This window comes from Bradyrhizobium sp. (assembly GCF_004799445.1).
Lineage (GTDB): Bacteria > Pseudomonadota > Alphaproteobacteria > Rhizobiales > Xanthobacteraceae > Bradyrhizobium.
The window spans coordinates 1-57,671 of sequence record NZ_SSNA01000091.1 but is presented as its reverse complement, the minus strand read 5'-3'; the positions used below and the strand labels follow the sequence as shown (position 1 = coordinate 57,671).

General features: G+C 63.2%; 51 protein-coding genes (1 of these 51 running past the window's edge). 30 read left to right on the top strand and 21 right to left on the bottom strand.

The genetic code is table 11. From position 1 onward, the window contains the following. The 3 genes from E8A46_RS12190 to E8A46_RS12180 form a co-directional block, all read right to left on the bottom strand. A protein-coding gene (locus tag E8A46_RS12190) for an NAD(P)-dependent oxidoreductase (RefSeq protein ID WP_291560841.1) crosses the window boundary here: on the bottom strand, positions 1 to 419 show its 5' portion. The gene continues 556 nt to the left of window position 1, outside the view; the window shows 419 of its 975 coding nt (coding positions 1-419); its start codon is at positions 417 to 419; its stop codon lies beyond the left edge, outside the window. A gap of 60 nt (positions 420 to 479) precedes the next feature. Then, a complete protein-coding gene (locus tag E8A46_RS12185) occupies positions 480 to 1,199 on the bottom strand; it encodes an enoyl-CoA hydratase/isomerase family protein (RefSeq protein ID WP_291560840.1) in 720 nt (239 codons plus the stop codon). 115 nt (positions 1,200 to 1,314) lie between these two features. Beyond that, positions 1,315 to 2,055 (bottom strand): SDR family oxidoreductase, encoded by a 741-nt coding sequence (locus tag E8A46_RS12180; protein ID WP_291560838.1) that lies wholly within the window; start codon positions 2,053 to 2,055, stop codon positions 1,315 to 1,317. A gap of 156 nt (positions 2,056 to 2,211) precedes the next feature. Between E8A46_RS12180 and E8A46_RS12175 the strand changes: the two genes are divergently transcribed. The 10 genes from E8A46_RS12175 to E8A46_RS12130 all read left to right on the top strand — a co-directional run bounded on the left by E8A46_RS12175 (position 2,212) and on the right by E8A46_RS12130 (position 12,831). Continuing rightward, positions 2,212 to 3,207 (top strand): LysR substrate-binding domain-containing protein, encoded by a 996-nt coding sequence (locus tag E8A46_RS12175; protein WP_291560836.1) that lies wholly within the window; start codon positions 2,212 to 2,214, stop codon positions 3,205 to 3,207. A gap of 6 nt (positions 3,208 to 3,213) precedes the next feature. Continuing rightward, complete coding sequence (locus tag E8A46_RS12170) at positions 3,214 to 4,197, top strand: NAD(P)-dependent oxidoreductase (protein WP_291560833.1); 984 nt, start codon at positions 3,214 to 3,216, stop codon at positions 4,195 to 4,197. Between the two features lie 34 nt (positions 4,198 to 4,231). Then, positions 4,232 to 5,653: an MmgE/PrpD family protein gene (locus E8A46_RS12165; protein ID WP_291560831.1), complete on the top strand. Its 1,422-nt coding sequence runs from the start codon at positions 4,232 to 4,234 to the stop codon at positions 5,651 to 5,653. Between the two features lie 112 nt (positions 5,654 to 5,765). After that, positions 5,766 to 6,722: a branched-chain amino acid ABC transporter permease gene (locus tag E8A46_RS12160; protein WP_291560828.1), complete on the top strand. Its 957-nt coding sequence runs from the start codon at positions 5,766 to 5,768 to the stop codon at positions 6,720 to 6,722. Then, positions 6,722 to 8,494 carry a branched-chain amino acid ABC transporter ATP-binding protein/permease gene (locus tag E8A46_RS12155; protein ID WP_291560826.1) on the top strand — a complete coding sequence of 591 codons (1,773 nt, stop codon included), beginning with the start codon at positions 6,722 to 6,724 and terminating at the stop codon, positions 8,492 to 8,494. Before E8A46_RS12160 ends, E8A46_RS12155 begins: the two co-directional genes overlap by 1 nt. Further along, positions 8,481 to 9,188 (top strand): ABC transporter ATP-binding protein, encoded by a 708-nt coding sequence (locus E8A46_RS12150; RefSeq protein WP_291560824.1) that lies wholly within the window; start codon positions 8,481 to 8,483, stop codon positions 9,186 to 9,188. Before E8A46_RS12155 ends, E8A46_RS12150 begins: the two co-directional genes overlap by 14 nt. 91 nt (positions 9,189 to 9,279) lie before the next feature. Further along, on the top strand, positions 9,280 to 10,515 hold the full coding sequence (locus tag E8A46_RS12145) for an ABC transporter substrate-binding protein (RefSeq protein WP_291560821.1): 1,236 nt from the start codon (positions 9,280 to 9,282) through the stop codon (positions 10,513 to 10,515). Positions 10,516 to 10,570: 55 nt separating this feature from the next. Further along, a complete protein-coding gene (locus E8A46_RS12140) occupies positions 10,571 to 10,963 on the top strand; it encodes a carboxymuconolactone decarboxylase family protein (protein WP_291560819.1) in 393 nt (130 codons plus the stop codon). Between the two features lie 72 nt (positions 10,964 to 11,035). Then, positions 11,036 to 12,040 (top strand): Ldh family oxidoreductase, encoded by a 1,005-nt coding sequence (locus tag E8A46_RS12135; protein ID WP_291560816.1) that lies wholly within the window; start codon positions 11,036 to 11,038, stop codon positions 12,038 to 12,040. Continuing rightward, positions 12,040 to 12,831, top strand: coding sequence for an SDR family oxidoreductase (locus tag E8A46_RS12130; protein WP_291560814.1), 792 nt, complete (start codon positions 12,040 to 12,042; stop codon positions 12,829 to 12,831). The genes E8A46_RS12135 and E8A46_RS12130 overlap by 1 nt, the downstream gene beginning before the upstream one ends. Before the next feature lie 92 nt (positions 12,832 to 12,923). Here the strand turns inward: E8A46_RS12130 and E8A46_RS12125 are convergent, their stop codons facing one another. From E8A46_RS12125 to E8A46_RS12110, 4 genes are all read right to left on the bottom strand, one after another. Continuing rightward, positions 12,924 to 14,189, bottom strand: a complete 1,266-nt coding sequence (locus tag E8A46_RS12125) for a D-amino acid dehydrogenase (protein ID WP_291560811.1) — start codon at positions 14,187 to 14,189, stop codon at positions 12,924 to 12,926. 95 nt (positions 14,190 to 14,284) lie between these two features. Further along, positions 14,285 to 15,850, bottom strand: coding sequence for a class I adenylate-forming enzyme family protein (locus E8A46_RS12120; protein WP_291560808.1), 1,566 nt, complete (start codon positions 15,848 to 15,850; stop codon positions 14,285 to 14,287). Positions 15,851 to 15,863: 13 nt separating this feature from the next. Next, entirely contained in the window at positions 15,864 to 16,280 is a 417-nt protein-coding gene (locus E8A46_RS12115) for a PaaI family thioesterase (RefSeq protein ID WP_291560806.1), read from the bottom strand. A gap of 106 nt (positions 16,281 to 16,386) precedes the next feature. Continuing rightward, positions 16,387 to 17,403 (bottom strand): zinc-binding dehydrogenase, encoded by a 1,017-nt coding sequence (locus tag E8A46_RS12110; protein WP_291560803.1) that lies wholly within the window; start codon positions 17,401 to 17,403, stop codon positions 16,387 to 16,389. 245 nt (positions 17,404 to 17,648) lie between these two features. Between E8A46_RS12110 and E8A46_RS12105 the strand changes: the two genes are divergently transcribed. Continuing rightward, positions 17,649 to 18,146, top strand: a complete 498-nt coding sequence (locus E8A46_RS12105) for an Lrp/AsnC family transcriptional regulator (protein WP_291560801.1) — start codon at positions 17,649 to 17,651, stop codon at positions 18,144 to 18,146. Between the two features lie 16 nt (positions 18,147 to 18,162). Here E8A46_RS12105 and E8A46_RS12100 read toward each other — a convergent pair whose 3' ends face one another. After that, a complete protein-coding gene (locus E8A46_RS12100) occupies positions 18,163 to 18,702 on the bottom strand; it encodes a TIGR02444 family protein (protein WP_291560797.1) in 540 nt (179 codons plus the stop codon). A 13-nt stretch (positions 18,703 to 18,715) separates the two neighbouring features. Then, a complete protein-coding gene (locus E8A46_RS12095; protein ID WP_291560795.1) occupies positions 18,716 to 19,312 on the bottom strand; it encodes a UbiX family flavin prenyltransferase in 597 nt (198 codons plus the stop codon). Positions 19,313 to 19,584: 272 nt separating this feature from the next. Between E8A46_RS12095 and E8A46_RS12090 the strand changes: the two genes are divergently transcribed. After that, the gene (locus E8A46_RS12090; RefSeq protein ID WP_291560793.1) at positions 19,585 to 20,307 is read left to right on the top strand and encodes an aspartate/glutamate racemase family protein; all 723 of its coding nucleotides are present in this window, start codon (positions 19,585 to 19,587) and stop codon (positions 20,305 to 20,307) included. A 69-nt stretch (positions 20,308 to 20,376) separates the two neighbouring features. Here E8A46_RS12090 and E8A46_RS12085 read toward each other — a convergent pair whose 3' ends face one another. Beyond that, the gene (locus E8A46_RS12085) at positions 20,377 to 21,195 is read right to left on the bottom strand and encodes a sterol desaturase family protein (protein WP_291560790.1); all 819 of its coding nucleotides are present in this window, start codon (positions 21,193 to 21,195) and stop codon (positions 20,377 to 20,379) included. A gap of 215 nt (positions 21,196 to 21,410) precedes the next feature. Here E8A46_RS12085 and E8A46_RS12080 point away from each other — a divergent pair, with 215 nt between their 5' ends. From E8A46_RS12080 to E8A46_RS12020, 13 genes are all read left to right on the top strand, one after another. Then, positions 21,411 to 22,250 carry an AraC family transcriptional regulator gene (locus E8A46_RS12080; RefSeq protein WP_291560789.1) on the top strand — a complete coding sequence of 280 codons (840 nt, stop codon included), beginning with the start codon at positions 21,411 to 21,413 and terminating at the stop codon, positions 22,248 to 22,250. A 55-nt stretch (positions 22,251 to 22,305) separates the two neighbouring features. Next, positions 22,306 to 23,724, top strand: a complete 1,419-nt coding sequence (locus E8A46_RS12075; RefSeq protein ID WP_291560787.1) for a UbiD family decarboxylase — start codon at positions 22,306 to 22,308, stop codon at positions 23,722 to 23,724. 122 nt (positions 23,725 to 23,846) lie between these two features. Then, the gene (locus tag E8A46_RS12070) at positions 23,847 to 24,689 is read left to right on the top strand and encodes an AraC family transcriptional regulator (RefSeq protein WP_291560785.1); all 843 of its coding nucleotides are present in this window, start codon (positions 23,847 to 23,849) and stop codon (positions 24,687 to 24,689) included. Positions 24,690 to 24,822: 133 nt separating this feature from the next. Continuing rightward, on the top strand, positions 24,823 to 27,813 hold the full coding sequence (locus E8A46_RS12065; RefSeq protein ID WP_291560784.1) for a molybdopterin cofactor-binding domain-containing protein: 2,991 nt from the start codon (positions 24,823 to 24,825) through the stop codon (positions 27,811 to 27,813). After that, positions 27,810 to 28,622: an FAD binding domain-containing protein gene (locus E8A46_RS12060; protein ID WP_291560783.1), complete on the top strand. Its 813-nt coding sequence runs from the start codon at positions 27,810 to 27,812 to the stop codon at positions 28,620 to 28,622. Before E8A46_RS12065 ends, E8A46_RS12060 begins: the two co-directional genes overlap by 4 nt. After that, positions 28,619 to 29,140 (top strand): (2Fe-2S)-binding protein, encoded by a 522-nt coding sequence (locus E8A46_RS12055; protein ID WP_291560782.1) that lies wholly within the window; start codon positions 28,619 to 28,621, stop codon positions 29,138 to 29,140. The genes E8A46_RS12060 and E8A46_RS12055 overlap by 4 nt, the downstream gene beginning before the upstream one ends. Continuing rightward, on the top strand, positions 29,133 to 30,680 hold the full coding sequence (locus E8A46_RS12050) for an AMP-binding protein (protein WP_291560781.1): 1,548 nt from the start codon (positions 29,133 to 29,135) through the stop codon (positions 30,678 to 30,680). The genes E8A46_RS12055 and E8A46_RS12050 overlap by 8 nt, the downstream gene beginning before the upstream one ends. Positions 30,681 to 30,700: 20 nt before the next feature. Then, on the top strand, positions 30,701 to 31,507 hold the full coding sequence (locus tag E8A46_RS12045) for an enoyl-CoA hydratase/isomerase family protein (protein ID WP_291560779.1): 807 nt from the start codon (positions 30,701 to 30,703) through the stop codon (positions 31,505 to 31,507). 48 nt (positions 31,508 to 31,555) lie between these two features. Continuing rightward, the gene (locus tag E8A46_RS12040) at positions 31,556 to 32,881 is read left to right on the top strand and encodes an MFS transporter (protein WP_363251630.1); all 1,326 of its coding nucleotides are present in this window, start codon (positions 31,556 to 31,558) and stop codon (positions 32,879 to 32,881) included. Between the two features lie 52 nt (positions 32,882 to 32,933). Beyond that, positions 32,934 to 34,628, top strand: coding sequence for a GMC family oxidoreductase N-terminal domain-containing protein (locus E8A46_RS12035; protein WP_291560775.1), 1,695 nt, complete (start codon positions 32,934 to 32,936; stop codon positions 34,626 to 34,628). 127 nt (positions 34,629 to 34,755) lie between these two features. Further along, positions 34,756 to 36,072 carry a divalent metal cation transporter gene (locus E8A46_RS12030; protein ID WP_291560773.1) on the top strand — a complete coding sequence of 439 codons (1,317 nt, stop codon included), beginning with the start codon at positions 34,756 to 34,758 and terminating at the stop codon, positions 36,070 to 36,072. Between the two features lie 477 nt (positions 36,073 to 36,549). After that, the gene (locus E8A46_RS12025) at positions 36,550 to 37,227 is read left to right on the top strand and encodes a response regulator transcription factor (protein ID WP_291560771.1); all 678 of its coding nucleotides are present in this window, start codon (positions 36,550 to 36,552) and stop codon (positions 37,225 to 37,227) included. A 65-nt stretch (positions 37,228 to 37,292) separates the two neighbouring features. Next, on the top strand, positions 37,293 to 38,753 hold the full coding sequence (locus tag E8A46_RS12020) for an ATP-binding protein (RefSeq protein ID WP_291560769.1): 1,461 nt from the start codon (positions 37,293 to 37,295) through the stop codon (positions 38,751 to 38,753). Between the two features lie 820 nt (positions 38,754 to 39,573). On the opposite strand, the gene E8A46_RS12015 is transcribed toward E8A46_RS12020, so the two are convergent. Together E8A46_RS12015 and E8A46_RS12010 are read right to left on the bottom strand one after the other, a co-directional pair. Next, positions 39,574 to 40,200, bottom strand: coding sequence for a thiamine pyrophosphate-dependent enzyme (locus E8A46_RS12015; protein ID WP_291560768.1), 627 nt, complete (start codon positions 40,198 to 40,200; stop codon positions 39,574 to 39,576). Beyond that, positions 40,194 to 40,721: a thiamine pyrophosphate-binding protein gene (locus E8A46_RS12010; protein WP_291560767.1), complete on the bottom strand. Its 528-nt coding sequence runs from the start codon at positions 40,719 to 40,721 to the stop codon at positions 40,194 to 40,196. The genes E8A46_RS12015 and E8A46_RS12010 overlap by 7 nt, the downstream gene beginning before the upstream one ends. A gap of 233 nt (positions 40,722 to 40,954) precedes the next feature. Between E8A46_RS12010 and E8A46_RS12005 the strand changes: the two genes are divergently transcribed. From E8A46_RS12005 to E8A46_RS11990, 4 genes are read left to right on the top strand one after another with little or no spacing between them, the layout of a single operon-like run. Further along, on the top strand, positions 40,955 to 41,968 hold the full coding sequence (locus E8A46_RS12005; protein ID WP_291560766.1) for a polyamine ABC transporter substrate-binding protein: 1,014 nt from the start codon (positions 40,955 to 40,957) through the stop codon (positions 41,966 to 41,968). 40 nt (positions 41,969 to 42,008) lie between these two features. Next, positions 42,009 to 42,842 carry an ABC transporter permease gene (locus E8A46_RS12000; protein ID WP_291560764.1) on the top strand — a complete coding sequence of 278 codons (834 nt, stop codon included), beginning with the start codon at positions 42,009 to 42,011 and terminating at the stop codon, positions 42,840 to 42,842. 1 nt (position 42,843) lies between these two features. Beyond that, positions 42,844 to 43,662: an ABC transporter permease gene (locus E8A46_RS11995; protein WP_291560762.1), complete on the top strand. Its 819-nt coding sequence runs from the start codon at positions 42,844 to 42,846 to the stop codon at positions 43,660 to 43,662. Continuing rightward, a complete protein-coding gene (locus E8A46_RS11990; protein WP_291560759.1) occupies positions 43,646 to 44,773 on the top strand; it encodes an ABC transporter ATP-binding protein in 1,128 nt (375 codons plus the stop codon). The genes E8A46_RS11995 and E8A46_RS11990 overlap by 17 nt, the downstream gene beginning before the upstream one ends. A gap of 110 nt (positions 44,774 to 44,883) precedes the next feature. Here E8A46_RS11990 and E8A46_RS11985 read toward each other — a convergent pair whose 3' ends face one another. The 9 genes from E8A46_RS11985 to E8A46_RS11945 all read right to left on the bottom strand — a co-directional run bounded on the left by E8A46_RS11985 (position 44,884) and on the right by E8A46_RS11945 (position 56,656). Continuing rightward, positions 44,884 to 46,947: an ATP-dependent helicase gene (locus E8A46_RS11985; protein WP_291560757.1), complete on the bottom strand. Its 2,064-nt coding sequence runs from the start codon at positions 46,945 to 46,947 to the stop codon at positions 44,884 to 44,886. Positions 46,948 to 47,057: 110 nt separating this feature from the next. Next, complete coding sequence (locus E8A46_RS11980) at positions 47,058 to 47,837, bottom strand: M15 family metallopeptidase (protein ID WP_291560755.1); 780 nt, start codon at positions 47,835 to 47,837, stop codon at positions 47,058 to 47,060. Between the two features lie 108 nt (positions 47,838 to 47,945). Then, on the bottom strand, positions 47,946 to 49,070 hold the full coding sequence (locus E8A46_RS30440; RefSeq protein WP_363251598.1) for an N-acetylmuramoyl-L-alanine amidase: 1,125 nt from the start codon (positions 49,068 to 49,070) through the stop codon (positions 47,946 to 47,948). Between the two features lie 33 nt (positions 49,071 to 49,103). After that, positions 49,104 to 50,111, bottom strand: coding sequence for a hypothetical protein (locus E8A46_RS11970; protein ID WP_291560924.1), 1,008 nt, complete (start codon positions 50,109 to 50,111; stop codon positions 49,104 to 49,106). A gap of 171 nt (positions 50,112 to 50,282) precedes the next feature. Beyond that, positions 50,283 to 52,157 carry a DNA helicase RecQ gene (recQ, locus tag E8A46_RS11965; RefSeq protein ID WP_291560753.1) on the bottom strand — a complete coding sequence of 625 codons (1,875 nt, stop codon included), beginning with the start codon at positions 52,155 to 52,157 and terminating at the stop codon, positions 50,283 to 50,285. 226 nt (positions 52,158 to 52,383) lie between these two features. Continuing rightward, on the bottom strand, positions 52,384 to 53,040 hold the full coding sequence (locus tag E8A46_RS11960) for a polysaccharide deacetylase family protein (protein WP_291560751.1): 657 nt from the start codon (positions 53,038 to 53,040) through the stop codon (positions 52,384 to 52,386). Between the two features lie 110 nt (positions 53,041 to 53,150). Continuing rightward, positions 53,151 to 54,173, bottom strand: a complete 1,023-nt coding sequence (locus E8A46_RS11955; protein ID WP_291560748.1) for a homoserine O-succinyltransferase — start codon at positions 54,171 to 54,173, stop codon at positions 53,151 to 53,153. 16 nt (positions 54,174 to 54,189) lie between these two features. Continuing rightward, a complete protein-coding gene (locus tag E8A46_RS11950) occupies positions 54,190 to 55,494 on the bottom strand; it encodes an O-acetylhomoserine aminocarboxypropyltransferase/cysteine synthase family protein (protein ID WP_291560747.1) in 1,305 nt (434 codons plus the stop codon). Positions 55,495 to 55,717: 223 nt separating this feature from the next. Continuing rightward, positions 55,718 to 56,656 (bottom strand): alpha/beta hydrolase, encoded by a 939-nt coding sequence (locus E8A46_RS11945; protein ID WP_291560744.1) that lies wholly within the window; start codon positions 56,654 to 56,656, stop codon positions 55,718 to 55,720. Between the two features lie 150 nt (positions 56,657 to 56,806). On the opposite strand from E8A46_RS11945, the gene E8A46_RS11940 reads away from it, so the two are divergent. Further along, on the top strand, positions 56,807 to 57,671 hold an 865-nt coding region (locus E8A46_RS11940), incomplete at its 3' end, for a branched-chain amino acid aminotransferase (RefSeq protein ID WP_291560742.1).

Sequence of the window (57,671 nt, the reverse complement as noted above, 5' to 3'; positions counted from 1 at the left end):
GAAAATGCCGGATCGCTCTCCACCAGGCTGCTGCCGGAGCCTTTGTGATAGGCGGCATTGCTGGATACCAGGACGACGCGCCGCATCCGCAATTGCCGCGCGACCTCGCAGACATTCACCAGTCCCATGACGTTGGTCTGGTAGGTCGCAACCGGCTGTTGCAGCGACACTTCAAGGCCGACGATTCCCGCGGTGTGGATGATCGCGTCGATCTTCTCGCTGCGGCAGACATCGACAAGCCGGGCGATATCGTTGATCTGGCCCGCCCTGAACCTGGCCCCGATATCCGGTGAAACCGCCAGCGTGTCCGCGCCCGGCGGCGCGACGTCATACGCGAACCCCTCGTGTCCCTGCCTTCCCAGCGCCGCCATGACGTAGCCGCCAAGAAACCCAGCTCCCCCAGTCACCAAGACATTCATCGGCATCTATTCGTACCATTGCTCGCAGAGCGACACTTTGAAAGGTGTGAGGCGCATGGCTCAGTGGGCAGCCGTCCGTTCCGCCAGCATCACGCTCATCAAGGCGACCGCGTGTTCGCTCTTCGACCTGGAGTGCACATCCGCGGCCTCGCGGCCAAACTTGCGAAGCAGGCCGAGCGCTTTCGGATCGAATACGGCCATCTTGGCGGCAACCTCGATTGCCCGCTTCAAGCTGGTGCCGGTCGGCACGATCTCGGTGAGAATGCCGGCATCGGCTGCCTCCTTCGCCGAGATCTGCCGGCTGGTGACGGCGAGTTCGAAGGCGCGCTTGTAGGGGACAAAACGGAACAGGTAGGAAAAAACGATCAAGGGCGGCAATCCGTGGGACATCTCCGGAAGCGAGAAGACAGCGTCTTCCGCCGCGATCGCGTAATCAGCCTGGGTGGTAATTCCGAAAGCAAATCCGAACGCATGGCCTTCGACCGCCACGATCAAGGGCACGCTGAGCGCATTGAGGGCACTATTGACCTTCAGGATTGCATTCAGATCCTCGGCGACTTCGGAGGCGCGCGTCAGACCCTTGGCGCCGATGCGACCACCGCAAAAAGTATTGCCGCGGCCGGTGATGACCAGCGCCCGCAAATCCTTGTCCGAGGCGCAGATCGTCAGGACCGCAGCAAGATCGAGCAGATCCTGCGTGTACACGAAATTGCCCGCATCATGGCCCGCCAGGGTGATGACCGAAACGCCCTTGCCGCGGGCATCGATCTCGATTGCCATAGCGCATCCTCCGTTTGAATTTTTGCTTGGGCTCTGCCGATCTCACTAAGACCGCGAAGCCGGGCGGGAACATGTTCGTATTATAATATGTCAGTCAGTTTGTCGTGCCGATACTTTAATACCGGTTGACCGGCAGAACCATGATCTCGGCAATTTGTACGTGCGGCGGCTGTTCGAGCGCGAACGCAATCACCCGCGCGACGTCCTCCGGATCGAGCGCGATCTTGAACTGATCGAAATAGGCATTTTCTTTGGCTTGATCGCCGCGGTAGCGGGTGACGATGATGCCGGTGCGGGTCAGGCCGGGCAGGATTTCCGTCACCCGGATAGCGGTCTCGCTGAGTTCGCCCCGGATGGTTTCCGTGAACATGCGTACGCCGGCCTTGCTGGCCGAGTAGGCGGCCATGTCGGGCACAATTCGCACCGCGTTGATCGAGCTGACGTTGACGATGTGGCCCGCATTGCGCGCGACCATCGCCGGCAGCACAGCGCGGGTGACGCGCATCGTGCCGATCAGGTTGGTGCGGATGATGTCGGTCCAGTCATCGGGCGAACCCTGGTCGAACCGCGTGCGCCCGCCGATGTCGTGTCCGGCATTGTTGATCAGCACGTCGACGGGCCGGAATGCTTCCGGGACCTGATCGAGCAGGCGGTCGACGGCGGCATGGTCGGTAATGTCGAGCAGGACCGGATGGGCCATGGCGCCGAGTTCGGCCGCGAACCGATTGAGTGAACCCTCGTTTCTGTCGACCAGCACGACCCGGCGCCCGGCGGCCACGGCCGCGCGTGCGATCGCCTGACCGAGGCCTCCTGCCGCACCCGTCAGAAGAACGGTTCCCCTTTTCGTAATGGACATTATGATCTCCCCGATACGCTTTTTGGCGTTTGCCCGACGCGGGAGGCGCGGGAGCGAAAAGCTGCCAGATGCCGGGGACCGTGTCCGCAGTCGTCCGCGTGCTATCTGTTATGTTGAAAACGTGGGCATCGGACGTGTCCGCGCGGATGGATCGGGATGGATCTCAAGCAGCTCAAGGCTTTCGCAACGCTGGCCGAATTCGGCTCGTTCTCCCGCGCGGGCGCGGTGCTGTCGGTGGCGCAGCCGGTGTTGAGCCGGCAGATCAAGGCGCTCGAACAGGAGCTCGGCATCGAGCTTTTCTATCGTAACGGGCGCGGCATTGTTTTGACCGAAGCGGGCAAGCTGCTTCACAGCTATGCTGGCGGCGTGCTCGATACCGTAACTCGCGCGACGTCGGAGGTCATGGCGTTGCGGTCGTCGCCGCGCGGGACCATCGCGATCGGCATGCCGCCCTCGGTCGGATCGATCCTGACGGTGCCGCTGGTGCAATGCTTTCGATCGGAATTTCCGCTGATCTCGATGCGGGTGGTGGAGGGGTTCAGCGGTCATCTGTTGGAATGGCTGATCACCGGCAAGATCGACGTGGCGGTGCTCTACAACGCGCCGCGCATCAGCAATCTGAGCTCGGAGCCGCTGCTTCAGGAGGAGATCAGTCTGCTGGGGGCGGTGAACGATCCGGCCGGGCTGGCCGCGGGGCCGGTGCCGGCGTCGCGCCTTGTCGAGCTGGCGATGATTCTGCCGAGCCGTCCGCATGGCCTGCGGCTGGTGGTCGATGCGCTGCTCGGCGAGGCGGCGATCGAACCGCGCGTCGTGCTTGAAGTCGACGCCATGCCGTCGACCTTAAGTCTCGTTGAGCGCGGCATTGGCTATACTCTGCTGTCGTACGGGCCCGCGCGCCATCTGATCGAGGCGGGCCGGCTCAAGAGCTGGTCGATTGTCGATCCGGTCCTGACGCGGCAACTGATCCTGGCGACTTCCAGCCAGCGGCCGACCACCACCGCCACGCGTGCGCTGGCCAAGATGGTACGTCGTCAGGTCCAAGAGCTCGTTCAGCAGGGCCTGTGGCTGTCTCCGGACGGAAGGAAACAACCGCCGCTCGTTCGCGGCGATGCAGCATCGCCCGCCGCGCGCAGGAAAGCTGTTATTCCCTAAACGGCGATGCTCTCCTTCGAGGGAGCCGCTAGCTTTCCGTCCGAACAGCCGGACCGGCGATCAAGACCGGACGACGACAACGGAGGATATGCGATGGCGGGTGAGCTTCTCGGATTTATCGGCATTGGCCGCATGGGAGGCCCGATGGCGTCGCGGCTGCTCGATGCCGGCTACTCGCTCTGCGTCTACGACAAGCAGCCGGAGGCCACCGCTGATCTGGTTGCGCGCGGTGCACGATTGGCCCGCTCCGCCGGCGAGGTGGCGTCGACCGCCGAAATCGTGCTCCTGAGCCTGCCGACGCCGGACATCGTCAAGGCGGTGACGCTCGGCGAGAACGGCGTCGGTGTCGGTAATCGCGTGCGGACGGTGATCGACCTTTCCACCACCGGACCGGGCGTCGCGACCATCGTCGCCAAGGGCCTGGGCGAGCGGCAGATCACGCTGATCGATTCCCCCGTCAGCGGCGGCATCACCGGCGCCAAGGCCGGTACGCTGGCGGTGATGGTGTCGGGCCCGCGCGATGTCTATGACGCGAAGGTCGAGCCGATCCTCAAGCATTTCGGCAAGCTGTTCTATACCGGCGACAAGCCGGGACTCGCGCAGACCGCCAAGCTCGTCAACAACCTGCTTGCGGCGGCGGCCCTGGTGATCTCGTCGGAGGGCATGGCGATGGGGGTCAAGGCCGGTCTTGATCCGAAAGTGCTGCTCGATATCATCAACGTCAGTTCCGGCCGCAACAGCGCGACACAGGACAAGTTTCCGCGCGCGGTGCTGCCGGGTACCTTCGATTTCGGCTTCGCGACCGCGCTGTCCTACAAGGATGTCCGGCTCTGTCTCGACGAGGCGGAAGCGATGGGAATACCGATGATCATGGGCGCGGTGGTGCGTCAGATCCTGGCATTGACGCAGGCCAAATACGGACCGGATTCGGATTTCACCTCGATCGCAAAACTGTCGGAGGAATGGGCGGGCGTCCAGATCCGGGGATAGCCGAACGCTGGATGTGAGTGACAGGAGAAGCCCCATGGCCACCACCGCGCTTCCGGATCATCGGCAGGTCTCGGTCGCGCGCGCCATGGTGCGCACGGCACGCGCGGTCGATCTGTCGCAGCTGTCGGCGCCGGCACAAGCCAAGCTCAAGATGTGCCTGCTCGACTTTCTGTCCTGCGCCTTCGAGGCGCGCGACCTGCCGACCAGCCGGCAGGCCATCGCAGTCGCCGCCAAACTGACGTCGGGGTCGGCTATCGTCGGGTCCGCGATCGTCACGTCGGCGGCCGATGCAAGCTTCGCCAACGCCACGCTCGGGCATGGCCTGGTCCGCGAGGACATGCATGCGGGCAGTATCGCCCACCATGGCGTGGTGATCTGGCCGGTTCTGCTGGCGCTTGCACAACGCACCCCGGTGTCCGGCGCGCGGCTATTGTGTGCGGCGGCGATCGGGTACGAGGTCGGCGGTCGTGTCGGGCGGGCGCTGATGACGACCGCGCTGGCGCAGCTATTCCGGCCCACCGGCATCCTCGGCCCGCTGGCCGGCGCCATGGCCGGCAGTGTTTTGCTTGGTCTTGACGAGGATGCATCGGTCGCGGCGCTGGCGCTCGCCGCCAACACCTCGTCCGGCCTCAACCAATGGCCGCATGAAGGCGGCAGCGACATGTATTTCCATCCCGGCTTTGCCGCGCGCAGCGCCGTTACCGCGATCGAGCTTGCCGAAGCCGGGGCGCAGGGGTCCGAACACATCATTGAAGGCCCGGCCGGACTGTTCGCGGCGTTCGGACGCGTGCGTTCGCCGGACACGATCGCGTTGTTTCCGGCGGGCAGCGAAGAGATCCTGGCGGTCTACAACAAGCCCGTTCCAGCTTGCAATTTCGCCCAGACCGCCTGCCAGGCGGCGATCCGCGTCGCCCAGGAGATCGACAGCGTCGCGGCCATCGACGCCATCACCGTGCATCTTCCGGACGCCGCCATCGACTATCCCGGCTGCGATTTTCCGGGGCCGTACCGGCACGCGCTGCAGGCCAAGATGAGCATCCAATATGGGGTTGCGGCGGCGCTGGTTCGCAAATCGGTCGCGGAAGAAAACTATCGCCGGCTCGATGATCCGGCGGTGCTGCGGCTCGCCGCCCTGATGCGGTTGAAGCGCGACAGCGATTTCACCGCCGCCTTCCCGGCTGCCCAGGGCGCCGAGGTCGAGGTCGGCCTTTCGACCGGCGCACGGATCAGCCGGAGAATCTCCGACGTCGTCGCGGCGACGGAAAGCGAGATCCGCGCGCGTTTCCGCGCCGCCGCAAGCGAGGTGATCGGCGTGGAGCGGGCGGATGCCGTGGAGGAGATGATCGACGGTCTGGAGCGGTTCGCTCATGCCGGTCGCCTTGCCGAGCTTTGCACGCCGGCAGGCCGCAAAGGCAAATCGCGCGCCGTGGCGTCACGGGCCAGAGCGGCGCGGTGATGGCTGAACAACATTAAAAAAACGAGCGCAAGGCTCGAAGCGAACGAGGGGGGACAGGATTGATGAGCATAGCGCCGGACCATTGCCGCGCCGTTGCCGCCGGGTGCGCCCGATGACGTCACAGGTCGTCGAGAACGTGCTGCAAGCGCTGGTGGCCGGGCTGCTGGCCGGGGCGATCTACGGCTTGATGTGCGTCGGGCTCGGGCTGATTTTCGGGGTCATGCGCGTCATCAACTTCGCGCAGGGCGACTTCATGATGCTCGGCATGTACGCCGCCTATTACCTGTTTCTTTCCGCGGGCATCCAGGACGTATTCGGCAACATCATCGGCCCGTATGTGGCGATCCTGCTGTCCGGCCCGCTGCTGTTCCTGTTCGGTTACGCGATTCACCGGTTCCTGATTTCGCGGGTCACCGGGCGGCGCACGGCGCAGCTCGAAGGCGAGGGCCATTTCGCACAGCTGATCCTCACGCTCGGCGTCGCGCTGGTGCTGCAGAATGGGGGCCTGATCGTGTTCGGATCGGTGCTGGCCTCGATCCGCACGCCATTGTCGTCCAGCGCCTGGGAAATCGGACCGTTGTGGGGCGATTTCATCAGCATTTTTGTCAACAAGTCGCGCGGCATCGCCGCGCTGATCTCGATCGTCGCCATGGCCCTGCTCGCCGTCCTGATTACGCGCACGCGGATAGGCAAGTCGCTGCGCGCCTCCGCGGACAATCCGGTGGCGGCGACCTATATGGGCATCGATATCGATCGTTCGTACAGGATCGCGTTTGGTCTCGGCGCCGCCGTCACCGCGGTCGCGGGCGGGCTGCTCGCCACCAACTACCCGTTTCATCCCTATATCGGCATCGATTACGTCATCGTCATGTACGCCGGCGTCGTGCTTGGCGGCATGGGCAGCATCATCGGGGCGTTCTGGGGCGGCATGACGATCGGGCTGGTTCAGCAGCTCTCGACGCTGGTGCTGCCGACCCAGCTTCAGAACGCGGCGATCTTCGTCGTCTTCCTGCTGATCGTTTTCCTGCGTCCCCAGGGATTCTTCGGCCGCATGGTGGAGAGAACCTGATGCGGTCCCTGGTGCCGATCCTGATCGCCGCGCTGATCTACGCCTGCCTCACGCTGGTCGTCAGCAATTCGTACTATCAGCTGATGCTGACGCTTGTGCTGGTTTGGGCGAGCTTCGGATTGGCCTGGAATATCCAGTCCGGCTACACCGGCCTAGTGTCGTTCGGTCATGCGGCCTTCTTCGGGCTGGGCGCCTACACCACGGCGCTCGGCCAGATCTACTTCGACCTTACGCCGTGGCTGCTGATCCCGATTGCGGCCGTCATCGGTGGCGTTTCCGGCCTGCTGATCGGTTTCCCGACGTTCAGGCTGCGCGGGCACTACTTCGCGCTGGCGATGCTGGCCTACCCGCTGGCGATGCTCTACGTGTTCGAGTGGCTCGGCTTTCAGGAACTGACGCTGCCGATCAAGCGCGACGCGCCGCTCGCCTATATGCAGTTTTCCGATCCGCGGCTTTACACCCTGGTCGCGCTCGCGATGCTGCTTGCGATTGTGCTGATTACCCGCGCCGTCGAGCGCTCGCGGTTCGGAATGGCGCTGCTGGCGATCAAGCAGAACGAGGCGGCGGCGGAGGCCGCGGGCATCGACGCGCTGGCCTGGAAGCTGCGTTCCATCGTGCTCTCGGGCGCGATCGCCGGCGCCGTCGGCGCGTTCTACGCGGTCGTGTTGCTGGTGGTCACGCCGCCGTCGGTATTCGGCATGCTGGTCTCGGCGCAGGCGCTGACGGTTGCGATGTTCGGCGGCGTCGGCACGGTGTGGGGACCGCTGATCGGGGCTGTCATACTGATCCCGGTCGGGGAAATCCTCAACGCCGAGCTGGGCGCGCGAATCCCCGGCATCCAGGGCGTGATCTACGGCCTCGCCATCATCGTCGTCATCCTGGTGGCGCCGGAGGGCGTATTCTGGACGTTGCGGGATCGGCTGAGGCGCGGAGCGCGAACCGCCGCCGCGATGACGCCGGAATTGTCGGCGCCGGCCGCGCCGCTTGCGCCGGCAGATACTCGTCCCGCCGGCCAGCCGCGAAAGCCGCCGTCCGGCGAGATATTACTGTCCGTGAAGGGTTTGTCGAAGTCGTTCGGTGGGCTCAAGGCGGTGCAGGACGTCAGTTTCGATGTGCACCGGGGCATGATCCTTGGAATCATTGGGCCTAACGGCGCCGGCAAGACCACGCTGTTCAACCTGCTCAACGGATTCCTGCCTCCCAGCTCCGGCGAAGTCGTGTTCGACGGCCGCAACATGGTCGGGTGCAGGCCGCACGTGCTCTGCAAGGCCGGGGTCGGGCGCACGTTCCAGATCATGCGGCCGTTTCCCCGCATGTCCGTCCGCGACAATGTCCGCGTCGGCGCCTACGTTCAGGCAGCCAACGAGCAGGAGGCGCATCATCTCGCCGCCGACGCCGTGAATCGCGTGGGTCTCAGTCCGGTCGCCGACAAGATGGCGGCCGAGCTCACCACCAAGGAGCTTCGCCTGATGGAGATCGCCCGCGCGCTGGCGGGGAAACCTCGCCTGCTTCTGCTCGACGAAACCCTGGCGGGTCTCGGCCACGGCGAGGCCGACGAGGTGACCGCCATCGTTCAGCGGCTGGCGCGGGACGGCATGACGGTCGCGATCATCGAGCACACCATGCAGTCGATGGTTCGCCTCGTCGATCGGTTCCTTGTGCTTGATCACGGCGCGGTGCTTGCCGACGGCGAACCGGAGCAGGTCACCCGCGACCCGCGCGTCATCGAGGCCTATCTCGGCAAGAAATGGGTGGCACATGCTCAGGCTTGAGGGTGTCTGCGCCGGCTATTCGGTGCTGCCGGTCCTGAACGATGTTTCGCTCAACGTCGAGGCCGGGCAATTCGTCGCGATCGTCGGACCGAACGGCGCCGGCAAGACGACGCTGTTCAAGACGATTTCCGGCATCGTGCAGCCGAGCGCCGGCGCGATCCATTTCGAAGGCGTCGACCTGCTCAAGGTTTCCGCGGCGGCGCGGCCGCATCTCGGCATCGCCCACGTTCCGGAAGGCCGTCAGGTGTTTCCGTCGCTCTCGGTGATGGAGAATCTGGAGATGGGTGCGTTCACCGAGGCCGGCCGCCGCGCCTGGAAGGACAATATCGAGCGCATTTTCACCCTGCTGCCGGTGCTGGCCGAGCGGCGGCGCCAGTTCGCCGGGACATTGTCCGGCGGCGAGCAGCAGATGCTGGCGATCGGGCGCGGGCTGGCATCGGCTCCCAAGCTGTTGATGCTCGACGAACCGTCGATGGGACTGGCGCCCGCGATCGCCGATTTCATTTTCGAAAAACTGATCGAGATCCGCGCCCAGACCCGGCTGACGATTCTGCTGGTCGAGCAGCGCGTCGCCGAAGCGCTGGAATCGGCCGATCATGGCTATGTGCTCGAAGCGGGCCGGGTAGTGCTCGAAGGCAATAAGGAGACGCTGCGGGCCGACGATCGGGTCCGGCAGGCCTATCTCGGAATGTAAATCAACGAAGCCAAAAAAGCGGCTCGACAAAAGGAAACGCAATAATCGATCGGCGACCAAACAGGCAAACCACAACACACCGGAGGGAACCATGACCGACCACACACCACTCGCGCTGACACGGCGCACGATGCTTGCCGCCACCGCACTTAGCCTCGCCGCGCCACGCGCCTTCGCGCAGGCGGCCGCGGACGTCAGGATCGGACTGATCGTGCCGCTGTCGGGGCTCTACGCGCGGCCGGGTGCTGTGATGCGCATGGGGGCCGAGATGGGGGTCGACCACATCAACAGCGCCGGCGGCGTCAAGGCGCTCGGCGGCGCCAAGCTCAAGCTGGTCGTCATAGACTGCGGCGACACCACGGAGAAGGCCAAGAACGCGGCCCAGCGCATGGTCGCGCAGGAGACCGACCTCGTCGCCGCCAGCGGCGCCTATCTGAGTTCGTTCACCCTCGCGGTGACCGAGGTGACCGAGCGTGCGCAGCTCCCGGTGCTGACGCTGTCCTACTCCGATCTGATCACCGACCGCGGGTTCAAATATGTGTTCCAGACCTCCGCCACGGCGGGATCGCAGGCCAGACAGGCCTTGCCGCTGCTGATGAAGCTGGCGGAGACCGCCTCCGGCAAGCGCCCGAAGACGGTGGCGATCATCGGCGATAACACCGCCTCGTCGGTGGCATCGGTGAAGCCGATGCGCGAAGGCCTGCTCAAGGAGCTTGGTCTCGAACTGGTGATGGACGAGACCTTCACGCCGCCGCTATCCGACGCCACGCCGCTGGTCCAGAAAGTGCGCGCGTCTCGGCCCGACATGCTGTTCTTCCTTCCGACCGTGATCTCCGACGGCAAGCTGATTCTGGAAAAAATGAACGAATTCGGCCTCGGCCAGGGCCGCATCCCGACCATCTCGTTCGGCATCGCGATCGCCGAGCCGGACATTCTGCAGACCATCAGTCCGGATCTGCTGCAGGGGGTTATCACCTGCGTCGGCAGTTGGGCGACCAAGGGGCATGAGGACCTGGTGAAGGAACTCAAGACCCGCTTCAACGAGCCCTGGATGACCCAGAATGCCATTTCGACCTATGGCGACATGTGGCTCATCAAGGAGGCGCTCGAGAAGGCCGGCAAGGCTGACAAGTTAGCCGTCGCCGAGGCGCTGCGGACGATGGATGGCGGGCCGTCCAAATACTATCCCGGCGGCATTCTCAAGTTCGACGAGAAGGGCCGGCGTGTCGATGCCGAAATGACCGTCGTGCAGTGGCAGAAGGGCATCCCGGTCACCGTCTTCCCCCAGAAGCTCGCTGTCGCCGAGCCGTTCTGGCCGAAGCGTTGAAATCATCGGCCGCGAGGCGGATGGTCGTTTGAACCTGGACAAAGGAAAGAAACTGATGAGCAAGGAAACTTTTGATCGTGGTCTGGCCATCCGGAAGGATGTGCTGGGCAAGGAATTCGTCGAGAAGTCGTTCGAGAGCGCCGATGACTTCAACATGCCGATGCAGGAACTGACGACCGAATACTGCTGGGGCTATGTCTGGGGCCGCGACGGCCTGCCGCGCAAGACCCGCAGCATGCTGAACCTGGCGATGCTGAGCGCGCTCAATCGCAATCACGAATTGCGCATGCATCTGAAGGGCGCGCTGAAGAACGGCGTAACCAGAGACGAGATCCGCGAGATCTTCCTCCAGGTCGCGATCTATTGCGGAGTGCCGGCCGGCGTGGATTCGTTCCGGACCGCGCGCGAGGTGTTCGCCCAGGTCGATGCGGAAGCCAAAGGAGCCTGATAGCCGCTATAGAGCCGCTCGCGGCCGTTCCGCCGGTCGCACGGCGGGACGGCCAATATAACGGAAACCATCATGCAGCTCACCATCAAGCAGGCGCACCAACTCGCGGTTCGCGTCATGTCGGCGGTCGGTCACGACGAGGCCGATGCCGGCCTGATCGCCGATCATCTGATCGATTGCGAGCTGCGCGGCTTGAGTTATGGCGGACTGGCGCGCGCCATCAGCATCGCCGAGAGGATTGCGCGCAGCGGCGACCGCCGTCGTCCGATCCGGATTCGACAGGAGACCCCGGTGTCGGCGCAACTCGACGGCGGCGATCACCTCGGCTACATCGTCGCGCATCGCGCCACCGCGATCGCGATCGAGAAGGCGGGGATTTCGGGCATCGCGGTCGTCGGCGCCAACGAGACCTGGTACACCGGCATGCTGTCCTACTATGCCGAGATCGCGGCCGCGCAGGGGCTGGTCAGCATGATTGCATCGAATGCTTCGCCCTGGGTTGCTCCGCACGGCGCGACCGAAGGCCGGCTTGGCACCAATCCCATCTGTTTCGGCTTCCCGAGCGCCGACGAGCCGGTGATCTGGGATGTCGGCACTTCGGCGATCATCCACGCCGAAGTGACGTTGGCGCGCCGCCTCGGCCGGCAGTTGCCGGACGATGTCGCGTTCGACCGCGACGGCGAGCCGACCCGTGATCCGGCTTCCGCTCTCGCGGGGGCCTTTGCCGCGTGGGGCGGACACAAGGGATCCGGTCTCGGCATCGTCGTGCAGCTGCTTGGCATCATGGCGGGCTCGCCGCCAATTCCCCCCGACCTCGCGGACTTTGGATTCGTCATTGTGGCGATGCGGCCGGATTTGCTGGGTTCGGCCGAGACGTTTCGCAACAACGTGTCGGCTTATGCGGATGCGGTGCGATCGGCACGGCCCGTCGCGGGCGGCGGCCCCGTACGGATGCCGTTCGACCGCTCGCGGCAGGACCGCCGGCGCCGGCTCGCCGAAGACAGCATCGAGATTCCCGATCTCGTGTTCGAGCAATTGACCGGCATCGCCGAACGCCGGCCGATGGGAGCCGCCTGATGATGGCCGCCGCACCGCGCCGCTCGGCTCTCGTCACCGGCTCAAGCGGAGGCCTCGGCTACGCGATCGCCGAAAGTCTCGCGGCCGCCGGATATGACATCGTGCTGCACGGAATTGACGCGCCTGAAGATGTCGAGCCCGCGCGGCTGGCGCTGGCGGCACGCCATGGCACCACCGCGGTTTACTGCCGGGCCGATCTATCCGATCTGGCCGAAATCGAACGGCTGATGACCTTCGCGCGCGAGGCGTGCGACGGTCCCGATGTCGTCATCAACAATGCCGTGGTCCGTCATTTCGCCCCGATCGAGCAATTTTCAGCCGCCGATTGGCAACACTCGCTTGCCGTCAATCTCACGGCGCCGTTTCACGTCATCCGGCTGGCGCTGCCGGGGATGCGGGCCGCGGATTTCGGCCGCATCGTCAACATGTCGTCGCACTATGGACAGCGCGGCGCCGAGGGGCGGGTCGACTACGTCACCACCAAGACCGGAATCCTTGGCCTGACGCGCGCCGTGGCGCTGGAGACCGCCGGTACCGGCATCACCTGCAATGCGGTCAGTCCGGGAACACTGCCGACGCCCGCCATCCTCGGCCGGATCGACGCCATGGCGGCGGCGCGTGGCATCTCGCGCGATGAGGCCACCCGCGACTACATGAAGCAGCGCCAGCCGAGCCACCGCTTCGTCCGCCTGGAAGATGTCGGCGCGGCGGTGGCTTTCCTGTGCGGACCAGCGGCGCGCGACATCACCGGCGCGGTGATCCCGATCGATGGCGGCTGGTCGGCGGCTTGAGCCGGTGCGGGGATCGGTTCACTGCCGTCCCGCATCGCCCCGGTCGAGCGTTCGGACAGCGCGTTTACGCCCGTCTTCGAAGCGCCATGGCTTCACCCGAAGCGATCTTCATATCTGGCGAGCGCGAGGTCTGCCGTGTCGATTTCGGGCTTACGACCCGACAGCAAGTCGGCGAGCACCCGCGCGGAACCGCACGCCATGGTCCAGCCGAGCGTGCCGTGACCGGTGTTGAGATGAAGGTTGGCGTAACGGGTGGCGCCGATCACCGGCGGACCGTCCGGCGTCATCGGCCGCAACCCGCTCCAGAACGTGGCCTCGGTCAAGTTGCCGCCGCGCGGAAACAGCTCGGTCAGGGAATGCTCCAGCGTCGCTCGACGCGCCGAATAGAGCTTGTCGGAATAGCCTGAAACTTCGGCGGTGCCGCCGACACGGATGCGATCGCCGAGCCGCGTGATGGCGACCTTGTAGCTTTCGTCCATCACCGTCGACACCGGCGCGGCATCGGGATCGATCACCGGCACGGTGATCGAGTAACCCTTGACGGGATAGACCGGGATCGAAACGCCGAGCGGCCTGAGCAGAAGCGGCGACCAGCTGCCGAGCGCGACCACATAGGCGTCAGCGCGCAACACCCCGGCGCTTGTGATGACACCTGATATCCCCTTGGCGTCCGTTTCCAGCCGCTCGATCGTGGTGTTAAGGCGAAACTGGACGCCGAGCTTGGCGGCATGGGCGGCGAGCGCCAGCGTGAACATATGACAATCGCCGGTCTCGTCCTGCGGCAATCGAAGACCGCCGGCGATCCTGTGCTTCACCGCGGCAAGCGCCGGTTCGGCAGCGATACAGCCATCGCGATCGAGCACCTCATAGGGCACGCCGTACTGTTGCAGCACGGCGATGTCGCCGGCGGTGCCATCGAGCTGTGACGGCTTGCGGAACAATTGCAGCGTGCCGCGGCTGCGCTCGTCATAGTGGATCGGGATCTCGTCACGCAGCGCGCGCAGGCAGTCGCGGCTGTATTCGGCCAGCGGAATCATGCGGCTCTTGTTGACCGCGTACCGCGCCGACGTGCAGTTGCGCAGCATCTTGATGAGCCATGACCACATCGCGGGATCGAGCTTCGGCCGCAGCACCAGCGGGCCGTGCTTCATCAACAGCCATTTGACCGCCTTGATCGGCACGCCGGGGCCGGCCCAGGGCGAGGCATAGCCGGGCGATACCTCGCCGGCGTTGGCGAAGCTGGTCTCGCGCGCCGGCTCCGGCTGGCGGTCGACGACCGTCACCTCGTGCCCGCTACGTGCGAGGTAATACGCCGTCGTCACGCCGACGACGCCGCCGCCGAGAACCAGTACCTTCACGATCATTCGCTCCCGCTGCGACCAGGCTTACGCAAACTTCAGGCCGTCCGCATCTGACGAATCGAACAATCCGCGGAAGGTCTCGTCATCCGGTTCTATCTCCGTGCCGCATTGCTTTGGCCGCCAATGGATGAAGGCGCAGCCGGGGTGAAATTGCGCTGCAGCTTCTTGGCCGCCAATTCACGCAATTTGTTGCGGTCAAGCTTGTTGGTCGAAGCCAGCGGCAGGCTGTCGACAAACCAGATCGAGCGGGGGTGCTGATAGGCCGGCGCGTTCGCAAGGGCGAAGGACTTCAGATTGCTCTCGTCGAGGTTGCTTCCTTCACGCTTCACCACGAATGCCACCGGCTTGGTACCCTTGATATCGTCGTCCACCGGCACCACGCAGGCCTGGATCACGTCCGGATGGGTCTCCAGCATCTTTTCGACTTCGCCCGGGAAAATATTTTCGCCGCCGCTCACGAACATGTCGTCGGTCCGCCCGAGGAAATAGTGGAAGCCGTGTTCGTCGCGGCGAAACACGTCGCCGGTGATATAGAAGCCGTCCTGGGTAATGGGTGACGCAACATCCGGGCGATTGTGATAGCCGTTCATGATCGCCGGGCTTTTCATCTCGAGCACGCCAACGTCAGAAGGCTTTCCGTCTTCCCCGACAAGACGCAGCTGGACCTTGGGGTGCGGATAGCCGACCGACATTTCGGGCTGTGGCAAGCCTTGCGGGTGTGGCCCGAATACGACGGGTCCGGCCTCGGTTGTGCCATAGGCATTGGTAACGGCCGCTTTTGGCAGGGCGCGGTGGATTGCCTCCATCAGACTGTGACTGACGGGGGCCGATCCCATGCGCAGGAACTCGACACTGGAGAGGTCGGTCGCCGCGAGCCGTTCTCTGTCATTCAGCATCATCGCGATCATCGGCGGAACCGCGGTGAGCCATGTGCAGCGATAGTCCGCGATGGCTTCCAAATAGAGTTGCGCGGTGAACTGCGGCAGCAAGATCACGGTTGCGTGGGCCGCATGCGCCAGCTGGCTCATGGCCAGCGCGTTCATGTGGTAGAGCGGGGCTGCGACCAGAAAGCGATGGCGCGACATGTCCTGGGCGGCCATTCGCGTTTCGACAACCCAGATATGGCTCTGGTGCGAGAGCACGACGCCCTTGGGTCGCCCCGTCGAACCCGAGGTGTAGAGAAACATCGCTGGTTCACGGTTCGCCGCCGCGATGGGCGCGAACGGACCCGGCTTCAGAAAGCCGGCGAACTCGCTGCCTTCGCCGTCGAACCGGATGCGCGGCAGATCGTTGGGCGCGCTGTCGAAGCGCCGCGCGTCGCAGAAGACGAGCCTGGCGCCCGAGTCACGAATGATATAGTCGATCGTAGCGGGCGGGAATTTGAAGTTGACCGGCACCGCGACAAAGCCGGCGCGCATGATGCCGTGAACCGTCGTGAGATATTCGAAGCGGTTGGCGGACAGAATGGCCACCCGGTCACCGCGCGCCAGGCCACGCGCGACGAGAGAGCGGGCGACCGCATTGGCCTCGGCTTCGAAATCCCGGTAGCTGAAGCGGCGCTCCTGGCCGGTGCCGAGATCGATGATGGCGACCTTGTCGAGATCGCAGGCGCTCGGCGTCAACGCTCCCAGATTTGTAAACGGAGGAATTTGGGACACGATGGAGTCTCTGTCAGGCCGGCGGCGATGTCAGATAGGTTCCGCGCCCGCTCGCCAACAGGCGCCCCTCCTTGTCGAAAACCTTGGCTTCCGCCACCGAGAACTGCTTGCCGAAATGCACGATCTCGCCGCGGATCGTCAGCACGCCGGGCATCGCGGCGCGATGGTAGTCGACGCGCAGATCCACCGTTGGAACTCCGCGTCCGGTCTTGGAGACCATGGCCCAATCCGCGGTGAGGTCGACCAGTGTCGCAAGGATGCCGCCATGGGTATACCCTCGATCCGGGTTGACCACCCACTCTTCGCGCCAGTTGGCCGTCAGCTCGATCGTGCCCTCGCCAACCGCGACGACGTTCAATCCGAGCCATTGATGGAACGGACCGCGCGACAACAGCTTCTGCACGTCTTCGACGCTGGGGACTTCACTCATCGGACGGAAACCTCTTTTGGTCCTTCTCTGCCATGAAGGGCGGACAGGACGATGATCAGAAAACTTGCTTCGCTGCGTCACCCGGCGTCGGGTGAAACCGCGGCAGTCAGGGGACGACGACGACCTTGCCGATGACTTCACGATCCTTGATCAGACGCAGACCTTCCGCCGCCTTCTCGAGCGGCAGCACCTCGTCGATGACCGGCTTGATCTTCTTCTCGACAATCATCTTCATGAGGTCGGTCAGGTTCTCCTCGTAAAAGCTGTTCGAGCCGATCACCTTCAGCTCAAAACTCCAGATGTAGCGCAGATCCTCCTTCGGATCATGCCCGGCGGTGGCGCCGCACACCAGCAGGCTTCCGCCACGCTTGAGGCAACGCAACGACGGCACCCAGGTTTCGCCGCCGGTGAAATTGACGACGACATTGACGCCGCCGTCATAGCTGCGCCGTTGCGGCTTGCCGTATTTTTCGATCGCCCACTTCGAGAAATCGACTTCCTTGTAGTTGATCGCCTCGTCGGCGCCCATCGCCTTGAGCTTTGCCATTTTCTCCGCGCTGCTGGCGCAGGCAATGACTTCGGCGCCGAGCAGCTTGCTCAGGATGACGCAGCCGGTGCCGACGCCGCCGCTGGCGCCCAGGATCAGGACGCGGTCGCCCTTGCGGACGGTGTTGTGGGTGATCAGCATGCGGTGCGCGGTGCCGTACGCCACCGGCAGGGACGCCGCCTCCTCGAAGCTGACGCCATCGGGCATGGCGATGAGCTGGTCGGCTTCGACGAGGCAATATTCCGCCATGCCGCCATCGAGCATCTCGCCCATCAGGCCTTTCTTCTTGTTGAGCGGATTGACGAGCACGCGGCTGCCGACCTTCCAGCCGGAAACCCCTTCGCCGATCTCGACGATCTCGCCCGCCATATCGAGGCCGATCACGACGGGCAGCGGCACCTTGATGCCCGGCATGCCCTGCACCGTGAATACGTCGTGATAGTTGAACGACGAGGCGCGGACGCGAATGACCACCGCTCCGGCCCTCGCCTTTGGTTTCGGGTGATCCTCGACCACCGCCAGGTTTTCCAACCCGCCATGTTGGCGCAGAACCAGCGCCCTCATCGTTTCCGACATGCTGTTTTCCTGTTCAATGACTGGCCTGCTTCAAGCGCCGGGGCGAGAGTGCGGCCGACTTCCAAGCCCAGTGTTGGCGGCAGTTTGCTGAGGGGAGCCGCAAGATCAAGGTGTATTCCTCGCAACCCACCCATTCGAGGAAAGATTTCGCACTTTCGAGGACAGTGGCGCAATAGGATTTCCCGCTTGCTGGCGCGCTGTGTTAAAAAACCTTCCGGGCTTGGTTCTGAGACGGGGAATGGCGCATGGATGATCTCGATCTCGCTCTTTTGCAGATCCTGCAGGAGGATGCGACGCTGAAGGTGGCTGAAATAGCCGAAAAGGTCGGGCTTTCGCCAACCCCCTGCTGGCGCCGGATTCAGAAACTTGAAGAGGAAGGCCTGATTCGCAAGCGCGTCGCCTTGCTCGATCCGGTGAAGCTGCGCGTCGGCGTCACCGTCTTTATTGCCATTCGCACCAATCAGCACAACGCCGCATGGATGAAGAAGTTTACCGCGATCGTGATGTCGATCCCCGAGATCGTCGAGTTTTACCGGATGAGCGGCGACGTCGACTACCTCCTGCGCGCGGTGGTGCCGGATATCGCCGGTTACGATGCGGTCTACAAAAGGCTGATCGAGAAGATCGAGTTGGGAGATGTCAGCTCAAGCTTTGCGATGGAACAGATCAAATTCACCACCGCTCTGCCGTTGCAGTTCGCGGCGCGCGGCGAGACGGCATCGAAAGGCGCGAAAGAGACATGACGGAAAAAGGCGGTCGTTAGCGGGTATCCTGCATTGCCGCTTCGACGATCTCGTCGATCGAGGGCAGCAGCTCGGCGATTGGCGTACCCCCACGCCTTTCAAGAAAAAACGTCACGACGTTGCGAAGAACGGAACGGAGGTCTTCCGCGTTCACCGCGTCCCGCTCCGCAGGCCGCAGCGGCAGGCGATCCGCCAGCAGCTGATTTTGCAATCGTTCGGCGGCGAGTTCGATCGACTTTACTTTCGAGCGGAATTGCTCGGTCTCGCTGCTCGGGGCCGGCGACGGCCCCGCCTTCAGGCCTACGCGAATGGCACGGAGCGGTCGAACGATCTGCTCGCGCCACGGATGGCAGGCCTCATCCAGTTCCCGGATCTCGGGAAGCGTCAGCAATATGCGATGCCTGACGGCCGCGTATCCGACCATGAGAAACATCATGACGTCGACGCCCGCCCGGTTCTGCAATTGGAGGCAGGCATCCGCGACCCCGGGCCGGGCATAGATATCAAGAGCAAATGCCCAGCTGTCGGCCTCCAGTTCGGGCCGGGACAGCTTCATGAAAGGCGCTGCTTCATGAATCGGCATTCTTGATCGAATTCAAGCCGCCCCAGCGGCTGACGGCCTTCGTTTCGATATCGAACAGGTCAAGCACCCGCCCGAGGGTATGATCGACCATCTGTTCAAGGCTTTCGGGGCGGGCGTAGAACGCCGGTGCCGGCGGATAGATGATCGCGCCCATTTCGGTGGCCGCGGTCATGGAACGCAGATGGCCGAGGTGAAGCGGGGCTTCACGGACGATCAGGACAAGACGGCGCCGTTCCTTCAGGACCACATCGGCCGCGCGTGTCAGCAAGGTCGAGGTCACGCCCGAGACGATCTCGGAGAGGCTTCGCATCGAACAGGGCGCCACCACCATGCCCAGCGTTCTGAACGACCCGGAGGAAATCGAAGCCCCGACATTGTCGACCTGGTGAACGACATCGGCCAGCGCCGAAACGTCGGCGACGCCGATATCCAGCTCCTGCGTCAGCGTAATCTTCGCCGACCGGCTCATGACCAGATGGGTTTCGATGTCAGTCGCCTGCAGCAGGCCCAACAACCGAACGCCGTAAACGGCCCCGGAGGCGCCGGTTATTCCGACGATCAATCGCCGCGGAAGTGAATGCATCGGAATAGAACCAGTCCTTGACGAGATGGCCGGACGCCGCATCGCCGGAATAGCACAAAGTCGGTGCCCCGTTGAGTTCCGATCGCGCAAGTCGCCGCTCTTCACCTCAGCAACTGCACGTTAATTGTTCAATTGGCGAAAATATGACAATATTTTACCCGAATATCAAGATTTTACGCAAATACGCACTAAAAATATGGTATTTTGGGAAATTACGCGTAGACTTCCGCTTGGAACATCCGACTCAAACCAGAACTGCAAGGGCAAAGGACATGCGAACGATCGGGCTATTGGGCGGTATGAGCTGGGAAAGCACCGCGGTCTATTACCGGCGCATCAACGAGAGCGTCCGCGAACGCCTGGGCGGCTTGCATTCCGCCAAGGTGATCATGCACTCGGTCGACTTCGAAAGCATTGTGGCGCTGCAGAAGAGCGATGCGTGGGACCGCGCCGGAGCCCTGCTTGCAGACCTGGCGCGGGATCTCGAAACCGCCGGCGCGGATTGCGTCCTGATCTGCACCAACACCATGCACAAGCTGGCCGATACCGTGCAACGCGCGGTAACCGTTCCGCTCCTGCACATCACCGATGTAACGGGAGCCGCGGTCGCCTCCGCCGGCTGTCGCCGGCCACTGCTGCTCGCGACGCGCTATACGATGGAACAGGATTTCTATCTCGCGCAACTCCGCGACAAGCACGGGCTTTCGCCGATGGTGCCGGATGCCGACGACCGCACCGCCGTGCATGACATCATCTTCAACGAATTGTGCCGCGGCGTGGTGCGCGAAACCTCACGCCAGCGCTATCTCGATATCGTCGCGGCTGCCGCGGCCGATGGCGCCGATAGCGTCATCCTGGGCTGCACGGAAATTGGCCTGCTGGTGGGGCCGCAGCATTTCGATCTGCCGGTGTTTGATTCGACGCTCCTCCATGCCGACGCGGCGGTCGCCTTCGCGCTGGACAGGCGCGACGAACCGGAGCGGAGCGCGGCGTAGCGCGCAAGTCACGAAGTCATCGGGCCTCGAAGCATAAAGACGGCCGCTCTCAGATGATCGAAACCCGGGTCAGGCAATCCTGGCTTGTTCAGTCCCGCCGCCGTCGAGCTGCGGCACTGCAATGCCGGGGTCGGTCGGTAGCAGGTCCTTGCGCATGTACGTATTGGAGTTGCCGTTGAACAGCGTGCCGACAAGCCCGCGGTCGAGATCGCTGGTGCCGAACAGGGCATCGCAGATCGGAAAGGTGAGATTGAAGTTTTGCGTCTGCATGAAACCGAGCACGTGATGAATGGTGTGCATGCGGCGGACCGTGTTGACGAGCGGAATATACTTCAAATAGGGATGCCGCTCGTCGTCGAGATGCGACAGCGTGTGCAGGCCTTCATACATTAGGTAGTAGGCCGCCATCGTGAACACCGTGATGTATCCGGCGTTGGCCGAGATCGACAGACCTAGCAGGAACGCCGGCGGCAGCGCAGCCAGCACGAAGCCCAGCGGCGCGAATGGCGGGAACAGCAGCGCCCGCCACTCCTTGTGGCCGTGATAGGTCAGGTCGTGATGGGTGAAGAACTGGTGATGCACCGTGCAGTGGCGTTTGTAGATCATCTCCAGCCCCTTCACCGGGCGGTGGAGAATGTAGCGGTGCGCGGCCCACTCGATCCAGTTGCCGAACAGCGCGATCGGAATCACCAACAGCCACTCCCAGCCCGCGTTTTGAATGTGGCGCCAGCACAACCACATCGCGGTGCCGGTGACCAGCAGCGTGAAGCCAAGATGGATGGCGCCGTGATACCATGGCGGCGTTTCCGCGATGAATTTGTCGCGAAACAGGCGCTGACGTTCCTGTTCGCGGCGATCGCGGCCCGCATCTTGAATTGCCACGTCCATGTTGCTCTCCCTCGTTGTGTTTGGCCGGCCGGCATGGGCCGCTACCGGGCTGTTTGAGGGCAGCTTATTCCGGGGGCGGTCGCCCGGGCTTTGCTGCAGCGGGGAGGATTTATCGTTTCGGATGATTTTTTGCCGCCTGATCCGTACCCGTCGCCGGCAATTCGGGTTATCGTTCGGGGCTGCCATATGAAAGACCTGCCGGTCGGAGATCAACGGTGACCAGGGCTTTGAGCATCCTTCGGGGCCGCTTTGGACGCGTGGCCCTCCTCGACATGGACACCTCGCTGGTGGAACATGCGCATCCGCATTGCCACCTGATCTTCAAGGCCAGCGGCCCAGACCAGAATTTTGTGGTCGAAGAGCAGACGGTGCCGTTGCGAAGCGACATGCTCGTCGCCGTCAACTCGTGGCAGCAACACGCCTATCTGCATCGTCAGGGTGCCGAGCGGACCTTGTTTCTCGCGCTTTATATCGAGCCGGGCTGGCTCGCGGCTGCGGATCGGGCTTTCGTCAATTGCGCCGAGCCTGGGTTCTTTCCCCGTGCGGGGATTCCGATCACCAGCGAGATCAACCGGCTTCGCGCCAATCTGGTGCGGCGGATGGCGGATCCTCATGACCAGCACGACGAGCTGCAGGAATCGATCCTCCAGCTTTGTCTCAACGTGTCGCACGGGTTTTCGGACTGGCGCGATCAAGGCGCGAGGCTGCGGAAGCATCACGGGCCTCGCGATTATCGCGTCGGCCGGGCGCTACGGCATATGCGCGAGCGTGCGGCCGAGGCGGTCGATCTCGATGCCGTCGCCCGGCTTGCCGGCCTGTCTCGCCCGCACTTCAATCATCTGTTCCGCAGCTGTACCGGCGTCAGCCCGCGGGTCTACGCCAATGCCCTTCGCGTCGAGACGGCGGTCAGCCGGCTGCGCCAGCAGCAGGATGAGATCGGTGAGATTTCCGAACATCTCGGCTTCAGCGCCCAGAGCAATTTCACGCGATTTTTCCAGCAACATGCGGGAACCTCGCCGAACCAGTATCGGCGCGTGATGGCCGATCTCGGCTGATTGGTTGCCTTTGCGGGGCCGTTCGGCCATGAAGGGTTCCCTGACGGAGCGAGCGATGGAAGCAACGCGTACCAACACCGATACCGCCGGCCACAACGCGCATCCGGATTTGCGCGGCTGGCTGCAATGGCTCTCCGCCACCGACCGGCTCGCGGTCGCGCGCAAGGGCCTCTCGCTGATCGACGAACTGGCGGCGGTCGCCAAGAAGCTCGAAAATGAGCGCGCCGTGCTGTTTCCGTCACCCGGTCAGCATTCGATTCCCGTGGTGGCGAACCTGTTTGCCGACCGCAGCTGGATCGCGGATTCGCTCGGCGTTCCCACCGGCGAACTGCTGTCGCGGTTCCAGAACGCGGTTCGTCATCCGCTGCCATGGGTCGAGGTCATGGCGGCGCCGGTGCAGGATGTCGTTCATCACGAGGTCGATCTGCTCAAGCAATTGCCGATCCCCAAGCACAACGAACACGACAGCGGGCCCTACATTACGGCGGCGCTCCTGATCGCGCGCAATCCGAAGACCGGAATTCAGAACGTTTCGATCCACCGCTGTCAGATAAGCGGTCCGGACCGCATTGGCGTTCTGCTGCTGCCCCGGCACACCCTGCATTATTTCCGGATGGCCGAGGAAGCCGGTGAGGCGCTGGAGATCGCGCTGGTGATCGGCGTGCATCCGGCCTGCATTCTTGCTTCCCAAGCGATCGCCGCGCTGGACGTTGACGAAATGGAAATCGCCGGCGCGCTGCTCGGCCAGCCGGTCGAGATGGTCAAATGCAAGACCAACCGGGTGCGCGTGCCCGCGCATGCGGAAATCGTCATCGAAGGCCGCATCCTGCCCAAGGTCCGCGAGCCCGAAGGGCCGTTCGGCGAGTTTCCGCAATATTACGGCCCGCGCGCCGACCGCGAAGTGATCCAGGTCGATGCGATCACCCACCGCAAGAATCCGATTTTTCACACCATTGTCGGCGGCGGAACCGAGCATCTGCTGCTCGGCGGCATTCCGCGCGAGGCGACGCTGCTGGAGCACCTGCAACGCAGTTTTCCCTCGGTGCGCGACGTGCGTCTTACCCGCGGCGGCACCTGCCGCTATCACCTCGCGGTCAAGATCGACAAGGCCAGCCAGGGCGAGCCGAAGAATATCATCATGGGTGCGTTCGGCGGCCATTACGACCTCAAGCAGGTGGTCGTGGTCGACATGGATGTTAATATTGACGACGAAAGCGAAATCGAATGGGCCATTGCGACCCGCTTTCAGGCCGACCGCGACCTCGTCATCATCTCGGGCGCGCAGGGCTCGAAGCTCGATCCGTCCTCGAACAATGGCATCAGCGCCAAGATGGGGATCGACGCGACCAAGCCGCTGGCAACCGAGCCGATGGAGTTCAAGCGCATTCACGTGAAGGGCGTCGAAAACGTTGATCTCGATGCAGCACTTCAGGATGATCCCAAGGCTGCCTTTGCGCGGATCATCGCCGGCTGAGGTCAAGAGGTTGACCCCAGATAAAACAACGCTGGCTCAAGCCAGGGGAATGCAACGAGGGAACGGGACGGACCGTCGTCTGGCATGACAGCCAGCGCGCGTCGCTATCTGGGAGAGATGCCATGTCGACAGCGCTGCGGATCGCGTACGGAGCCTTTGGCCGGGTCGCCCTTCTCGATATGGACTGGTCGCTGGTGCGACACGCCCATCCGCATTGTCACGTGCTGCTGAAGGTCGAGGGTGCGGACACCCAGTTCGTCGTCGGCGACAAGGTCTATCCGCTTACCAATGACACCGCCGTCCTGGTGAACGGCTGGCAGCCGCATTCCTATGTCCATGATCCGGAGCGGCCGCGCACCGTCATCCTGGCGCTTTATATCGAACCGGAATGGCTGATGGCGTTCCGTCCCGGCTGGGCCGCGAGCGGCGCGCCGGGCTTCTTTAGCCATCCGTCCGGCGACGTCTCGCCGCGCATCCGCGGCCTCGCCATGAATCTCGCGGCCGACATGATGGCCCGCCCCGAGGCGCGGACCGCCCATGAAGCGCTGCTGTCGGATTTGATGATCTCGGTGATCGAGCGTTTTACCCCCTGGCGAAGCTTTCCGGCTTCGATCAGGGAAATGAGCGTCCGCTCGGGCGACTGGCGCATCCGCAAGGTTGCCGCCTCGATGCGGTCTGAAACCAGGCGCGGTGCCGCTCTTGATAGCTTCGCCAGGGAGGCCGGATTGTCGCGCGCGCATTTCTTCCGGCTGTTCGAGGCCTCGATCGGCGTGCCGCCCAAGGTCTATATGAATGTCGTGCGCATGGAGAAGGCGGTCGATGCGGTGCTGAATCAATCCGCAACCGTCTGCGACATCAGCAACCAGCTTGGCTTTGCCGAGCCTGCGCATTTTACCCGCTTTTTTCGCAATCATGTCGGCGTCAGCCCGCGCGAGTTCCGGAATGTTTCCCGGCTCGCAAGTTGATGCTGCACCGCAGCGACGATGCGAAATGAGACGGGATGGTAAGTTTCGAGATCGGCCGGCATGGCCAGATCCGCGGGGTCGGCTGAATACTCTCGCCTGACGCATCCGAAGTGCGCGCGGGAGAACGTTCGGGATGGCGGAAGCCGCCAGCCACCTCATTGCCAGTGATGAGCCCGGCTCGCCGTGGGTCGGCCGGTCGATCCCGCGCGTCGAAGATTCGGCGCTGCTGACCGGGCGCGGCCGCTTCATCGACGATCTCGGGGTTCGCCCCGGCACCCTTCACGCGGCGATCCTGCGTTCGCCGCACGCCCACGCGGATATCGTCTCAATCGATTTGTCCGCGGCGAAGCAGGCGCCCGGCGTGATCGCTGTCCTGCATGGCGAGGACGTCAAGTCGCTGACGACGAGCCTCGTGGTCGGCGTCAAGGCGCCGGTCGAATGCTGGCCGATCGCGGTTGGGCGCGTGCGCTTTGTCGGCGAGCCGGTCGCGATTGTCGTCGCCACCGATCGCTATCTGGCCGAAGACGCGGTCGATCTGATCGACGTGCGCTACGCGGCGCGACCGGCTGTGGTCGACCCGCTCGCGGCGCTGCGCCCCGAGGCGCCGATTCTGCACGACGGCTTTGCGGGCAATGTCGCCAGCGACCGGACCTTTCGCTACGGCGATCCGGAGCAGGCGTTCGCAAAGGCTGCGCACCGGATCGGTATCGACATTCGCTACCCGCGCAATTCCTGCACGCCGATCGAGACCTATGGCGTGGTGGCCGAGTACGACCCGGGCGACGATTCCTACGACGTGCTCGCCAATTTCCAGGGTCCCTTCAGTATCCATGCGGTGATCTCGCGGGCGCTGAAAGTTCCGGGCAATCGCCTGCGGCTGCGCACGCCGCCGGATTCCGGCGGCAGTTTCGGCGTCAAGCAGGGCGTCTTTCCCTACATCGTGCTGATCGCCGCGGCCGCGCGCGCGGCGGGGCGCCCGGTCAAATGGATCGAGGACCGGCTCGAGCATCTGACCGCATCGGTTTCCGCCACCAACCGGGCCACGACGCTCACCGCGGCGGTTGCCGACGACGGCCGGATCCTCGCGCTCGATTGGGACCAGGTCGAGGATTGCGGCGCGCATCTGCGCGCACCGGAGCCGGCGACGCTCTACCGCATGCACGGCAACCTGACCGGTGCTTACGACATCCGTCATCTCAAGGTCCGTAACCGCGTCGTCGTTACCAACAAGACCCCAACGGGACTAAATCGCGGTTTCGGCGGCCCGCAGATGTATTTCGCGCTGGAGCGGCTGGTTCAGCGCATCGCGGTCGAACTCGGCCTTGATCCGCTCGACATCATCACCCGCAATCTCGTCTCGGCCGATGCCTTCCCGTACCGGACCGCGAGCGGCGCGCTGCTCGATTCCGGAAATTATCAGGAGGCGATCAAGCGCGGCGTCGACGAGGGGGCGCTCGCCGAACTCAAATCGCGCCGCGACGCGGCGCGTGCGCAAGGACGGCTATACGGCATCGGCTATACCGCCGTGGTCGAGCCCAGCGTGTCCAACATGGGCTACATCACCACCGTGCTGACGCCGGCCGAGCGCCGCAAGGCCGGCCCGAAGAACGGCGCGCAAGCCACCGCGACGGTCGCGATCGATCCGGTCGGAAGCGTATCGGTTCACGTCGCCTCGGTGCCGCAGGGACAGGGCCATCGCACGGTTCTGTCGCAGGTCGTGGCCGACGTGTTTGGCCTGAAGCCGGCCGATATCCGGGTCAATACCGAGCTCGATACCGCCAAGGACGCCTGGTCGATCGCGTCCGGCAATTACGCCAGCCGTTTCGCGCCGGCGGTGGCCGGCACCGCCAGGCTCGCCGCCGAGCGCATTGCGCAGAAACTGGCGCGCATCGCCGCGAGCCAGTTGAACACGGCGGTCGAGGATATCGCATTCACCGGCGGCCAGGTTGGGTCGAAACGCAACCCCGACAACAAGCTGTCGTTCTCCCGTGTCGCCGGATTGAGCCATTGGTCGCCCGCCGCGCTGCCCGACGGCGTCGGACAGACCATTCGCGAAACCGTGTTCTGGACCCCGCCGGAACTGACTGCCCCGGATGAAGCCGACCAGATCAACTCCTCGCTCTGCCACGGTTTCATTTTCGATTTCTGCGGCGTGGAGATCGATCGCACCACCTTGCAAACGCGGATCGACCGCTACGTCACCATGCACGACTGCGGCACCATCCTGCACCCGGCGATGGTCGACGGGCAGATCCGCGGCGGCTTCGCGCAAGCCCTCGGCGCCGCGCTCTACGAGGAATATGCCTATGCCGCCGACGGCAGTTTCCTGACCGGGACCTTCGCGGATTACTTGCTGCCGACGACGGCGGAGGTTCCGGATCCGCTCATTCTCCACATGGAAACGCCGTCGCCGTTCACGCCGCTCGGCTCAAAAGGCGTCGGCGAGGGCAATTGCATGTCGACCCCGGTCTGCATTGCCAACGCGGTGGCCGATGCACTGGGGGCAACCGACCTCGAATTGCCGCTGGTGCCGGCGAAGCTCGCCGAGATCGTGCGCGGCGCCGAGACCGCGCCGCCCGCGGGCCGCGCCGCCGGGATAATCGAGAAGCGCGGCGACCGGCGACTGCGCGGCGAAGGCGAGGCCAGTGTCAGCGCGCCAGCCCAGCGCGTCTGGGACATGCTGCTCGATCCGGCGACGCTTCAGGCGGTGATCCCCGGATGCCACGCGGTTCAGAAGGTTTCGAACACGCATTTCCGCGCCGACGTCACGATCGGCATCGGTCCGGTGAAGGGACGCTACCGCGCCGACGTCAAGCTGTCCGACCTCGATCCGCCGCGGGCGGTGACGCTCGGCGGCGCTGCCGAGGGCGCGCTCGGCTTTGGCAGCGGCGAAGGACGCATCACGCTGGTTCCGGCCGAGAATGGTGGAACAACCGTCCGCTACGTCTACCGGGCGGCCATCGGCGGCAAGGTAGCCAGCATCGGCGGCCGCCTGCTCGACGGCGCCGCGCGGGTGATCATCGGGCAATTCTTTGCGGCGTTGGCGCGGCAGGCGGGCGGCGGCGCAACGGAGTCGACTACCGTTTTCGCAAAGCTGCGGCGTTGGTTCGGAGGTCGCCGATGAAGCCCGCCGCGTTCGACTATGTTCGCGCCGAGCACGTCGACGAGGCGCTTGAGGTGCTTGGCCGGGAAGGCAGCGACGCGCGCATCATCGCCGGCGGGCAATCGCTGATGGCGATGCTCAACATGCGGCTGGCGAGGCCGAAAACGCTGATCGACATCATGCGGCTTCCCGAACTCGCCCGCGTCGAACGCCGGGCGGGAATCGTGACGGTCGGGGCGGCGGTCCGCCAGGCCGCGCTACTGGATTGGTCGGACCTCGGCGAGAGCCTGCGGCTTGCGGCGCTGGCGCTGCCGTGGACCGGTCATGCGCAGACGCGAAGCAGGGGCACGGTGTGCGGCTCGATCGCGCATGCAGATCCCAGCGCCGAGATGCCGCTGGTGTTGCGGGCGCTCGGCGGCGAGGTGCATCTGCGCAGCGCCAGGCGGCGCCGGCGCGTTGCGGCCAAGGATTTCTTCACCGGCATGATGGCGACAGCGCGCGACGATGACGAGTTGATCGAAGCTGTATCCTTTCCCGCCGATCAGAAGCGCTGCGCATTCCGTGAAGTGGCGCGCCGTCACGGCGATTTCGCCATTGTCGCCTGTGCCGCGGTGGCAACGGTGGACGGCGTTCGCCTCGCCGTTGGCGGCGTCGCGGACATGCCGGCGGCGCGGGAGTTTCCCCGGCTTGGGGGCAGCGCGCTTGATGACGCCTTGAACGCGTTCGCCTACGAGCTCGACGCCCGCGACGACGTCCATGCGACGGCGCGGTACCGTCGCGACCTCGTGCGCATGATCGGCCGCGATCTGGTGCGGGAGGTGCTGCGATGAGCCGATTGCCAGCCGGTCAGCGTCACGCCGTTCGCTTCACGCTCAACGGCAGGCCGTGCGCCGGCGAAGCCGAGCCGCGGATGCTGCTGACCGATTTCCTGCGGCATCAGATCGGGGTGACGGGCACCCATGTCGGCTGCGAGCACGGCGTGTGCGGCGCCTGCACCGTCGACATCGATGGCAAGCCCGCGCGTGCCTGCCTCACGCTTGCGGTGCAGATCGACGGCTGCGCGTTAAGGACGGTTGAAAGCCTCGCGCCGTCAGCGGATCGCCTTGGCATCCTGCAGGCGGCGTTCAAGCGCAACCATGCGCTTCAGTGCGGCTACTGCACCGCCGGCATTCTGATGTCGCTCGACTGTTTCCTGCGCGAAAATCCGCGCCCGGACGAGGCGGCGATTCGCGATCTGCTGACGGGGCATCTGTGCCGTTGCACGGGCTATACGCCGATCGTGCGCGCGGCGCTTGAGGCGGCCGCGGAAATGAGGGGCGATGTGAGCAGAGAGACATCCGATGCTTGACCTTGGAACCAGTTTTGTCGCAAGCGTCGCGCGCGATCCCAACGCCCTGGCTATTGTCGATGACGGCGTCCGCCTGACCTACGCGCAATGGTATGCGCGCATTTCTTCGCTGGTGGCTGCCTTCGATCGCATCGGTCTGAAACCCGGCGATCACGTCGTCACCGTGCTGCAGAATTGCGAGGCCGCCGCCACGCTGCATTGGGCCAGTCAGCTCGCGGGCATCGTGATCACGCCGGTCAACTGGCGCGCCAAGGAGGACGAACTCGACTTCTGTATCGAAAACTCCGAAGCCTGCGCTGTGGTGTACCAGGATGTTTCCGCGCCGGCGGTCGAAAAATCGCGGCGCGCAGCGGCGCTCGCAACGATTTACGTCGGCAGTGATGATGCCGCCGGCAAATTCGACTTCCACCGCATGATCGCCGAGCGCGCACCGGACGCGACGCCGCGGGTCAGCGCTGAAGCCTGGTCGATCATGCTCTATACCTCCGGCACCACCTCGCGGCCCAAGGGCGTGCCGCGGCGGCACCGCGCCGAACGGGCCGCGGGCATCGCCCACGTCGCCCAAAATCTGTACCGGCGCGGCGAGCGCACGCTCGGCGTGATGCCGCTTTATCACACCATGGGCGTTCGCTCGCTGATCGCGATGTCGCTGATCGGCGGCACATTCGTATGCCTTCCGCGCTACGACGCCCAACAGGCGCTGGCGCTGATCGAGGCGGAGAAGATCACCAATCTGTATCTGGTCCCGACGCTGTACCACGATCTGGTCCACGCGCGGGAATTTGCATCCGCCGACGTATCGAGCGTGCGAAAGCTTGGTTTCGCGGGCGCATCGATGACCGACGGGCTCCTGAAGACGCTGAACGAGGCGTTTCGTCCCGATCTGTTCGTCAACCATTACGGCAGTTCGGAGATCTATACCTTCACGATCGATCAGAACGCGCCTGCCAAGCCCGGCTCGGCGGGGAAGGCCGGCATCAACCAGCAAATAAGAGTCGTCAAGCTGAACGCCAATTCGGCGGCGGATCTTGCGGCGCCCGATGAGGAAGGCGAGATCATCGCGCTGCTGGCCGGTGATGAGTCGTTCGAGGGTTACTGGCGCCGGCCCGACGCCGATGCCAAGTCGCTGCGGGACGGCTGGTATTTTACCGGCGATACCGGTTTCGTCGACCGCGATGGCGATCTGTTCGTGACCGGCCGCGTCGACGACATGATCATTACCGGCGGCGAAAACGTCTCGCCGGTCGAAATCGAAAGCTGCCTTTCGCTGCACCCGGCCGTGCTCGAAGTCGCCGTCGTCGGTCTTGCCGATGAAAAATGGGGCAAAATCGTCGCGGCTTTTGTGAAGCGCAGGGGACCCGTGACCGAGCAGGAACTCGAGCAGTTCTGCCGGACGTCCGGGCTTGCCAATTTCAAGCGCCCGCGGCGCTTCGTCTTCGTCGATGCCTTGCCGAAATCTCCGGTCGGAAAATTGTTGCGCCGCCTGCTCGTCGCCGGCGACTACCAGATCGAACACGCGCCGCCGTCAAGCGCGGCCTGACACAACAGAAAGGAAGCAACATGTCCTCTGCCTATTCATTCGCGGACGCGAGATTAGCCAAGCTCGACGGGTTCCAGGTTGAGATCGACGAGGCGCATGAGCGCGCCGATATCATCCTCAACCGGCCGCCCTACAATGTGGTGTCGATGCCGCAGCGCGATCAGTTGCGGCTGGTATTCGAGACGCTGGACGAGGATACGCGGGTGCGGATCATCGTGGTCCGGTCGGTCGGCGAGCATTTTTCCAGCGGCGGCAATATCGGCGGCTTCATGGAAGCCACACCTGAAAAAGTCTCCAAGCTTGCATGGAATATCGCCTCGCCGACGCGCTGTTCGAAACCGGTGATCGTCGCCAACCGGGGCTATTGCTTCGGGGTCGGCTTCGAGCTGTCGCTGGCCTGCGATTTCCGGATTGCATCGGAAACGACGCTTTACGCGTTGCCCGAGCAGAAGCTTGGCCAGATACCGGGCTCGGGCGGTTCCGCGCGCTTGCAGAAGATGATCGGCATCACCCGCACCAAGGACATCGTGATGCGGTCGAAGCGAATTTCCGCCAAGCAGGCGTTCGACTGGGGCATCGCGACCGAATGCGTGGCCGATGCCGAGCTCGAGACCGCAACCGACAAGCTGGTCGATGAGCTCCGCACCTTCTCTCCGCTGGCGCAACGAACGGCGAAGAAGCTGCTGAACGATACCGAAGACTCGACGCTGACGGTCGCGATCGAACTTGAAGGCCATTGCTACAGCCGTCTGCGTCAATCGGATGATTTCAAGGAAGGCGTCGAAGCCTTCAACGCAAAACGTCCGCCAAAATTCGTTGGGCGCTGAAACTAACAAAAAGCCATTTGGGGTGAAAAACGGAGGGATAAAATGTCAATTGCTAATCTAGAGGGTGTTGAGGCGGGCTCGCCCGCCGCAACGAGGCAAATGCGAAACGCCATCGTGGCATCGCTGCTGGGATGGTCGCTGGATCTATTTGATCTGTTCATTCTTTTGTATGTTGCCCCGGTCGTCGGTGCGCTGTTCTTTCCCTCAAGCATCCCGACATTGTCGCTGGCGGCGGTCTACGCCTCGTTCGCGGTGACGCTGTTGATGCGTCCCGTCGGCTCCGCGATCTTTGGTCATTACGCGGACGTCCACGGCCGCAAGAACGCGATGTTTGTCGCGATCGTGGGCGTCGGTATCAGCACGGCCGCGTTCGGTCTGCTGCCGACGATCGCCCAGGCGGGGTACGTTGCGCCCGCGCTGTTTCTGATCTTGCGTCTGGTTCAGGGCATTTTTGTCGGCGGCGTGGTGGCCTCGACCCACACCATCGGCACCGAATGGGCCGCGCCGAACCGGCGTGGAGCGATGTCCGGTCTGGTCGGCGGCGGCGGTGCTGGCATCGGCGCGCTGCTGGCCTCGTTCGTGTTCCTGGTGATGTCATCGCTGTTTCCCGGGGATGCATTCGCGGTGTGGGGATGGCGGTGTATGTTCTTCGCCGGGCTGCTGAGCTCGCTGCTCGGCTGGTTCATCTTCAACAATCTCGAGGAATCCCCGTTTTTCAAGGAACAGCAGAAGCGCAAGGCGGCCGGTACCATTGTCGCGACCGACAAGCCGGTGAAGAAGCTGTTTTCGAGCGGCTGGCGCAACGTCCTGTTTCTCAACCTGCTGATTACGTTCGGCGGCGGCGCGGGCTACTACCTGACCTCCGGCTATCTTCCGTCCTTTCTCAAGGTGGTGAACGGCGTTCCCAATAGCGTCTCGTCGCTGATCCTGATGGGCGCCAGCGTGATTGCGATGGTGTCGGCGGTCTTCTTCGGCGGCCTCAGCGACTATATCGGCCGCAAGAAGACGTTCCTCTTGGTCGGCGTCGGCATGCTGGTGCTGCTGCCCGTCTGCTATCTCGGCATGGCGAAGGCCACCGATACCAGCGTCATCACGCTTTATGCGCTGGCGATCGCCTTCCTCGGAAACGCCGGCTATGCGCCGATCCTGATCTTTCTCAACGAACGGTTCCCGACCGAAATCCGCGCCAGCGGGACCGGTCTATCCTGGAATATCGGCTTTGCGCTGGGCGGCATGATGCCGACCTTCGTTTCGCTCGCAAGTGCAAGCCCGGCGCAAATCCCGATGTCGTTGTCGATCTTCGTCGTCGTCATCTTCTTCATCTACCTGACCGGCGCGCTGCTGATCCCGGAGACCAAGGGAGATTTCCGCTGATGTCGCGGGCGGCGGCCATGGGATCGGTTGCCGCTTTGCCGGAGCGGGTGCCATGAACGAACTTGCGTTCGACGATATCGTTGTCGGCGGTGGATCGGCCGGCTGCGTGGTCGCCAATCGCCTGTCGGCGAACGGCGCCCGCCGCGTGCTGCTGATCGAGGCGGGCAGGGATACCGTGCCCGGTGCGGAGCCGGCCGAGATCCTCGACAGCTACCCGATGCCGTTGTTCTTCGGCGACCGCTACATCTGGCCGGGACTTACCGCCTCTGCCGGGCGGGTGGGAAACGCGGCGGCGGTCACGCGCGCCTACGAGCAGGCGCGTGTGATGGGGGGCGGCTCCAGCATCAACGTGCAATCGGCCAATCGCGGTCTGCCGCGTGACTATGACGAGTGGCGTGACCTTGGCGCCGAAGGCTGGGGCTGGGACGATGTGCTGCCCTATTTTCGCAAACTGGAAACCGACCTTGATTTCGAAGGCGCGCTGCACGGCAAGGATGGGCCGATACCGATCCGCCGAATTTCACGACCGAACTGGCCTCCATTTGGTGCTGCCGTTGGCGCCGCCTTCGCTGAAAGCGGCGTGCCGTTCCGGCAGGATCAGAATACCGAGTTCGAGGATGGAGTTTTCCCTCCGGCCTTCTCCAATCGGAATGATCGTCGTGTGTCATCCGCCGCGGCCTATCTCGACGCGGCGACGCGCCGGCGCGGCAATCTCGCAATTTGGTCCGGCACGCATGTCGCGGGACTCGTCATGGATGGCCGGCGCGCCGAGGGTGTTCGCGTCCTTCGCGATGGCGAGAACGTCTTCATCCGCGCGCGGCGCGTGATCGTGACGGCGGGCGCCATCCAGTCGCCTGCCATGCTGTTGCGGGCCGGGATAGGCCCGCCGGCCGCGCTCGGCGCGCTTGGAATCGGGGTCGCGATCGCCCGCCCCGGCGTCGGCGGCAATTTGCGTGATCATCCCGCGCTGACCTTTTGTCAGTTTCTGCCTCGCGCGCTCAGGCTGCCGCTGTCGCAAAGGCGGGCGAGCTTCGTTGCGCTGCGCTATTCGTCCGGATGCGAGGGGTGCGATCGCTCCGACATGTATGTCACCGCTTCGGCCCGCGCCGGCTGGCATCGGCTGGGGGCGAGACTCGGTCTTTATTTTCTCTGGTGCAACCGGCCGTTTTCCGCCGGGCGGGTCTCGCTGGTCTCGCCTGACCCGGGCCGCTATCCGTCGGTCGAGCTCAATCTTCTCGAGGATTCGCGTGATCTCGAACGGATGATGGCGGCGGTGCGAATGCTCGCCCGGCTGGTCGTCAATCCAGTGCTTAATTCCGCGCCGGACGATTTCTTTCCAGCCTCATATTCGCCGCGGATCAAGCAGTTGAGCGGGGTCGGCCGCGCCAACGGCATCGCTGCATCGGTCCTCGGCGCCCTGCTGGACATTCCCGCAAAGCTCCGCCACCTCTTGATCAGGCAATTCTTGCTCAACGGGATCGCGTTCAAGGACGTCATCGAGGACGATCAGGCGCTTGCGGATTTCGTCCGTCGCAGCGTGTTCGGCGTCTGGCACCCGACCGGGACGTGCAGGATGGGCGATCCCTCGGATTCACATGCGGTCGTCGATCCCGGCGGCAAGGTGATCGGCAGCGAGAACCTTTATGTGGCCGATGCATCCGTGATGCCGCGTCTGCCCACCGCCAATACCAATATCCCGACGATCATGATCGCGGAAAAGATCAGCGACGCCCTGCTGTCACAATGATCCACCGAATCCGTGCATATGTTCCTATGGGCATATGTTCCAAAACTCCGCTGGGCCTATGGACGGCGGTGAGGCCGGTCGGCAAAGATACCCGTCCCTGATTCTCGCTGGAACAAGGTAAGACGCTGTGCAACCGTCCAAGGAGAGCGCCAGGAAATCTCCGCGAGCGAAATCGCTTGCGGCTCTCTGGGCGCGCGTGAAGGCGCATCCATTGGCCCGGCTCGGTCCCGGGTTGATTACCGGGGCAGCCGACGACGATCCGAGCGGCATTGCGACCTATTCCCAGGCGGGCGCCCAGTTCGGCCTCGACATGCTCTGGACCATGCCGTTGGCGTATCCGCTGATGTCCGCGATCCAGTCCATGTGTGCGCAAATCGGACGGGTCACCGGCGAAGGACTGGCTGCCAATATCAAGACCGCGTTCCCGCCCATCGTGCTCAAGGGCGTGGTCTTGCTGCTGTTGATCGCCAACACGTTGAACATTGCGGCCGATGTCGCGGCCATGGGGGAAGTCGCGGAACTGGTCAGCGGCGTCGATCGCCACCTCATGACGGTGTTTTTTGTATTGGTGACGCTGCTGCTTCAGATTTTTGTCCCGTATCACCGATACGTCTTTTTCCTCAAATGGCTGACGCTCTCGCTGCTGGCCTATGCCGCCGTCCTGTTCACGGTGCATGTTCCCTGGGGAGAGGTGGCGCTGAGGACCGTGTGGCCGAAGCTGACGCTGAATTTCAACACCGCCGCCGTGATCGTTGGCATCTTCGGGACCACCATCAGCCCATACCTGTTCTTCTGGCAGGCGTCGCAAGAAGTCGAGGACATGCGTGCCAAGCGGAGCGCCGCGCCGCTGTTAGAGGATCCGAAAGCGGCGCGCACGGAACTCCGGCGCATCCGCTGGGATACCTGGAGCGGAATGTTCGTTTCCGACCTCGCGGCCTATTTCATCATCCTCGCCACCGCCGTCACGCTCCACGTGTCGGGAACTACCGACATTCAGACCGCCGCGCAGGCGGCGAGCGCGCTGCGGCCGCTGGCAGGCGAATTCGCCTTTCTCCTGTTTGCGATCGGCATCCTTGGCGTCGGGTTGATCGGCGTGCCGGTGCTCGCCGGGTCCGCCGCCTATGCGCTCGCGGAGGCCATGGGCTGGAAATCGGGCCTTGAACGAAGCCCGAAGAATGCGCGCGGTTTCTATGCCGTGATCGCTATCAGCGTGCTTGCCGGATTGGTCATCCAATATTCGCCCATCAGTCCGATGAAGGCCCTGTTCTGGAGCGCCGTGATCAATGGCGTGGTCGCAGTTCCCTTGATGGTGGTGATCATCCTGATCGCCTCCAGCAAGTCGGTGATGGGCGCGTTCACGTCGAGCCGGGCGATCGTGGCCCTTGGCTGGATCGGGGCCGCGGTCATGGGCTTAGCGGCCGTCCTGATGCTTGTCCCCGGTTAGGCTTGAATCCCGTACCCGTACGAAAGTGCGCCGCCCTTGATCGCCTTGACGTGGGGCTCGGTGCGACTGTTTCCGTTCTCAACCAATTCTGAGTCAAGGCACGGGGAAATCACCGATACTTGATTGGTCGAGGGCGTTGTTCAGCTCGGAATCCGGGAATTTCATTAAATTTGATTTTCAGTGCTCCAGACGGCTAGCTGAAATAGAAACAGCAGGTGCTGCCGGTTGCGCGACACAAGCCGATTGCAGCGATCGTCGAACTGCGCGGACACGTAAATGTTAACAGCCAATTTAGTGGCGGGGCCGGCAATCGCGCCTATGTTACTTGACGCACGACAGCGATCGGCTGGTCGTTCGGCGAACCTCACGGCATTGCGGGACGTTGACATGGTGGCATTGGTTTCGGGCAGGCCCATGGCTTCGAAAGTTCGAAGCTCAAGCGCGACGAATAATCTCGGGGCGGTTGAGGGTCGGCCGATGACAAGACTGCTTCTGATCGAGGATGACAGCGAAACCGCTGAAGAAATTACCGCCGAACTGGCCGATTGCGGCTTTGAGGTCGAATGGGCGGCCAACGGAATCGAAGGCCTCGACAAGGCGCGCTCATTGCGGCCCGATGCCATGATCGTCGATCGGTTGCTGCCGGGCATGGATGGCCTGACGGTGATCGAGGCGTTGCGCAAGGATCAGGTGCGCACCCCGGTGCTGGTGCTGAGCGCGCTTGGCGCGGTCGATGACCGCGTGCGCGGATTGCGGATGGGAGGTGACGACTATCTCACCAAGCCATTTGCGTTCGTGGAGCTCATCGCGCGAATAGAAGCGCTGCTGCGCCGGCCCGTGGAATCGCGCGAGACGACATTGCGGGCGGGACCGCTGGAACTCGACCTGATCGCGCGCACCGTCAAACGAGGAGATCGCGAGATCGATTTGCTGCCGCGCGAGTTTCGCCTGCTCGAATATATGATGCAGCGTAGCGATCAGGTGCTGACGCGGGCCATGCTGCTCGAGGAAGTCTGGAATTACAAATTCGTTCCGGCGACTAACCTCGTCGACGTGCATATGGGCCGGCTGCGGCACAAGGTCGACGGGCCCAGCGATATGCCTCTGATCCACAATGTCCGCGGGGCCGGGTTCATTCTTCGGACTGGACCGTAAAGTTCAGACGGCCGGCTGCGATGCGTCGCCGTTGACGTCAAGCAGGAACCGACTGGCAATATCTGATGCGCCCACCGCAGTTCATACATTCGACTACCTTCCATTGGGCGCTGGCCGTGGCCGGCGTGTTGGCAATCTTTGTCACCACGCTGTTCGGCTTCATCTACTGGAAGACCGACAGCTACCTAATCGCGCGGTCCGACATGGTGATCGCCGGCGAGCTGAACATCATTGCGGCAGTGCCCGAAGAACGCCGGCTATATTCAGTCGATCAGCATCTGAAGGAGGATTCCCGCAACGTCCAGTATGCCGGACTGTTCGATAGCGACGGCCGCAGAGTTGGCGGCAATCTGGAGCAGCTGCCGCCCGGGCTCAAGACGGATAGTTCAGTTCAGAGCGTCTCCATCACCAGGATGCTTCCGACCGGAAAAGAAACTCGCGTCATCCGTGCCATCGCGAGGCGTACGCCGAGCGGTCAAATGGTGGTGATCGGGCGAGAAGTCGACGAAGCCAGGAAGATTTCCCATGTTGTTGGCCTGGCGCTCGCGCTCGGTCTGGTCCCGGGCTTTTGTCTTTGTCTGCTCGCCGGCGCCTGGCTGAGCATGCGCGCGCAGGGGCGCGTCGAAGAGGTCAACCTGCGGGTTCAGCGCATCATTGCCGGTGATCTGCGCGAGCGGCTTCCGCATCGCTCCGTCGATGAGCCGTTCTCGAAACTGGCGATCATCGTCAACGGCATGCTCGACGAGATGGAAACCATGATCAACGCGCTCGCCGGTGTCGGCAATGATATCGCCCACGACCTACGAACGCCGCTGACACGCGCGCGGCTGGCGTTGGAGCGCGGGCGCACCAACGCCACCACTCTGGAGCAGCTTCAGGGAGTCGTGGACAGGTCGATTCTGGGCATCGATCAGGCCCTGACGATTGTGACAGCGCTGCTGCGGCTCGCGGAGATCGAAAACAGCCGTCGGTCAGCGGCCTTCGGCTGCGTCGCGCTGCACGACATGCTGGGTGAGGTGCGCGATATCTATGAGCCGATCGCCGAAAACAAGGATATCGCCTTGCGCGTGGCAGCGACGAACAATCTGACCGTGCGCGGCGACCGCGACCTGTTGATCGAGGCGATCGCCAACCTGATCGACAACGCCATCAAATTCACGCCGGAAGGCGGAAGGGTGGATCTTGAGTTGCTGCGCGTCGAAGGCGAAACCATCGTGCGCGTGACCGACACCGGTTGCGGCATCAGCGAACAGGAGCGCGACGCAGTGCAGCGGCGCTTTTACCGCTCCGACAAGATCAGAAATACGCCCGGTGTAGGCCTCGGGCTCAATCTCGTGACTGCGATTGTAAAGTTGCATGACTTTCGGTTGGCGATCTTCCCGGGCCCGGGTTGCCGTGTGGAGATTATTTGTCCAGACACGCAGGAATTGAAGGTCAGCGGGAAGGACACAGCCTCAGCGCGAGAGCCTTACGCAATGGCCGATAGCCCGAAAGCGGCAATGGTCGCAGCGGCGAAATCGATTTGAAAAAAACCATTCGCTGACGTCGCCGAACCCCGACGTCAGGTGGTTTCGAGCGAAGAAGGTATCGGCTCGTGTAAAGAAAACGCGCCAAGGCAGCGAGCGCCTGGCTTGCCGACGCCACAGCAGCTCGATTGGTGGACACAACATTTACGCAAGCACGAAGGGTGGCCGCCGGCCGCCCTTTTTCGTGCGGCGGCAGATCAAGCGATCGACCGAAGTGGCCGACGGCCCGCGTCAAGGCCGAACCCCAAGCGCCGCGCAGCCGCGGGCGCTCGATGAAGGCCGCAGGCGGTCGAATACCGGGCGCACCGATACGCTCTCAGGCTTGATGCCTTCGGTCGGCAGCGACACGACTACCTTTGATCGGCGACGTTTCTGAGGATGAGGTTCGATAGTTTAACGACGAGCCCGCGAAGCCGGGCATTCTCCTCAAGAAGCGAGAGAACGTCGTCGGCATGTTCGTCGTCCCGAAGCCTGCAGTCTTCGCGGCGATCGTGCTGGTCATGTGCCGGATATGATGTTCCCATGGTTACTCCCCAAATCAAGGAACGCCCCCAATCGTCTTCCAGGACGCCACGATGAATCAGGTCGGGGGCAAATTTAAGACCAAAATTGGAAACGCGCGGAAAATGCCGATCGCTGTGGCCAGACAAAGCCGCAAAAAGATTTGCCAGCCGGTTCTGGCCATGCTGCGGAATTGTAATGTTGTGCTTCCGGAAAAGATTCGAACATTCGGACTCGCGTCAGACTCGGACTCTGATGAAATCGTCAACAGACGAACGTCACTCAGCTCAGAAATCCGGGCGACTCTCTGCCTTGAAAGCTAGTCGTGTTCGAGTCGTCCGCCGCCGAACATGGTCGGCACGTAGCGCGGGGCGCCTATCGCCGACATGAAGCGCTGTTTGGTGAGCACGGGATCGAACGCAATCGGCGGACGAACGACTTCGGTATCGGGTTTTGTCGAGAGCACAAGGAACCTGGCGCCGGCCCCGTCGCTTTCGCGCATCGCCGCGGCAAAAGCGTCCGGCGTCGTCACATTCTTCGCGCGGGGGATTCCCGCCGACAGCGCGAGTGCGGCGAGGTCGAGGTTGGCATTGGTCAGGGCCTGTCCCCCCGAAGCGGCATGGACGCCGTTCTGGATCAGCAATACCGTGAGGTTGCCCGGGGCCACCGCGCCGACGGTGACCAGCGCGCCCATATGCATCAGGACCGCGCCGTCGCCTTCGACCACGATGACCGGACGGCGCGGCTGCGCGATCGCAAGCCCGAGCGCTAGCGGAAGCGCCAGCCCCATCGCGTCTTCGAAGTAGAAATTTTCGGGCTGATGATGCATCGACGCCCACAAATACGAGGCGTTGCCGAGCGAAGTCACCACCAATGCGTGCTGGGGCAGGGTATCGGCGAGTGCCTTGTAATAATCGGCCCGGCTCGGCCTCGCCGCATTCACCATTGAACGTCCTCCTGCGACAGCAGCAGCGCAAACGGGCAGCAGGCCTCCTCGGCATAGGTCGCGGCGCGTTCGACCTGGGGACCGATCGGCCGGGCTCGATCGGCCCGGGCATGGGCAACGCCCAGTCCCCTCAGGACCGGCTCCGTCACCCGGCCCTTTGGCGTGTGATAGAACACAGGGTCTTCGATGGTCCCTCGATAGGATACCAGCATCAAAAGCGGGAATTGATAGCGTTGGGCGAGGGAAACCATCCCGGCGCCCATGCTCAATAGTCCTGCGTTTTGCACAAACATCGCGGTCCGCACGCCGCCCAGCCGGGTGCCGCAGGCGATCGCCAGCGCCTCTTCCTCGTGGGTCGCCCGCACCAGCCGCATGGTCGGCTCATGCTCGATACGCACCAGAATCTCGCCAAGCCAGCTGTCCGGCACGGCAATTGCAACACCGAAGCCAAGACGTTTCAGTGTTTCAAGGATCTCGGACGGCCGATGCGGATCTGCGGATTGCTTACCCGACGCCACCATCAATCATCTCCTTCGCGAGCAGGCGGCTTGTCGCCGCCTATTCAACTTCTGACTGTGCCAATTCTGACCGTGCCAATTCTGACTGTGCCAGGTCCGCGATCCGGCGTGACGGGCGCAAATGTAGGAAAGATCGGTGCCGTTGTCGATCCGACACCGATGGTGCAGACTATTGCGGCCGAGCGCGGCGAGATCGGATTGCGCCATAGCGAATATTGCAAACCGGGGATTAGAACATGAAACGCGTTTTACTCGCTCTCTTCGCTCTCGCGATCGCCGTGCCCGCGCAGGCGCAGGACAAGCTGGTCGTCAGCATCTGGGGTGGCAGCTGGCGCGATCTTGTCGCTGAAACGGTTGCCAAAAAATTCACCGCCGAGACCGGCGTGCCGGTCGAGTTCATCACCGGCGGCACCATCGACCGGCTCAACAAGGAGAAGCTCGCCAAGGGCGATCCGGAAAGCGACATTACATTTACGACGTCGCATGTCGGCTGGCTCTATGCCAATGACGGGCTGTTCGAGCCGCTCGATCTTTCGAAGATCCCCAACGCGAAAAACCTAGCCGATGAAGCGCGGATCAGTCCGTTTCACCTCGGCGCCTGGGCCTATGTCTACACCATCGGCTATCGCGCCGACCTTCTGGGGGAAATGAAATTCGAGAGCTGGGGCGATCTGTGGAAGCCGGAACTGAAGGGCAAGATTGCCGGGCCGGATTTCGATCCCAGCCACATCATCGCGGTCTCGGCGATTCTTTCCGGCAGCGACGCCGCGCATTGGAAAAAGGGACAGGACAAGCTCAAGGCGCTGAAACCCAATTTCAAGGCCTTCTACACCAACGACGCCAACAGCCAGCAGTTGCTCGCCAGCGGCGAGACGCCGGTGCAAATCGTGTTGTCCATGAATGCCTATTACATGATCGGGCAGGGCGTTCCGATCACGCTTGTGATTCCGAAGGAGGGCGCGGTTCTCGGTGTCGACACCGTCGCCGTCATGAAAGGCTCCAAGAAGGCCGAACTGGCCTACAAGTTCATCAATGCGCTGTACGATCCGGAAATCCAGGCCGAGATTGCCAAGATCAAGAAGGGCAGCCCCGCGGTCCTCAATGCCAAAATTGATCCGGAGATTGCGAAACTTCCCGGCGTGTTCACGACCGCGGCGCAATGGAAGCAGCAGATCAACATCGATGCCAGGCTGCGCGCCGAGAAAACCGCGGAGTGGCGCAAGTGGTTTGCCGAAAACATCATGAACTAGCGCGCTGTCGTTCGGTCCCGTGAACCCGCAGCAGCCATTCTTGCGCACCTTCGCTGCGCCCGCGCTGCTCTGCGCCTTCGGCCTTGTCGCCGCGTTGGCGGCCGTGCTGCAATTCAGTCTGCGCGCCTATGTACCCGGCTCGCTCGATCCCGGCGGCTTTACGCTTGCGAATTTCACCGATCTCTTGAAACCGCTCTATGCGCGGGTGTTTATCGACACCGTTTGGATCTGCTTTCTGACCGCGGTCTCCACCCTGATCGTGGGCTATCCGCTGGCCTATGCGCTGGTTCGTTCGCAAAATGCGATTCTAAAATCCACCCTGCTGGTGATCGTCGTCACGCCGCTGTTTCTCGGCGAAGTGGTCCGGACCTATTCCTGGATCATCGTTCTCGGCAATAATGGGTTCATCAATTCGATCCTGCTCCATCTCGGAATCGTCAGACAGCCGGTCCAGTTCATGTTCACCACCTTCGGCGTCGTTGTCGCGCTCGTCCATGTCACGATGCCGGTGATGGTGATCATGCTGGCGGCGGCGCTGTCGCATATCGACCGCGACTATCAGCGCGCCGCCGAAAGCCTTGGCGCCGGTCCGGTTCGCGTCTTCCTGACCGTGACGCTGCCGCTGTCGATGCCCGGCGTCGTGGCCGGCGTCACCACGGCCTTTGCGTGGACGTTCAGTGCCTTTGCCACGCCGCAGCTGATCGGCGGCGGCCGGGTCAACATGATCTCGAACCTGGTGTATCAGCTCGGCTTCGCCAGTTTCAATTTTCCGTTCGCCGCCAGCCTGTGCGTGACAGGTCTGGCGCTCACCATTGTGGTATTGTCAATGTTGCGGCTGGCGTCGCGCCGGCTCGAAACCATCGAGCCGCATTGAGATGCCGCGCTCGACCTATCAGCGCCTGCTCGGCTTCATCGGCAAACTCGTCGTGGTGCTGATCCTCGGCTTCCTGGTGCTGCCGGCCGCCGTCGTGACCATCGCGGCGTTCAACGACAAGGCGATCCTGTCGTTTCCGCCGCAGGCGTGGTCGATGCGCTGGTTCGCCAAAGCCATTGCCTATCAGGATTTTCGCGACGGCTTTCGCAATGGCCTGATCGTCACGGCGTGGAGCTCGACGGTGGCGCTTGCGGTCGGCGCCATGTTTGCCTTCGCGCTCAACCGCTACCGGTTTCGTTTCAAGCGGGTCATCGAGGGCGTGTTGCTGTCGCCACTTGTGATTCCACATTTTACCGTGGGGCTCGGCTTCCTGATCCTGGCTGCGCAGATCGGATGGAACCGCAGCTATACGGTCGTCATCGCCTGCCACATCGTCCTCGTGCTGCCTTTCGTGCTGCGCAGTGTCTATGTCTCCCTGCGCAACCTCGATCAGAGCTATGAGCGTGCCGCGGCGAGCCTCGGCGCCTCGCCGCTGCGGGTGATGGTGACCATCACGCTGCCGCTGCTGCTGCCGGGCCTGGTCAGCGGCTGGCTGTTCGCCGCCATGCTGTCGTTCAACGAATTCACGGCGTCGCTCTTTGTCACGGCGCAGCGGACGCAGACGCTGCCGGTGGCGATGTACAATTATGTCAGGGAATTCGCCGATCCCTCGATGGCGGCGCTGTCCGTCATGTACATCGCGGCCACCGCCGCGCTGATCATCTTTGCGAATGCGTATCTCGGTCTTGGCAAGGTATTGAACATTGAACAAACTCGCTGATCAGGACGCCCGAACGCAAGGTCCGGCCGCCGATCAAGACGGCGCGGTCCGGTTCAACGCCGTGACCAAGCGGTTCGGCGAAACCACCGCGCTTGATGGTGTGTCGATGTCGATCAGGCAGGGCGAGTTCATGACCCTGCTCGGCCCCTCCGGCTGCGGCAAGACCACTCTGCTCAATCTGGCCGCGGGATTCCTGAGCCCGGACGGCGGCGAGATCCTGATCGGCGGCGAGCGGATGAACGACGTGCCGACCTACAAGCGGGAAATCGGCATGATGTTTCAGAACTACGCGCTGTTTCCGCACATGAACGTGGCCGGCAATGTCGCCTACGGCCTGAAGGTCCGTGGCGTTGCCAAGCAGGAGAGAGACCGTCGCGTCGAAGCAGTGCTGGGACTGGTGCGGCTCGCAGGCTTTGAAGATCGCACGCCACGCCAGCTATCCGGCGGCCAGCAGCAGCGCGTGGCGCTGGCGCGCGCGCTGGTCATCAATCCGACGGTGCTGCTGCTCGACGAGCCGTTCTCGGCGCTCGACAAGAACCTGCGGGCGTCGATGCAGGTGGAATTGCGGGAGATCCAGCGCAAGCTCAACGTCACGACGATCTTCGTGACCCACGACCAAAGCGAGGCCTTGAGCCTTTCCGACCGCCTGGCGGTGATGTCGGAGGGACGGATTCGCCAGCTTGGAACGCCCCAGCAAATCTACCGCCAACCCTGCGACCGGTTTGTGGCCTCGTTCATCGGCGACGCCAATGTGCTGCGCGGTCGCCTCGAGGGGGTGGAAGGCGCGTCTGCGATCATCGCCATCGGGCCCGTTCGGGTAAAAGTGCCGTGCGGGCCTTTGGCTGATGTGGCGAGGTCGGCGGCAGTCGATCTGTTCGTGCGGCCCGAACACCTCGCGCTGTCGGAAGCGACCGAGGCGTGCGCGACCCATGGCACGATTGTCGCCCATGTCTATCAGGGCGGCTATGTCGACACGTATATAGAGTGTGGCGAGGCGTCCCGCGATCGGCTGCTGGTGCGGTCGGGAGGGCACGAAGCGATGACGCGCTGGCCAACCGGCGCGCGGGTCGGCATCTCCGTTACGTCAGGCGAAGCGGTTGCATTCGTGTAGAGCGCTCCTGGCCGTCGCCGTCAATCGTTCCACCGCAGCCGGTCGCGCCGATGCCGACGGCTTACGGCTGCGTGCCGGTGGTCAGGGGCTGCAAGGTCTCCTGTTCCGGATCAGCGCCACATCCCGCGCATCCGCGCGCCGACGTTGATGCGCGGCCCCTGGCTCGCGGAGTGAGCGGCTGCACCGGCCACCGCGGGCGGCCAGACGGTCTGTTCGAACAGGCCAAGCAGCGAGGTGGGAATGAAACGCGTCCGTGACGCATAGACGTGGCGGTCGCCTTGGGCATGCTGGCCGTGGGTGAAGAAACGCTGCGGCATCAACAGATCCAGATCGTCCCGGGCGCGGGTCATGGCCACGTAGAGCAGCCGACGCTCTTCCTCTATCTCCGCGCTGGTTCCGGCGCCGAGGTCCGAGGGCATGCAGCCGTCGACGACATTGAGCACGAACACCGACTTCCATTCCTGGCCTTTGGCGGAGTGGATCGTCGACAGGATCAGATAGTCCTCGTCGAGCAGCGGGACCCCGGCCTGATCGCTGGTGGCGTCGGGGGGATCGAGCGTCAGCTCGGTAAGGAAGCGCTCGCGCGAAGGATAGCCGCTGGCGATCTGTTCGAGCTGGATCAGGTCGGCGCGGCGGGTCGCGGCATCCTCGTGGTTTCGCTCCAGATGCGGCTCGTACCACAGCCGCGCGCGCTCGATGTCGGCGGGCCAGGTTGAATGGCTGAGATCCGCTACCGCCCCGATGAACGTTCTCCAGTCTTCCCCCGCGCGCGGCGGGGCCGGCGCTCGGGCAAGGGCTGCGATCGGATCGGGGTCGTCAGCCATGTGATCGAGCACACGCTGTGCCGAAGTGGGACCGATCCCCGGGATCAGAAGCATCAGGCGGAAACCGGCGACGCGGTCGCGCGGATTTTCGACAAAGCGCAGCAGCGCCAGCATGTCCTTGACATGCGCGGCATCGAGAAATTTGAGACCGCCGAATTTGACGAACGGGATGTTGCGGCGGGTGAGTTCGACTTCCAGCGGCCCGCTGTGGCTTGAGGTACGGAACAGCACGGCCTGCTGCTTCAGAAGCGTGCCGGTTTCGCGGTTTTCCAGAATGCGTTCGACGACGCTGCGCGCCTGATCGGCTTCGTCGCGGACAGTGACGAGCCGAGGCCGCATACCTGAAGTCCGGTCGGTCCACAGGTTCTTGGTGAAGCGCTCCTTGGCCAGATCGATCACGCCGTTGGCGGCGGCGAGGATGGTCTGCGTCGAGCGATAGTTGCGGTCGAGCGTGATGATATCCGCCGGCGGCGAGAACTGACTGGGGAAGTCGAGAATGTTGCGCACGGTCGCAGCGCGAAACGAGTAGATCGATTGCGCATCGTCGCCGACCACGGTGAGACCTTCACCGCGGGGTTTCAAGGCCAGAAGGATCGACGACTGCAGGCGGTTGGTGTCCTGATATTCGTCGACCAGGACATGGTCGAAACGACCGCCAATATCGCCGGCCAGCGCCGGATCGGTCATGGTCTGCGCCCAGTACAGCAGCAGGTCGTCATAATCGAGCACATTCTGGCGCTGCTTCGCCTCGACATAGGCCGCGAACAACTCCTTTAGTTCCACCGCCCATCCGCAACACCACGGAAACGACGCGCCCAGCACCTGCTCGATCGGGTTTTCCGCATTGACGCAGCGCGAGTAGATCGCAAGACACGTGCCCTTGGTCGGGAAGCGCTCTTTCGTTTTCGAAAACCCCTTTTCGTGCCGGATCAGGTTCATCAGGTCGGCGGAATCCTCGCGGTCGTGGATCGTGAAGGCGGGGTCAAGACCGATCCGGTCGGAATATTCCCGCAGCACGCGCGCGCCGATGCCATGGAAGGTGCCGGCCCACGCCAGCGCGTCCGTCATCACCCCGGCATTGTCGCCGATGACCTTGCGCGCGATCCGCTCGACACGCTTCGTCATCTCGGAGGCCGCGCGGCGCGAAAATGTCATCAGCAGGATGCGTCGGGGATCGGCTCCGTTGACGATCAGATGGGCAACGCGATGGGCAAGGGTGTTGGTCTTGCCGGAGCCGGCGCCGGCAATCACCAGCAGCGGGGCAAACGGGCCCGGTCCCGCCGCGCCGTGCTCGACGGCCCGCCGCTGTTCCGGATTGAGGCTTTCAAGGTAAGGGGCTGCCGCTGGCACGGAATGATGGTCCTTGGGGTGCAAGACCACCCTCGGTGATTCCCGTCCCCCACACAATCACTCCGAAGTTGGCAAAAACGATCCTGACGCCAGATTGCAACATCCTGAGGTCAGCGTGCTGGCCGTTCGTTCGCTGATGGTGAGGCCGAGACCTCGAAGTCGAACCCGTCGCGATGGAACGGCTCATTGACAAGTTCGAAGTGCCACCACTCCTTGGCATAGGGACGAAAGCCTGCGCGTTCCATGTAGGAGCCTAGTGTTCGACGGTTGCGCAGTGCCATCCCGCCTGCAAGAGCGTTTGATGTATGGGCAAGTACGTCCAGACAGTCGTAGCCCGTGCCAAAATCGATAGTTCCATCCTCGAATCGCTCGCCTTTTGGAGAAGTGCATGCCTTAGGGGATTGTGAGGGATCTGGCGGCGGCGCGACCGAAAGAGCAACTGGGACGATGCCTAGATCCACTGTGCTTCCCCGCGAGTGAGCTGACCGCTTTGCGAGATATCCAAGAGCGAATAGCTTTTCCTTGTCGGTGCGAGGGTAGAATTCGGTCTTCATTTCGGAGTGAGTTGGATCTTTGCTCCACTGAAGAAAATCAGCGACGGCCCGCTTCGGCCGATAGCAATCCCAGACGATGAGCGAGAGCTTTTTCTCGGCCAACATCCCCTGCACCGCTTCAAGGGCTCTTGCGGCCGGCTCGCTGAGGATACACTCGGCGGCGAGGTAGCCTCTTATCGGTCTTCCTACAAAGTTATGAGATCCCGCATAGCGAATGTCCTGAACGATTGCAGGATCAATATCACGCAAATAAACGAAGCCTTTGGGCATGGCGGAGCCTGCCAAAGCCGAGGCCGGCAGCATCGTTATCAAGACAAGGCCAGCACGGATGAGCATACTGAATATGCTCACCCGGCTTCGCGCAATGGGTCTCCTCTGACTAAAGGTTGCCGGCATAAATGCTAGGATCCGGCAGGGATGCGATGTGGTGTCGTTGCCGCGCCATCAGAGCGGACCGAGGAAGGCCTCTTGAGGACCACAGAATTCCTTCGCTGCCGCCGCGACAGCATTGCCGGTGATGTTCCGGCGCTCGGGCGAGTCCATTTTGAGCTCTTCGTCCCGGTTGATGATAGAGCCCGCCTCCAGCAGGACGGCGGGCATCCGGGTCGATCTCAGCACGACGAGCTGATCGTAGCTATAGACACCGGTTTCCTTGTTCAGCAGCGGGTGCTGGTATCGACCCATGATGGCCTGGGTATATTGCTGAGCATATTGCAGGCCCTGGGCCTTCATTGCCTTGCCGATCAGTTCGGCGAATAAGAGGCTCGTCTTGAAGTCTGGATTGTTGCGGGAAACGAAAACGGAATAACCGCTGAAGCGGTCGCTGAAATGGCCCTTCTTGCCCTCGAATTCCCAGTCCTCGAGCAATGAGTTGGGCACGGAGTCGTGGTGGATCGACAGAAATAGATTCGCGCCCAGATGATTGGCCGCGGCGACACGCTTGGCGAGGCTGGGCCTGGCCTTGCCCTCGGTCAGAAGCAGCATGGTCTCTGCGAAGCCTTCGGCCTTCAATTTCTCCTCGATCCGCTGCGCAAGTCGCAGATTGAAGGTGAACTCGGGGACGTTGCGGGCGCTGGTCGCGCCTTCCGATTCGGCGGTATGTCCCACATCCAGAACGATCCGGAATTTCGAGGGATCGCACATCGATGCGGCCGGTTTCAAGAAGTTCAAGTTGGCTGGCCCCAGAGCGGCAAGCCTTACAGTGTGGGGCTTTGGCGCGGCAGCGCGCTTCGCCGAGATGGCCGGCTTTCGTGAGGCGACGTGCGCAGGCGATTTGCCCTGCTTTGACGGGCCTTTGAAGATATCCAACAGCCAGCCGGCAGCGCCGGACTCGCTCGGCAGCAGCACCAATGCGGCCATCGCGGCGATGACGGTGCGACGGCGGCACCGAAAGCCGAAGTCCGATCCGGCGAATTTTCTTCCTGACGACAGCAATCCTAACTTCCCCCAAGAATAATTTTCTGTTCGCACTCCATGACGGGATGGCAGCACGAGACGACATTCTACAGGGATTCTGCACCACGGGTTACTGGAAATAAATTGCGCGCTCAATTCGACGAGCGGGCTCAAAAAAATCTTTGAGAGCAGCAGGTTATCGCTCCCTTACCGCGCCTTGATCTCGTCGAATTTGGAAAGCGCTCGTTCAAATTTGGCATTGAAGAGCCACATCGCATCAAGAATTTCGCGGAAGGTCGCGGATGTTCTTGCCCTGTCGGCTTGCCCAAAGGCGAAGATGCTGTTGTTTCGCAGATATCCCATGATCTTCGGGTCGGAAATCCTGTAGTTGACCAGGTTGCCTGACTTGAGCGCGGACCTGGTCGGAGTGGGAATGATCTGGATGAGCTCGAAGAGCTTCATCTGGTCGATCGGACTTGGCAATGTTTTCACGATCGCCGGCACTTGCGGGAAAACATTAGCGTGTGCGCTCATGAGGGCATCTCGCACGGCGATCCAGTGGTTGAACCGATGATCCAGATTACCGACCCGCGCCTCTTCCTTGTCGTCGCGATGGCTCAGTACCCGATCGAAGGCCGCTACCGCGCTTTTTATCGCTGCCCATTTCCTTCGACCATTTTGATCCTCTGATGGGCCCGTTTGAAAGCTTCCCTTGTATTTGTTCGAACGCGCATTCCCTACGTTCTGGTTGCCATTTGTCTCGGCAAAGAACAGCCCCAGACTGATACGGCCTGCCGCTTCGGCATTCGCCGCATCAAGACCCCTGGCTCGCGCAATGGCAATCGCCAGATCGACAACGTCCTTGAATGGAGAATCTGATTTTTGCGCGTTGGCGGGTGGCGCCTCCATGAGGTCGAAAAGAGCCCTGTACTCATCGAGCAGCGGCTCCTTGTCGGCGTCAAAGTACGCCGGAGGAATTCCGAACTTGTTGGGCCTTCCAATTTTGGAGGGAAGGACGTCGGTAAGGTCTTTGTATGCGCTCATCATGTTGATGCGCGCAAGATAGAGTGCTTGTCCCGGCAAATTCGGAAGCGGTTGCTTCGAATTGATCTGGGCGCGCCGCTGGCCCAGGACCATCTCAAAGTCGCTTACTGCATTGTTGTAGGCGTTGAGTGCATCCGATTGTTTTTTTGTGAGGGCGTCCGGTTGACCCATCGCAGGGGAAATAAAGCCAAGATTGCCAATGGCGGGTGAGACGAGCGACGCGGCAGTGCTGATGATCGCATCGATGGCGATGGAAACCGGCGGCGTGAGGAAAAGTCCGAGAGCAAGAGCTGCCGTGGGCGCAGCGGTATAGCTTGCTATCCCCATGGCAGTCTCCCACGCCTAAGCAGTGCGGTTGGCTTTCACCAGCGCGATCAGTTCGTCGCCGTAATGCTCGAGCTTCTTGTCGCCGATCCCCGCGATATCGCGCAGTTGATGGAGCGTCATCGGGCGCGACGCGGCGATGCCGTCGATGGTGGCGTCATGCAGCACGACATAGGCCGGCACGCTGCGCTTGCGCGCCACCTCGGAGCGCCATGCGCGCAGCGCGCCGACCAGGGCGGGATGGCCGGCTTCGCCGCTTGTGCCCGAAGCCGACGCGAGATCGCCGCGCCTTGATCTGGTCCGGCTGGCGCGCAGGCGGGAGCCCGGGGTCTCCTCGCGCAGCATCACTTCGGTCTCGCCTTTCAGCACGCCGCGCGCGGTTTCCGTCAGTTTCAGCGCTCCAAAGGCCTCTGCGTCGGGCTGCAGATGGCCCATCGCCACCAATTGGCGCAGCGCGGCACGCCACTGCTTTTCGTTGAGCTCGCGGCCGATCCCGAAGACGGAAAGCTTGTCATGGCCGAATTGCTGGACGCGTTCAGTCAAGCGGCCGACCAGCACATCGATCAGGTGCATGGCGCCAAAGCGCTGCCCGGTGCGATAGGCGCAGGACAGCAGTTTTTGCGCCATCACCTTGCCGTCGCGGAGCTTTGGCGGCGACAGGCAGTTGTCGCAATTGGCACAGCCGGCGGTGCTGGCTTTTTCGCCGAAATAGCCGAGCAGGCGGGTGCGCCGGCAGTTGGTGGTTTCGGCGAGGCCGACAAGCGCGTCGAGCTTGCCGATCGACACCCGCTTGAACGCTTCCGCGCCGCTGGACTCCTCGATCATGCGGCGCTGCTGCACGATGTCCGACAGGCCATAGGCCATCCAGGCACTGGAGGGCTTGCCGTCGCGCCCGGCGCGCCCGGTTTCCTGATAATAGGCCTCGATGCTCTTCGGCAAATCGAGATGGGCCACGAAGCGCACGTCGGGCTTGTCGATGCCCATCCCGAACGCGACGGTAGCGACGATCACGATGCCGTCCTCGTTGATGAAGCGGTCCTGGTTGCGGGAGCGCATCCTGGCGTCGAGGCCGGCGTGATACGGCAGCGCCTCGATGCCGGCCTTGGTCAGCGCGGCCGCGGTGTCCTCGACCTTGGCCCGCGACAGACAGTAGACGATGCCGGCATCGCCTGCGTGGCGCTCGCTGATGAAGGCTTTCAGCTGCGCCGGCGCATTCTGCTTGTCGACGATTTCATAGCGGATGTTGGGCCGGTCGAAGCTCGCGACAAAACGCGGCGCGCCGGCCAGCCCGAGCCGGTCGATGATCTCCTTGCGGGTGAGATCGTCGGCCGTGGCTGTCAAGGCGATGCGCGGCACGTCGGGAAAACGCTCCGCTATCACCGACAGGCCGATATATTCCGGGCGGAAGTCGTGCCCCCATTGCGACACGCAATGGGCCTCGTCGATAGCGAACAGCGCGACCTTGGCGCGGCCGAGCAGGTTGAGGCAGCGCGGCGTCAACAGCCGCTCGGGCGCGATATAGAGCAAGTCGAGGTCGCCGGCGAGAAGCCGCGCCTCGACCGCGGCGGCCTCATCGAAAGTCAGGGTGGAATTCAGCACCGCGGCCTTGACGCCCGCCTCGAGCAGTCCCGCGACCTGGTCGCGCATCAGCGCGATCAAAGGCGAGACGACGATGCCGCAGCCCTCGCGCAGCAGGGCCGGCAATTGATAGCACAGCGACTTGCCGCCGCCGGTCGGCATCAGCACCAGGCAATTGCCGCCGTTGGTCACATGCCCGATGATCTTTTCCTGCTCGCCACGGAAGCCGGGCAGGCCAAACACGGAGTTCAGGACGGAAAGCACGTCAGGGGCGAGGCCGGGCGGGCGCTTGGCGGCTGAGGCGGGAACAGACATGCGGGGTTTGTTGGTCCGTGTACGAGCTTGACGACAGCTCTATCCCTGATTCGGGCTATCCGCCTCTTTGCAGATCCGGCCAAAACGCCCTTTTTGCAACGCCGACTGCGCTGTCGCGCCGAAGCAAGGTATCATGCGGCCTCCCAACCTGCACGACATTGCGCGCTCACTCCCGGGTCGTTTTCCAGCGACCCAGGGAATCTGCGGCCAATTGTTTGGCTGGCAGCTACGCCCCGGCGGAGCGCAGCGCTTGCGCAACGCTCAATATCTCGACGTTTCGTCGTGATGCCGCATCGAGCGCGTGCCGCAGCAGGGAGGGGGTGCAGCCGTAAGGGCTCGGCTCGGCCGCCACGTCATGGCTGTAGAAGATCAGCCAGCCGTTGCTGGCGACGGCTTCGTCGAACATGCGATCGATGCCGTCGCGGTCGATATCGCGGTTGATGAGAGGGGTGGCGCGCAGGAATTGCAAATCCGCCACCCCGGCGTTGACCCCGGGAATAATGCCACGCGATGAATGGAAGATCTTCCCGAGCTGCCCCTTGCGCAACACCGATCCCAGTCCGTAGGGATAGGCGAAATTCTCGATCCTGATCGATGGATCGAGTCCCCTGAGGTAGCGGCGGTTGTCTTCGATCTCCGCAGCCAGTGTTGCCGCATCGAGATCGGTGGTTCGCGTGTGGGAGAAGGTGTGGCAGGCGATTTCATGGCCCTGGCGGTGAAGTGTCACGATCTCATCGCCGCTGATTCCGTCCCAATGGCCGGACCATTTATCGACCAGCCCGCCCGCGACATAGAAGGTCGCCCGTGCATCATACGCCTCGAGAATGGGGACGCCGACGGCGGCCGCGCTCTTCGGCGTATCGTCGAACGTGAAACTGACCATCGGGCCCCGGTTTCGCAACCGGAACGGCGATATGCAAAAATGTCTGGCCATGCGGTTGCTGACGCGCGCCTTCAATGGTGACCAGTCGGGGCGCATGACTTTCACCGGGTTCAGATGCTGGAGTGCGGCAATGCCGCTCGCTCGCCGCCTGTGAGATAGTCGAGCCAGTTGCGGAAGATCACGGTCGCCGCGGTGCCTGTCGTGACGTCCGGCCGAAGCGTGCGCTCGGGCAGCTCGATGCTCAGCGCCGGCCTGCGTTCGGCGCGCGCGCGCGTCTCGAAGGCTGCCAGGCGCTCTTCGGTGTCGGTATCGAAATAGCCGGCGGGGATGGCCGGATAGGTGTCGCGCTCGTGGCCGAGAAAGCGGGCGATGTCGCGCAGATATTCGCGCTCCAGCGACAGCGCCTCATATTCGGGATGTCCCTGAAAGAAGATGAATTGGCTGCGCAGCTGCTTGGCGAACATATCGACGCCGGCTTCCGGCGAGAGCGCCAGCAGTTGATAGCCCCGCTGTGCCAGATCGTCCGCCCGCAGCTCATTGAGGCGTGAGTGCGAAACCCTGAACGGCGAGGGAAGACCGTCGGTCAGCCAGTGATCGGCCAACCCAAAGCAATCATAAATTCCGGAGCATTTGGCATCGAGCCGCCGGCGCTCGATGCCATCGAGATGCAGCACGGCGGCATGGGCGGCCAGACACGACCAGATGGTCGAGCGGGTGTTGGTCTTCGCCCAGTCGACGATTGAAGCGAGTTCAGGCCAGAACGGCTCTTCGGCTAGGCTTGCGGCGGCCGGCTCCGCGCCGGTGACGATCAATCCATCGAGCCGCAGGCGGTCGAGATCGGCGATATCGGAATATTGCTGGTCGATGCGCCACTGCAGCGGTTGCGAGCGTTTCACCGAAGGCAGCGAGAAGCAGTGGAAATCGATCCGAACGTCCCCGGCGGCTCGTCTTAGCAGGCGCATGAACTGGCGTTCCGTCGCCTGCAGCGCTGCATCCGGCATGTTGTTGATGAGCCCGATCGTGAGGTCCACATCGACGTGTTGCGGATGACCGAGTTTGTCTTCCCGCCGCAGCTGCGTCGGTGCGAGGCCGGGGCTGACGATCAGCCGCCGTTTCTCCAAGAGCACGGTCATGTCGGGCCGGGCCGATTCATTCCGCCGCCTCGAGCCGTTTGTGCGGCGAGCTAGCCTGCGCCAGGGCCTGGTCGATATCCTCGATGATGTCGGAGACGTGCTCGATGCCGATCGAAAGCCGGATGGTTTCGGGCAGCACGCCGGCCACGCGTTGCTGTTCGGCGGACATCTGGCGGTGGGTGGTGGAGGCGGGATGGCAGGCGAGCGATTTGGCGTCGCCGATATTGACCAGCCGCGTGATCAGCTTCAGCGCATCGTAGAAGGTCTTGCCGGCCTCCATGCCGCCCTTGATGCCGAAGGTGAACAGCGATGAGGCATTGCCGTTGAGATATTTCTGGACCAACGCGTAATAGGGGCTGTCGGAAAATCCTGCATAATTGACCCAGTCGACGCGCGGGTCGTGGCGCAGGAATTCGGCGACCTTGCGGGCGTTCTCGACATGGCGCTCGACCCGCAGCGCCACGGTCTCGATCCCCTGCAACAACAGGAACGCGTTGAACGGCGAAAGCACCGAGCCCATGGTGCGCTGATAGACGCTGCGCGCGCGCTGGATATAGGCGCTGCTGCCGAATTGCTTGGTGTAGACGAGGCCGTGATAGGACTCGTCGGGTTCGTTGAAGGCCGGAAAGCGGCGCGCGTGCTCGGCCCAGGGGAAACGGCCGCTGTCCACGATCGCTCCGCCGAGGGTGGTGCCGTGGCCGCCGAGAAACTTCGTCAGCGAATGGATGGCGATATCGGCGCCGTAATCGAACGGCTTCAGCAGGATCGGCGTGGCGACCGTGTTGTCGACCACCAGCGGCACGCCATGACGATGCGCGACCCTGGCCAGCGCCTCGATGTCGCAGACATTGCCGGCGGGGTTGCCGATCGTCTCCGCGAACACCGCCTTGGTGTTTTCGTCGATCAGCCTTTCGATCGCGTCGGCCTTGTCGCTCGCCGCGAAACGCCCGGTGATGCCCTGGCGCGGCAGCACGTGGCCGAGCAGCGTGTGCGTGGTGCCGTAGAGTTGCGGAACGGAGACGATGTTGCCGCCGCCGTCGGCGAGATTGACAAGGGCGAAATGCAGCGCGGCCTGGCCGGTCGCGACCGCGAGCGAGCCCACGCCGCCTTCGAGTTCGGTGACGCGTTTTTCAAGAACCGCCGTGGTCGGGTTGGCGATCCGGCTGTAGCGATAGCCTTCCGCCTCCAGGTTGAACAAAGCGGCGCCGTGGTCGGCGCTGTCGAAGGCGTAGGCGACGGTCTGGTAGATCGGGACCGCGACGGATTTGGTGGTGGGATCGGGTTCGTAGCCGGCGTGAATAGCAATCGTTTCGTTGCGCATTATCACCTCACCGCTTTGCGGCAACGCACTTGACCATGCGTTTTATTCGCAAGGCTCAGTGTTAGAGGCGGATGGTCAACCCTTCAATAATTCGCGCCAACATCGACGAAGTAACCCTAATGGACCTCGGTGAATTGATTAAAATTCGAATGAAACCGTTATTGCCGCGTAACCATGCCGGCGCGCTCTCGGTTAATGCTTTGCCTACTTCTCGAGGCGCCGGTCAGCCGCCGACCGCGCGCCGGACCTGTTCGCCGATCTGGTGGAGAACCAGCCGTCCCTGCGGCAGAACCGCGCCCATGGCCTGGAAGTTATGGATCATGCCGTCGTGACAGGTGTGTTCGACGGCAACCCCCGCGGCGACGAGTTTTGCCGCGTAGGCGTTGCCCTCGTCGCGCATCGGGTCGAACTCGGCGGTATGGATAATGGCGGCGGGAAGTCCGGCGAATTTCGTCGCGCGCAGCGGCGAAATTCTGGGATCGCTGCGTTCCACCCCTTCCGGCAGATAGAGCGCGAGGTCCGCCTCCAGCGTGGCCCGGTCGAGCAGGTGGTTTTCGGCGAATTCTTCCCGCGAGGGCGAGGTTTCCTCGAAATCGAGCACCGGACATATCAGGCATTGCGCCGCGATCGCCGGGCCGCCGCCGCGCAAGCTCTCCTGGCACACCACGGCGGCAAGCGTCGCGCCGGCGGAATCGCCGCCGACCACGAGCCGCGCCGGATCGATGCCGAGCGAGGCGGCCTCGGCGGATACCCAGCTGGTTGCCGCGATCGCATCCTCGACCGCGGCGGGATATCGGTGCTCGGGAGCCAAGCGGTAGCCGACGGAAACCAGCCGGCAGCCGGTGGTTTGCGCCAGCGCCGCGGCGACGGCATCATGGCTCTCGATACTGCCGCCGACCATGCCCCCGCCATGGAAGAAGACGAAGCCCGGCAAGGGTTCGCTTGAGGCATCCGCCGGGGCATAGAGGCGGTAAGGAAGATCGCCCTCCGGACCCGGCAGCGCGCCATCGATTCCGGTCACGGCGGCCACCTCGGCGCGGGTGAGGCGCATCATTTTCGCAAATGCCTGGCGGCGTTCATCAAGGGTGGAGGGCGCTCGGCCTTCCGACGCGGCCGCCGCCATCATCGCGAGAAAACGCTGGGCCAGGGGATCGAGGGGCATATCCGGCTCCCCCACGCAACGGTGGGTCGATTGTGGTCTATTGAACGTTGATCCATCCCGATGTCCGGGATATCCCGCAAGTAAATCCTTAGGGAATTCCGACAATAGTCAAGGGATTGTGCGGGGTCCCGCCGCAGCGGGAATGGAACGATGGCCGAGACGATCAAACCAGTCAGTTTTTCCCAGACCTGGACCTTCTTCGAAGGCGACTGGCACGAGGGCAATGTGCCGATCATGGGTCCGCGCACGCATGCGGCGTGGCTGGCTTCGACCGTGTTCGACGGCGCGCGCGCCTTCGAGGGTGTGGCGCCCGATCTCGAGGCGCATTGTGCGCGGGTCAACCAGTCCGCTGTCAATTTCAAGCTCAAGCCGGTTGTCGATCGCGAAACCTGGCTCGCTCTCGCGCGCGAAGGCATCGCGCGCTTCGACGCCAGTGCGGAACTGTACATCCGGCCGATGTATTGGGCGCAGACCGGCGCCGGCGGCGGCGTGCTGTTCGACCCGGAAACCACCAACTGGTGCCTGTGCATCTATGTCGCGCCGATGCCGCCGACCTCCGGCTCGGCGATCACGCTGTCGCCGTTCCGCCGGCCGACCATGGAAAGCGCGCCGGTGGATTGCAAGGCCGCCTGTCTCTACCCCAACAATTCGCGCGCGCTGGGCGAAGCGCAGGCGCGCGGCTTCAACAATTGCCTGATGCTCGACATGCTCGGCAATGTCGCGGAATTCGGCAATTCAAACGTGTTCATGGCCAAAGACGGCGTGGTCTACACGCCGGCGCCGAACGGCACCTTCCTGAACGGCATCACGCGGCAGCGCGTGATCGGCCTATTGCGCGCCGCCGGCGTCAGCGTGGTCGAGAAGACCCTTAAATATGCGGATTTTCAGAACGCCGACGAAATCTTCTCCAGCGGCAATTTCGCAAAAGTCGCGCCGATCATCCGGATCGACGACCGCTCGCTGCAGCCCGGCCCATTCTACAGCCGCGCGCGAAAATTGTACTGGGATTTCGCCC

Coding starts and splice junctions, on each gene's coding strand:
- E8A46_RS12185 (WP_291560840.1), bottom strand. CDS start 1,199: ATGGCAATCGAGATCGATGCCCGCGGCAAGGGCGTTTCGGTCATCACC.
- E8A46_RS12180 (WP_291560838.1), bottom strand. CDS start 2,055: ATGTCCATTACGAAAAGGGGAACCGTTCTTCTGACGGGTGCGGCAGGA.
- E8A46_RS12175 (WP_291560836.1), top strand. CDS start 2,212: ATGGATCTCAAGCAGCTCAAGGCTTTCGCAACGCTGGCCGAATTCGGC.
- E8A46_RS12170 (WP_291560833.1), top strand. CDS start 3,214: ATGCTCTCCTTCGAGGGAGCCGCTAGCTTTCCGTCCGAACAGCCGGAC.
- E8A46_RS12165 (WP_291560831.1), top strand. CDS start 4,232: ATGGCCACCACCGCGCTTCCGGATCATCGGCAGGTCTCGGTCGCGCGC.
- E8A46_RS12160 (WP_291560828.1), top strand. CDS start 5,766: ATGACGTCACAGGTCGTCGAGAACGTGCTGCAAGCGCTGGTGGCCGGG.
- E8A46_RS12155 (WP_291560826.1), top strand. CDS start 6,722: ATGCGGTCCCTGGTGCCGATCCTGATCGCCGCGCTGATCTACGCCTGC.
- E8A46_RS12150 (WP_291560824.1), top strand. CDS start 8,481: ATGCTCAGGCTTGAGGGTGTCTGCGCCGGCTATTCGGTGCTGCCGGTC.
- E8A46_RS12145 (WP_291560821.1), top strand. CDS start 9,280: ATGACCGACCACACACCACTCGCGCTGACACGGCGCACGATGCTTGCC.
- E8A46_RS12140 (WP_291560819.1), top strand. CDS start 10,571: ATGAGCAAGGAAACTTTTGATCGTGGTCTGGCCATCCGGAAGGATGTG.
- E8A46_RS12135 (WP_291560816.1), top strand. CDS start 11,036: ATGCAGCTCACCATCAAGCAGGCGCACCAACTCGCGGTTCGCGTCATG.
- E8A46_RS12130 (WP_291560814.1), top strand. CDS start 12,040: ATGATGGCCGCCGCACCGCGCCGCTCGGCTCTCGTCACCGGCTCAAGC.
- E8A46_RS12115 (WP_291560806.1), bottom strand. CDS start 16,280: ATGAGTGAAGTCCCCAGCGTCGAAGACGTGCAGAAGCTGTTGTCGCGC.
- E8A46_RS12110 (WP_291560803.1), bottom strand. CDS start 17,403: ATGTCGGAAACGATGAGGGCGCTGGTTCTGCGCCAACATGGCGGGTTG.
- E8A46_RS12105 (WP_291560801.1), top strand. CDS start 17,649: ATGGATGATCTCGATCTCGCTCTTTTGCAGATCCTGCAGGAGGATGCG.
- E8A46_RS12100 (WP_291560797.1), bottom strand. CDS start 18,702: ATGAAGCTGTCCCGGCCCGAACTGGAGGCCGACAGCTGGGCATTTGCT.
- E8A46_RS12095 (WP_291560795.1), bottom strand. CDS start 19,312: ATGCATTCACTTCCGCGGCGATTGATCGTCGGAATAACCGGCGCCTCC.
- E8A46_RS12090 (WP_291560793.1), top strand. CDS start 19,585: ATGCGAACGATCGGGCTATTGGGCGGTATGAGCTGGGAAAGCACCGCG.
- E8A46_RS12085 (WP_291560790.1), bottom strand. CDS start 21,195: ATGGACGTGGCAATTCAAGATGCGGGCCGCGATCGCCGCGAACAGGAA.
- E8A46_RS12075 (WP_291560787.1), top strand. CDS start 22,306: ATGGAAGCAACGCGTACCAACACCGATACCGCCGGCCACAACGCGCAT.
- E8A46_RS12070 (WP_291560785.1), top strand. CDS start 23,847: ATGTCGACAGCGCTGCGGATCGCGTACGGAGCCTTTGGCCGGGTCGCC.
- E8A46_RS12065 (WP_291560784.1), top strand. CDS start 24,823: ATGGCGGAAGCCGCCAGCCACCTCATTGCCAGTGATGAGCCCGGCTCG.
- E8A46_RS12060 (WP_291560783.1), top strand. CDS start 27,810: ATGAAGCCCGCCGCGTTCGACTATGTTCGCGCCGAGCACGTCGACGAG.
- E8A46_RS12055 (WP_291560782.1), top strand. CDS start 28,619: ATGAGCCGATTGCCAGCCGGTCAGCGTCACGCCGTTCGCTTCACGCTC.
- E8A46_RS12050 (WP_291560781.1), top strand. CDS start 29,133: ATGCTTGACCTTGGAACCAGTTTTGTCGCAAGCGTCGCGCGCGATCCC.
- E8A46_RS12045 (WP_291560779.1), top strand. CDS start 30,701: ATGTCCTCTGCCTATTCATTCGCGGACGCGAGATTAGCCAAGCTCGAC.
- E8A46_RS12035 (WP_291560775.1), top strand. CDS start 32,934: ATGAACGAACTTGCGTTCGACGATATCGTTGTCGGCGGTGGATCGGCC.
- E8A46_RS12025 (WP_291560771.1), top strand. CDS start 36,550: ATGACAAGACTGCTTCTGATCGAGGATGACAGCGAAACCGCTGAAGAA.
- E8A46_RS12020 (WP_291560769.1), top strand. CDS start 37,293: ATGCGCCCACCGCAGTTCATACATTCGACTACCTTCCATTGGGCGCTG.
- E8A46_RS12015 (WP_291560768.1), bottom strand. CDS start 40,200: ATGGTGAATGCGGCGAGGCCGAGCCGGGCCGATTATTACAAGGCACTC.
- E8A46_RS12010 (WP_291560767.1), bottom strand. CDS start 40,721: ATGGTGGCGTCGGGTAAGCAATCCGCAGATCCGCATCGGCCGTCCGAG.
- E8A46_RS12005 (WP_291560766.1), top strand. CDS start 40,955: ATGAAACGCGTTTTACTCGCTCTCTTCGCTCTCGCGATCGCCGTGCCC.
- E8A46_RS11995 (WP_291560762.1), top strand. CDS start 42,844: ATGCCGCGCTCGACCTATCAGCGCCTGCTCGGCTTCATCGGCAAACTC.
- E8A46_RS11980 (WP_291560755.1), bottom strand. CDS start 47,837: ATGCTCATCCGTGCTGGCCTTGTCTTGATAACGATGCTGCCGGCCTCG.
- E8A46_RS11970 (WP_291560924.1), bottom strand. CDS start 50,111: ATGGGTCAACCGGACGCCCTCACAAAAAAACAATCGGATGCACTCAAC.
- recQ (WP_291560753.1), bottom strand. CDS start 52,157: ATGTCTGTTCCCGCCTCAGCCGCCAAGCGCCCGCCCGGCCTCGCCCCT.
- E8A46_RS11960 (WP_291560751.1), bottom strand. CDS start 53,040: ATGGTCAGTTTCACGTTCGACGATACGCCGAAGAGCGCGGCCGCCGTC.
- E8A46_RS11955 (WP_291560748.1), bottom strand. CDS start 54,173: ATGACCGTGCTCTTGGAGAAACGGCGGCTGATCGTCAGCCCCGGCCTC.
- E8A46_RS11950 (WP_291560747.1), bottom strand. CDS start 55,494: ATGCGCAACGAAACGATTGCTATTCACGCCGGCTACGAACCCGATCCC.
- E8A46_RS11945 (WP_291560744.1), bottom strand. CDS start 56,656: ATGCCCCTCGATCCCCTGGCCCAGCGTTTTCTCGCGATGATGGCGGCG.